Raw genomic sequence first — 57671 nt, forward strand, 5'->3', positions numbered from 1 at the left:
AAATCACTATCTGCTCGCCGTCAACACTCACATAACGGTTATTGGCTCCGTCCGCGAGATGATCCAGCGGGCGCAATTGAACCAAATCCGCCGTCACCGAGATCCCCAACCCATCGGGGCTCTGCACCGCCGTCAGCGTCAGGGTAACGACAAGTTCGCCACTGGTCGTTGCTCCTGATAGCACCCCGTTCGTCGCATCGTAGCTAAAACTCAATGCATTGCCGCCAGTACTCAGAGATTGCGTCAGGGCAGCGAGCAAATCTGCCAACTGCAGCTCATCAATCATCACCGTTGTCGGATCCAGCCTGTCGATTCCCGGGGCGATATCGATAATGTCTTGCCCGGTTCCGGGATAACTATCAGGCTGCAAATCAGGTTCGGTAATCGTAATTGCGCCCGTTTCGCCCCCCGGTGGACTATTGCCATCAACAATATTGAGCACAATGCTGCCTGTTGCCGTGTCGCCATCGAAATCCGTGGCAACAACCGCCAACTCAAGCACCAGTTCCGCACGGTTAAGCTCATCAATTGGCTGCATTAAATTGACGACATAGGAACCATCAGTATTGATAGTTACAGTAAGTACCGACTCACCACGACTATCCACCAGCAACAGCTGGTTGCCGTTAACAGTCAACGTGGTGGCAAAACCATTGCTGGTCAGTCCCTCGAGATCGGGCTGCTGCGGGTTGAATACCAAGGTATTGATTTCATCACTGCCAACATCCAAGGGGATAGCCCCTGCCAACTCGACCCCCAGCGAATCAGCCTCATCAATCAAAGTACCGGGATCCGAACCAAACAGCGGATCAACACCGTCAATAATTGCACTGGCTATAACAATCGGGCTATCCAAGGCATTGCCAGCCAAATCAGCCCCTTGTATCGGCAGGGAAACCGTAATGACATCATTAATATTTGATACCAAACCACCCGATGATGCGGAAAGATGATCAAGGGGTCTATCAAGCTGGGTGGTCACGGTCACATCGACATCCCGCCCAGTCGAGTCAGCGGTCAACTGAAAGGTCACCACTACATTATTGCCTGCGCTTGTACCGACAATAGCATTGCGTGCGGGATCAAATTCAAAATCAATAGCTTGACCACTGGAGGTCAGCTCAGCCTCCAATTCCGCCAAGAGTTCGGCCAATTGCTGAGGGGCAAAAGTAAACGCTGCGGGATCTAACGGCAGCGATGCGGCGGAAACTGTCACCATCACAGAAGACGTAGAAGGATAGGTATTGGGCTGAAAATCGCCCTCAGTCAGGACCATGCTCCCTGTTTCTCCTCCCCCGGCAGCAAACAGCGGTGGCGGATCATCGGGCTCATCAAATTCTTCGCGCTCATAGCGCGTATCAAAACCTGCCTCAGTCAGAGTACTGTCGCCGTCGTACTCGACCACCACAAACCCACCGTTGGCGGTTTCGCCAGCACCAATACCGGCAGCGGGTGGCTCGAACAAGGCTGTTGGGTCTTCCCCTGCCAGAATCTGTGCTTGCAGGCTCTCAAGCTCTTGCGCCGTCAGGGCATTGGCAAACTGTTCGGCACCATCGGGAAAGGCCTCGGCCGCCAGAGGATACACCACCACGTCATCGCCTTGAGCTCGGCCTGATACCTCCGCCGCTTCCGCAAGCAAAGCCCTGCGCTCGGCATCACTCGGGGCAACACGCACACAGGTAGGACATGGCCAATCGACCAGCTCCAACTTGCCGTTTTTCATAACGACATAGAGGGTTCCGGGATCAGCAAAAACAACGGCACCTGCAACAGGCACCTCAAGTTGATAACCTGCGGGAACAGCCACCACCTCACGATCGGGCAATGTGACAACTGCCGTCCCCTGTTCAACCACCACCACTGACGAATCCGATCCGGTTTGCGCCGAATCAGCAGACGAGGAAGCAGACCACGGTTCAGCCGCTGCCGTCGGCTGGATAGAGGGAGATTCAGCCATATAGAACAACTCTTCTAGCAACCTAAGCCAAAGCCTGCCCTTAGTTTTACCGCCAAACCTATTCCTACCGCTGGCGCGAGCAGTGCCGATATTCCTCCAGTCTAGTCTCAACAACAAGCCAGCCATCACAAACCATAAACTGTTCTCAGGTTTGGGAATTCCCAATCTCGTTACGCCAAGGACAGTTTTGCTCCTCTACGCTTTCCCTTGCCCCCATCCGTTTAGCAGCACTATTAGCTAGCGGCAAACGCTCAATCACAGGCAAATAGCGATACCCAATTACGTTTAAAGAGGTGCAGCGGACACAGCAGTATGAAGACAAACAGACAGCCCGACCATGACCCAGCAATTGCACCTGAGCATCGGGCATTCGTCCCGAGCGAGCATTATGCGGTGCTTCTCCTGCCAGAAAAGCGATCGCGGCTTCTGGTGTGGGTCATTGCGGCCTTTTTGATCTCGGCAATCCTATGGGCGGCCAATGCCAGCCTCGAACAGGTGACACGCGGTGAGGGTAAGGTGATCCCCTCCTCGCAGCGGCAGATCGTACAAAACCTCGAAGGGGGAATAGTCAAAGCGATTCTGGTTAGCGAAGGCGAAACCGTAACGGCCGGACAACCACTGCTCCAACTTGACGATACCCGTTTTCGCTCCGATTACGCCGGTCAGGGTCAGGATCTCATCAGTCTCGAAGCCGATAGCATCCGGCTCAACGCCCTGCTTACGAGTATCCGAACCCGCCCAATCGACAAATCACCGGGATCATTGTGGCGAAAATCGGTCATCGTCACGCCTAACGAGCTGGCGTTTCCCAAAAACTTGCAAGAAGGCCATGACAAATTGCTCCAGCGCCAACGAAATGAATACCGCGACAAACTGGCTACCTTGGGCAACCAGCTCGATGTGATGGCTCAACAGATCCAGCAGCGATCCCGCGAACTGGATGAAGCACGAGCCCGCCTTGCAAATCAAAAACAGAGCTACTACCTTGCCAGCGAAGAGTACAAAATCACCAAGCCCCTTGCCGACGAAGGAGTAGTGCCTCGGGTCGAGCTGCTTAAAATCAAGCGGCAGGTCAACGATACCCGCCGGGAAATGACGTCCACCGAGCTACAGATCCCAGCCATGAGGGCGGCCCTGAACGAAGCCATCTACAAACGGCTGGATATCGCTCTCAATGCTCGCTCAGACATTCAGGCCGAGCTCAACCAAACGGCCGACAAGCTAGATAGCCTACGCCAAACCCATGTCGGACTTGAAGACAAGGTATCACGTACCTTGGTGACCTCTCCGGTCAACGGCAAGATACAGGCCATCCATATCAACACCTTGGGAGGCGTTATCCAGCCAGGAATGGATCTGGTCGAGATCATACCCACCGAAGACAGCCTGCTGGTGGAAGCCAAAATCGCCCCGAAAGACATCGGCTTTCTCCATCCCGGCTTGAAAGCCACAGTCAAATTCAGCGCCTATGACTTCACCGTCTACGGCGGATTATCGGGCACGCTCGAGCATATCAGCGCCGATACCCAGATCGACGAGGAAGGCAACAGTTTCTACCAAATCCGGATCCGCACCGACCAGCACGCATTTCAAGACCGTCACGGCAAGCCATTGCCAATTATCCCCGGCATGCATGCTGTAGCCGACATCATTACCGGCCATAAAACCGTCTTACAATATTTACTCAACCCCGTGCTCAAAGCCCAGCACACGGCACTCAGGGAGTAACCTATGCATATTTCATCCCCTGTTTTGACCTCTACTCGGCACAGAAGAGCTATTTACTTGCCGCTACTGGCTATTAGCTTGCTGCTCTCACCTCATCTGGCAGCCCAATCACTAGAGCAAGCGGTTGCCGAAACACTGGCCAGCAATCCGGAAATCAAGCGGGCCTACAATACCTTCATGGGCCAGAACCAAGCCAGCAGAGCCGCCCTCGGTGACTATCTACCTTCTGTCGATATCGAAGCCAGTGCCGGTTACGAGAACTATGACAACACCACCAACAGTACCGGTGACTACAACCCGCTTGATACCACCATCAGCCTACGTCAGCTAATCTGGGACGGCTCGATTACCTATCACAATATCCAGCGCACAAAAGCCGAGGCCGAAGCCCAGCGCTACCAACTGCTTGCCGATGCCCAAGACAAGGCATTGCGTGTCGCCGAGTCCTACCTGTCAGCGCTGGAGGCACAGGAAGTTCTGGTGTTGTCCCAGAAAAATTACGACATCCACCAGCGCATATTTACCGATATCAAAAAACGAACCGATGCAGGGATTGGCTCCATTGCCGATCTGTCGCAAATCGAAGGCCGCCTCGCCCGCTCACGCTCAAACCTTATTGCGGCCCAGAACAATCTACAGGACAAAAATACTGAATTCTTACACATCGTAGGCAGTCCTCCCGTTAATCTGGAAAAACCCGAGGTGGACCAAAACTATCTGGCGAATACATTAGATACCGCACTCAACGAGGCCAAAGCCAACAACCCTGTACTGAATGTCGCCAAATACGATATTGATGCCGCAACCTCGCAGTACAAGCAAGCCAAGGGAGATTTCCTGCCAACCTTTTCCGTGGAGGCCTCGCAAGAGTGGGGAGACGAGCTTGACGGTACGCCCGGCCATACCGACGAATTCAAGGCCATGTTGAAAGTAGAATACAACCTCTACAACGGCGGAACGGATCTGGCCGAAAGCCGTCAGGCGGCCTACCAACTCAGTGAGTCCAAAGATGTTCGAGACCGAGCCTACCGTTTACTCGAAGAGAGCACTCGCCTTGCTTGGAGCGGCATGGAATTGGCTATCGACCAAACCCAATACCTCCAAGAACATGTCGATGCTTCCGCAAGAACCGTTATCGCCTACCAGAAGCAGTTCCAAATCGGGCAACGCACCCTGCTTGATGTCCTCAACACTGAAAATGAACTGTTCGAAGCCCGCAAGGCTTACCTGCAATCACATTATGCCGGCATTTTGGCTAAGTACCGGGTGCTCAATGCCACGGGAAAATTGCTCGACGAAATGCGCGTTGATGTACCAGACAAATGGACAACATCGGTGCGCTAGGAGGTGAAAGCATGCTATTAACTCGTCAACATCCCGCCAGCACACGGCTTATCAACGCCATATTGCTGATTGTCGCTCTATTGGGCAGCGGATGTAGTACCGAGGCTGAACCGCCACCCATTGCCAGTCAATCGCGCGATCTTCTCGATGACGACAATGACGGCGTCATCAACGCCCGTGATAAATGCGCGGCAACACCCCATCAGGCCATTGTCGACAATGATGGCTGCCCGACCTTTGTCAAACGCAACGAAGCCAATGACCTACATATTCTGTTTGCCAATGACTCCACCGTGATCCCTGATAAATTCCTATCTGAAATCAGCCGGATGGCGGCATTTTTAAGCCAATACCCCGAAGCTAGAATCGAACTCAAAGGCTATGCAAGCCCTGTCGGAGGTCATGACTACAATCTTGATTTGTCCAAACGCAGGGCGGAAGTTGTCCGCCGCCATTTAATCAACCTTGGTGTCGCTCCAAAGCGCATCATCACAGTCGGTTTCGGAGACAACGAACCGGTCGCGGCAGCGACACCTGAACAAACCAATACCCTCAGCCGACGGGTAACCGCAAGGGTTCGGGGTTCACAGGGCCAAGTACTCGAAGAGTGGACGGTCTTTTCACTCAAGGCAGATTAGGTCGAGTCAATGAAAGGGGGAGTCATGATAATACTAGTCGCACTCATTACCCTGCCATCACGCCTCCTGCAGGCTGACAACAACCTTAGCGACATAGATAAGCTCCCTCCAAAATTCGAGCAGGTCTATGGCAAACAGGCTAAAAAACGGGCCAGTAGCTGGCAGCAGCTTCTTCATGCCATCCGCCGCCAAGAACCACTCCAACAATTAGAAGCAGTTAACCACTTTTTTAACCAAATGGCCTTTGTGGATGATCTGGTGGTTTGGGGAAAACGAGACTACTGGGCAACCCCATTTGAGTTTCTCGGGGCCGGAGCCGGGGACTGCGAAGACTACAGCATTGCCAAATATGTCTCGCTGCGGGACTTGGGGATCGCCGACGACAAATTACGCCTCATCTATGTCAAAGCCCTGCAGCTCAACCAGTTCCACATGGTGCTGGCCTACTATCCTACACCTGCATCAGTGCCTTTATTGCTGGATAACCTGAACCCGGAAATCAAGCCAGCGACCGAACGGCCTGACCTTCAACCTATTTACAGTTTCAACGGTAGCAAACTATGGCTAATGAAATTGCGGGGACAAGGGGAACACGTTGGCGATGCCAGCCGGCTCAAGCACTGGAATAACCTACGGCAGCGATTCGACAATCAACAGTTCGCTCAACCGCGCCTTCAGCGAAATCACTAGGAGCGCGCCTATGCCCCTTTACTATCGACTCTTCATCTGGATGCTGCTGCTTTTCCTGCTGCTATTGGCCGGTATCTTTTACAGCCAGCTCACCACCACCCGTAGTTTCCTGATCACTCAGCAGACCGCTGAGATCGACAACGCCATTCATGCCGTTGGTCTGGCTGTCACCCCTTATCTGGCCGACAACGATCGCGTGGGCACCGAATCGGTCATCAATGCCATTTTCGATGGTAGCCTTTACCAAAAAGTCTCCCTCGAGATCTTCAGCGACCAACAGCAGATCACCCGCGAATACCCCATCGCACCAAGCAATGTACCAAGATGGTTTCAGCAAGCAGTACCGATCCCGACCACTACACGGCAGAATACCCTGACCAGCGGTTGGTTACAGCTCGGCAAAATTACCGTGACCAGCCATCCAACCCTTGCCTATAGCAAATTGTGGCAAAGCAGCCTAGAGCTCCTCACCACCTTCGGGATCTGCTTTGTTATCGGGGTCATGTTGCTCAAATTGATGCTCGATCGACTGGTTAAACGCCCGCTGGCAATCTTGCAGCAAAAAACCCGGGCTATTGCCGACAACCACTTCGGTTCACCACTTCCTGCGCCGGCAACCTCGGAGTTCAAGGCTCTGACCGATGCCTTCAATCAAATGAGCACGAAACTCCAACGTCAGTTCCACCAGCAGTCCCAAGAAGCTGATTTGCTGCGCAAGCGGGCTTACCAAGACCCTGACTCCGGCCTCGGCAACCGGCGACGGCTCTTGCTTGAACTGGCCGAATGGTTGGACAGCGAAACACCTGGGCATATCCTGATTTTTCGAGTAGAGGCAATCCGCCTGCTTCGCCACCAACACAAATACCCCACGGCACAAACATTGGTAAAAACCATTGGCGATCATCTCCGCGCTTCCACATCCGAGCTATTCCCCCACTCTGAATACCATCTCGGCCGCCTCAGCCACACCGAATTCATGCTGATCAATACAGGGGGGACAGCGGCCCCGCCCATTTCTCAAGCCATCCGTTGTGCCCAGCAGATTAGCCATGCACAACAGGTTTGTTGCCCGGATAGCCCCGATCCTATTTTTACCGGCGTGATCACCAAACAGGCTTCTGCACCGCCAATCGCGACATCCGTTCCTGAGCTGCTCGCGCTGTGTGACAATGCGCTCTCGCAAGCCCAGCAAAACAGTAACTTTGTCGCCGTTATCAGTGACACACAAGGCCTTGTTGAATCCGGTGGCATATCACAAAACCCAGATATCTCCAATCAAGATCGGTTAAGCCCCCAGCAAGCCTCCGAGTTGGGATACGGATGGGGGAAGCAGAAGTGGCTAGAAATCTGCCAGATGGCTATCGCCAATGACCAGTTTCGCTTCACTTACCAAAACGTCGATGACCAGCATGGCCATAACCTGCACCGCGAATTGTTTGCCAATCTCACCCATCACAACCACAATTACCCAGCGCGCCTGTTCATGCCTGCCCTGGCCGCACTTGAGCGAACCAGCGAACTCGATTGTTATCTTTTGCAAAAAGCCAGCCGTTACCTTGCCCTCCCCCACGAGGAATCACGCTTTGTCGCCGTCAATCTCGCCTTACCGACTATCACTGATACCGGTTTTATCCAATGGCTAGACAACTTCCTTGATAACAACCCGATCTTCAGCCAGCAGCTTATTATCGAACTACCAGAACAAGCATTTATTCTCGAAACTGCCCAAACCAAACTGCTGTGTGATGTATTGAATAAACATCATTTTACCTATGGTATCGACAACTATGGCCGCCACTTTGATTCCATCGGCTACCTGCGCCATTTTCAGCCCCGCTACGTCAAGATTGACTTTATCTATACCCGACAACTCGAGGATGACATTCAGCAAGATGCCCTGCGCGCGCTAATCCAAACCGCGCACCACCTTGATATCACCACCATTGCCACCCGAGTTGAAACCAAACAACAGGCATCAACCCTTGCCGCACTGGGAGTCTCCGGATTTCAGGGCTTTGCCATTCATCAACAGGAAAATACGCGCGGGGAGACGGACAATGCATGATCCATTACTGACAGCACTGTGCTATCTCTGCCGATATCATGGTCAACCCCATTCGACAGAGCTGCTACTTGACGGCTTGCCTATCGAACACGGTCAGCTTCCACCATTTCTGCTGCCACGGGCAGCACAAAACGTCGGCCTCGAGGCGCACGAAGCACAGTTATCACTCCCCGAACTGTCCCCGCTGCTGCTCCCCGCCATTGCCTTGCTGCGCAATAACACCGCCTGCGTAGTAACCGAAATTGACCATAAAAAAAAGCAGGCACAAATTAGCGGCCACACCACTCTTGAGGAAACAAGCCGCCCAGCTGATGACAACTATCAAGAAGGCGGTAATACAAAATCCACCGGACACTGGATCAGTTTTGCCGAACTTGAAAGAGCCTTTATTAACCGGGTTTTTCTATTCAAACGGCCTTTCCAAGGTGACGAGCGCAGCCAGCAACACAGCACCGCGACCCAAACAAACCACTCTCCAAGCTCCCGCTGGTTTTGGCAAACCCTGTGGCAATCCAAGGCAATTTATCGGGATGTACTGGTCGCATCGTTCCTAATCAACTTATTTGCTGTCGCCACCCCGCTGTTCACCCGCTTGGTTTACGATAAGGTCGTTCCCAATCAGGCATTCGATACCCTGTGGGTACTCGCCAGTGGTATAGCCATTATTTTCGGCTTTGATCTGCTGCTCAAAGGTCTTCGCAGCTACTTCCTCGATATCAGCGGGAAAAAAGCCGATCTCCTGATGTCAGCAGCGATTTACCGCAAAGTAATGGGTATCGAAATGGCCGCTCGTCCTCCTTCCGTCGGCGCATTTGCCCGCCATCTACAAGAATTTGAGTCAATTCGGGAGTTCTTCACATCGGCTTCCCTCTCTGCGTTGATTGATCTGCCTTTTGCCCTGCTCTTTCTGGCTGTCATCGCCTATATTGCCGGACCACTGGCGATCATTCCGGCTATCGCCATCGCCCTGCTTGCCCTTTACAGCCTTGCTATTCAACGTCCGCTCCGGCAAGCCATCGAGCAGGGCACCCAGCTCTCAACCCAAAAAAACGCCAACCTTGTCGAAAGTCTGGCAGGACTGGAAACCCTCAAGCTGCTCAACAGCCAACCCCAATACCAACACCGCTGGGAGCAAGCCGTCGCCACTATGGCGGGTTGGTCTGTCCGCTCCCGCCGCCTGGCGGATTCCGTGCATAACCTCGCCGGCTTCACCCAACAAGCTGTCTCTGTGGGCATAATAATCACCGGGGTATATCTTATTGCCGCTGGACAGCTCTCCGTCGGGGGGCTGATTGCCGTATCCATGCTGGCCAGCCGGGCAATCGCTCCGATGATCCAGCTGTCACAACTTTCTACACGTTATTTTCAGGCCAAAACGGCCGTCGAAACCCTAAGTGCAATCATGGCATCACCAGAAGAAGCGTCAGCCGTTACTTCGGCACAATCCTCAGTATCCCAAGCTGGTGAAAAACAGCCCCCTACCTCACGCCATAGCCAACAATTCCACAGCCAAACGACTGTCGCGAAACAAATCGGGCGAATCCAATTTGACGACGTCTCCTTTACCTATCCCGGTGCTGATTCGCCAGCCTTGCAACATGTCAGCCTAACTATTCGTCCCGGCGAAAAAATCGGGATTATCGGCAAAATCGGGGCGGGGAAAACCACGTTGCTAAGGCTGCTTACCCGTCTTTATGTCCCTGAAACCGGCAATATCCTGATTGACCAACATCACCTAGCCCAGTTTCATCCCGGCGAATTACGGCGACACATCGGCTGCATGACCCAAGAGCCCACCCTGTTCTTCGGCACGATTCGCGACAATATTCTGCTTGGTCGCCAGCATGTTTCAGAATCGGATCTCACCCGAGCCTGCAAACTCTCCGGTGTGGCCCTTTTTACCCAATCCTCCCCTTCCGGTCTCAACCGGCAAGTGGGTGAAAATGGCCAATGCCTGTCCGGCGGGCAAAAACAAGCCATCGCCTTTGCCAGAGCCATTGTCTCCCAACCGCCTTTGTTGATCCTCGACGAACCGACTAGCAGTATGGACAACCGTGCCGAGCAGCAAATCAAACACACCATTGCTGACATGGAACGTGATACCACTTTATTGTTGCTCACCCATAAAACCACCATGCTGGATGTTGTCGATCGCCTTATCGTTCTTGAGCAAGGCAAAATTATTGCTGATGGCCCAAAGGACATAATCCTCAGCAAGTTAAAATAACGAACAACCGCGAATAAATAACAAATTTAAATTCACAACCGAATCATGAAATAAAAAATCGACACGCGTGAAAATAATTAAAAACATGACTTAAAGCACAAAAAATATATTTACCCACTCCCACTGTGATGGGCTTCTCACTCATTTCAAGATGCAACATTTCTCCAGTAAAGGATATGAATATCCAATATTCAACCTATCACTGAGCGCGCATAATCGTCAGCAACAACCAAGGACAGATTCCCGTCCGGAATAACATCTATTAATTAACTATTCAAAAGGTCTTGAGTATGAAAGTGGAATTTTCAGAACTTAAAAGGCACCTGCTAACAGGTACCAGCCACATGTTGCCATTCGTTGTTGCGGGCGGTGTATTGCTTGCACTGTCAGTGATGCTCAACGGCAAAGGTGCCGTACCGGAAGGTGTTTTCCTTGAAGGCCTTTGGGATATGGGGATCGCCGGTTTCACCCTGTTTGTACCTGTACTGGGCGGCTATATCGCTTACTCTATTGCTGACCGTCCTGCCCTTGCGCCGGGCATGATCGGCGCTTATCTTGCCAACCAGGTTCAGGCCGGTTTTCTTGGGGCCATCGTGGTCGGCTTCATCGCCGGTTATGTGGTACTGCAACTCAAGCGGATCCCGCTATCTAACAAACTGAAAGCCCTGTCTACCTACTTTATCATTCCTATTGGCGGTACTTTCATTGTCTCTGCACTGGTTGTATTTGTGATCGGTCAGCCTATCGCCGCCTTCATGGCGATGATGAACGAAGGCCTGCAGTCAATGGCTGGAGCCTCTAAAGCCGTGCTGGGTATGGTACTTGGCGGCATGACCGCTTTCGATATGGGCGGCCCAATCAACAAGGTAGCCACCCTGTTTGCCCAGACTCAAGTCGGTACTCAGCCTTGGCTAATGGGCGGTGTCGGTGTGGCTATCTGTGTACCGCCGCTAGGCATGGCACTGGCAACCTTCCTTGCTCCGAAAAAATACACCCCTGAAGAAAAAGAAGCTGGCAAAGCGGCATCTATCATGGGCTGCATCGGTATCACCGAAGGTGCTATCCCATTTGCTGCCAACGACCCAGCCCGTGTTATCCCTGCCATCGTCGCTGGTGGTATCGTCGGTAACGTTGTCGCCTTCATGGCCGGGGTACTCAACCATGCACCGTGGGGTGGCCTGATTGTACTGCCCGTTGTCGAAGGTCGCCTAATGTACGTCGCCGCGGTCATTGCAGGCTCTGTCACCACAGCTCTAGTTGTGAACTTCTTGAAAAAACCAATCGAGAACCGTGATGCGGACAAACAAGCCGAAACAGAAGAACTCGAGCTGTCATTCGATTAATACCGACTTAACCCTATACAGAATTCATACAGAATAAATACCGAACAAAGAAGAGAGAATATTATGAAACTTATTGGCGTAACTTCTTGCCCATCTGGCGTTGCCCACACTTACATGGCAGCCGAAGCACTTGAAACCGCAGCCAAAGCAAAAGGCTGGGAAGTTAAAATTGAAACCCAAGGCGCAATCGGTATTGAAAACGAACTGAATGCCAACGATGTTGAAACAGCCGATGTGGTTATTCTGACCAAAGACATCGCAATCAAAAACGAAGAACGTTTTGCCGGTAAAAAGATTGTTCGCGTCACCGTTGCCCAAGCGGCAAAACAGGCTCCTGAAATTATCACCAAATTAGAAAGTATGCTTGCTCAGGCATAATTGAGTTTGGCGAAGTTACTCCCGAACAGTAGCTTCGCCTTTTTTATTTCGCCAACTTACTTCAAAAATACAAAATTAATTTCAGGACGCTCAGTAAATAGCTTGACCACATTATTACTTAGACGTATACCCAAGTCACATATATAAAGCCGATCAGACTATGTACCATATCATCACCGAGTCCCTAAACACATTCAACGGCCAACTTATCCACCTTTGCACGAGTGAAAATACTCCTCCCGAAGGCGCTTACCAAGTTAACTTCAACCGCCTTGAAATACTGCTCGACGGTGATTACGATCTCATTGTTGACGGCAAGTATGACCACCAACCAATCACACTTAAGCCCAACGAGATGATCTACATCCCGGCTAACTCCTGGAGCAAACCGACATGGGACAAATCCTGCCGGATGATCTCGATTCTGTTCGGCCGAAGCCAAGTGGGATTTAGCTATATTGAATATGTCAAAGGGGAAGGATTTGTCGAGGTCGTCAAGCACTCCATGCCGCTACCTTCGTCCATGAGCTGTGAACTGGTAATCAATGCTCTTAGTTGTATCGGTGATGACAAAAAAGCCGAAGTAATGGCCAACAGTCTGGCACAGGCACTGATCTTATACTGCCGAGCACTATTAACTGCCCCGCAGCAAGAAAAAACAAGCCGAAGCGAAAGACTTTACCGCAACATCTGTATCTATGTTCAAGAAAACTTCCACAAAGACATTACCCGCATCACCGTAGCGGATCGCTTTGGTATTTCATCAGCCCATGTCTCGCGCCTATTCAATCAAGAAGGTAGCGTGAAATACGCAGACTACGTCACTTACGTACGCCTTGACCGCGCCAAGTTCATGCTAAAGACATACAGCTTCAAAATAGACGAAATAGCCCGTCGCTGCGGATTCAAAGACACCAACTACTTTTGCCGGGTATTCAAACAAAAAACCGGTAAGACACCCAGCGAATACCGTTTGAACGCCGCTTAATGACTTGCAATCATTCACAAGCTAGATCCTGCTGACAATAAAAAAGGGCCCACACTACGTAGGCCCTTTTTTGCAATCAGAGTAAGCTATGCAACTACAACTTAGCAGTAGTAAGCTTCAACTGTGCCTTTCAGCGTGATAAGAAGCGGCTGACCACGGCGGTCTAGTGCTTTTGGTGAAGGGATCTTGATCCAACCTTCGCTAATGCAGTATTCCTCTACATCGAAACGCTCTTTACCGTTGAAACGGATACCGATGTTGTGCTCGAAGCACTCTGCCACGTGGTGCGGGCTGCGAGGGTTACATGATAGGTGATCAGGTAGAGCTGGTTGCGCTTTAGAATCAGTCATTTTCTTTCACTTCTGGAAAATAAAAAGTGCGCTATTGTAGACAATATAAGCCCAAGCCTCAAGAGAAGCGGGAATTATTCCCGCCCCCACACATTAAATCATAACGCTATGATTTAATTGAAATTTAAAAACATTCTTTGTAACCGGCCAACGGAATCCGGGTCGACACTGCATGCAATGCAATATTGTGGATCATTTCATCGACTGTTGTACAACAGTCCGCCAGAATGGAAACCTGATATTTTTCCGCCGCCTTAGATATCGCCGTATGCGTCACGCAGTTCTGCGTCATCATGCCGCAGACAAGCAATTCATCCACTCCGTACTGGGCCAGCAAGCCCTCCAAGTTTGTTCCTTCAAAACTGTCTGCGTAGTGCTTGATGACAACATCTGCATCTGGTGCGGCCGCCAATATCTCAGAATGAATCGCCGCCCCATCGGTACCTTGATTGAAAAACGGCGCGACACCAACAGCGGGATCCGCAATATGCTGAATATGGATAATTTTCACATCATGTTCTTGCGCTAACTCAATCGCGTTTTTGATGTTACCTAATACCAAATCAGTGTTCCAAAGCGGGAATTTACCACCTGGGAAATAGTCATTTTGTAAGTCAATCACCAACAAGGCTTTCTGGTTCATACAAGGCTCCTTTGTGTTTCAGATTTTGTTTCATCGCATTCAATACACACAGTATGGCCGATTGAGGATAATCTAAGCAGTGTCTACAATGACATAAAACATGCCAAAACGGACAAATTGTCCCCATTAACCAAATGACAACCATTACTATCGCTATCTGCCATTACCCGTCAGCACTTCGCTCAGCAATTTATGGATTGGATGAGCTCTTCATGCTGGCAAACCGCGTATGCAAAGAACACAACCTTCGCTGTCAGTTCGTACCCACTATCATTGAAACATTTGAAAATCATGATGAGACTTATCAGATCGTAATCTTACCGCCCAGTATGTCTGGGGACTATTACCGTCACCCCAATACCGAACATATTCAATGGCTCAATGAACAGCACCGGAGCGGAAGTAAACTGGCCTCAGCCTGTGCCGGCTCCTTTATTCTTGCTCATACCGACACCTTGCAATGCCGCGCTGTCACCACACATTGGGGGCTGGCTGATGATTTTCGACACACCTTTCCAAACCAGCCTCTGGATATAGACCGAATACTGATCGATCATGGCGATATCGTTACGGCTGGTGGCATGATGTCATGGCTTGATCTTGGTTTGGATATCATCGCCAAGCATGCTGGAGAATTTGTCATGCGCCAATTAGGCAAGATGCTAGTTGTCGATACCGCCCCTCGAGAGCAACGGTACTACCAGCAGTTCATTCCATTAACAACCCATAACGACCATGTCATAAGGCAAGTTCAGCAACACATCAACTTGCACTATTCCAGCTCACTGACTGTCACCCAGTTGGCCAGTCTCGTGCACCTGAGTGAACGCTCTCTGCTCCGTCGTTTTCGTCAGGCAACCCACTATTCACCCAATGAGTATTTACAACGGCTAAGGATACAAAAAGCCTGTGACTTACTTGAAGCCAGCCAGTATCCCTTTGAACATATCGCCCATCTGGTGGGCTACCAAGACAGTACCGCGTGCCGCAAGACATTTATAAAGATAATGGGATTAACCCCAAGGGCATTCCGCCAACGGTTTAATGGTTGAGGCTGCACGGGCTCTAAAGACAGACGCCAACAAAAAAGCCCACCACGGTTAAACCTTGGTGGGCTTGTTTCATTCAAAACACGATTACATTACGCACTTTTGAGCTTCTTTCGCTTTCTCAATGCTCTTTTCAATCAGTGTTTTTGCATCTTCGTTACTGATAGTGACCATCACTTTGTCCATCAGCTTTTCAGCTGTTGACTCAGATGACGCTTCCACCAAGCAGCTGTAAGCATTGGAAATGTGCTCATGAACTTCTGTTAATACTTCAGGATCACTGAAATCAGCATTCAGTGCTTCGTCAACAGACTCGGCAAGCTTTTGTGCCGAAGCCGCGGCATCACCCAATTGTTCGAGGTTTAGCTTGCTAAGATCAACAGATTCCATTTTCTCTTGCATGGTATCAACAGCATTGTTCGCCGCTTTCTGAGCCTGATCAATCACTTGATTAGCATCATCACAACCAGACAAAGCCGCAACAAGCATCAAAGATGAGATAATTTTCTTCATTTTATTCTTCAAATACAGATAGTTAAAATTGGCACGCTAATTACCAGCCATACCAGATAACGCTATCCTATTTCAGTCCAAATCCTTAAACAAGCGATAAAATGTAACGTGACAACATGCGCACAGATTTTCCACTCGATCTATTCCAAATAAGAATGGGTGGTAGTCGAATAATCACAGTTTCAGTCACTTATATTCAAGCCTAACATAGGGATACTTACTCCAACCTATGCACAAAAGGTATTGATAATGACTTCCGGCAAATTAAAGGCAGGCAGTATTTTCCCGGCCATAGCGCTACCGACCCTAACTGGCACCGACGTGATCCTCGGTGTTCCCCAGCAAGGCACAGACTGGCAAATGGTTGTGATCTACCGAGGCCGACACTGCCCGCTATGCACCCGCTACCTCAACGAGCTTGAAACGCTGCGAGAACAATTTGGGGCTCTAGGGATCGATATTGTTGTAGCCTCTGCTGATAGCGAGGAGCAATTACGTACGCATATGGATAACTTATCGGTTAGCTTTCCTATCGGCTATGGCCTTAACATCGAGCAAATGCAGCAGCTCGGACTGTATATTTCCCATCCTCGCTCAGCACAGGAAACCGATCATCCATTCGCTGAACCGGGCTTGTTTGTCATAAATGAAAACAATGAGATACAAATTATTGACATTTCAAATGCCCCGTTTGCCCGACCAGATCTAAAAACATTGCTCGCAGGCTTGGCATTTATTCGCAACCCTGAAAACAATTATCCGATCCGTGGAACTTACCTATAAAGCCCCCGAGGAATAATCGATCGAACTTCCACCAATCTCCACCAATAGCAAAATAGCGGCCCTCATACGAAGGCCGCTACTGCTTATGCCAACAAACATTGTCGCGCTTATAGCGAGAGCTCTGATTGCAAGAACGCAATCATTTCTGACTCTGTGGTCATTTCTTTTAAGGTGTTACGGAAACTCTCATGGATCAGCTTACGCGCGAGGCCGGAGAATATTCGCATATGCTGATCGCCTTGCTCCTTGTTAAGGGTCAGCATAATCACAAATTCAACGTCACTATCATCACTGTCTGCTGTCCAACTTACTGGCTTACCCAACCGCGCAATTGAAATCGATGAGTGCTGAATATTGTCAGATTTGGTATGTGGAATAGCGAACCCGTTACCCAATCCGGTAGAGAACACCTCCTCTCGAGCCCAGATATCAGCTTCTAACTCATTGACCCTTACAGTACGGCCACAAATCCCCAAGTTACCGACAAGTGCCTGAATAGCTTCTTCTTTGCTTGTAAAATCACAATCTAGCAAGACACATTCCGTCGCCAATAGCGGCTTAGCCTCTTGGCTGCGCTCGAACTCATCGAGCAAGGCTTCAACTTCGGCAATCGTCGCACAATCACACGCCTGCTGGAACAATGCCTCACATTGCTTGCTATCTAGCTGACTCAGCAATGCCTTCGCAGGCACAATGCTTGGCGCTGCCATGCTAAGTTCATCCAAACCCGCGCCCACCAGCAGGGGCAACACTTTCTTGTTGGCCCCCAGCTCTCCGCATAGGCCGACCCATTTTCCGTATTCATGGGCACCAACAACCACTTCACGCAACAAGCGGAGGAAAGATGGAGCAAGACTGTTGTACAGTTTGGCAACATTATCGTTATCACGATCGACGGCCAGAAGGTACTGGGTCATGTCATTCGAGCCAATACTGAAGAAGTCAACTTCGCGGCAGAACTGATCCATCATGAAAGCCACTGCCGGGATCTCAACCATGATCCCCAGTTCAAGCTCACCAAAACCGATATTTTCAGATTCCAATTCCGCTTTCACCAATGCCAACTGACTTTTTACCCAGCGGATCTCCTCAATACTCTGAATCATCGGGATCATCAGCTTAGTATGGCCATGTTGCGCCGCACGCAACACAGCGCGCAATTGAGTACGGAACAAGGTAACAAACTGAGGATAAATCCGAACAGCCCGGTAACCCAAGAACGGGTTGTGCTCGGCAGGCAAGTTGAGGTAATCAATCGGCTTATCGCCGCCGATATCCATACTGCGGATAATCACTGGCTTATCGCCTGCAGCATCAAGTACCTGCCGGTAACACTCGAACTGCTCGGCTTCATCCGGCGCAGAGGCGCGATCCATAAACAGCATCTCGGTTCGGAAAAGGCCAATCCCTTCTGCCCCTAGAGAAAAAGCCGGTTCGGCCTCCACTGTACAGGCAATATTGGCCGCTACTTCAACCAATTTACCGTCTTTGGTCATGCCAGATGCAGCCAGAAACTCATGCTGGCGCTCTTTACCTAGCTGCGCCAACTTAAGGGAACGTTCAAAATAGACGGCGACAGCCGGGGTTGGCGCAGGCGCAACAACACCCAAATTACCATCAATATATGCCAACTCGCCCTCATAGGCAGCACAGGTATCCAAGTCAATGCCCGCGATAGCCGGGATATTAAAGGCACGGGCCAAAATTACAGTGTGCGATGTTGCCCCGGCGTTGGTCAGGATCAGCCCTTGCAACATACCGCGATCTAAACCAAGGAACTGACTAGGTGTCAAATCACTGGCAACCACAATCGATGGCTGAGACAAGACAAAATCCGTCTCTATCTCAAGATACGGGTGAGCGGCCACCAACAATTGCAGAGCGATATCCTTGATATCCAGCACCCGCTCTTTAAGGTAATCCGAGGATGATTGCAGCAGGGTATGACAGATAGACTCGACCGTTGCTAGCACAGCTTCGGCAACCGTCTTGCCATTGGCAACCAAACCCTCTATCTGACCGACAAATGCCTCATCCGCTAAAATAGCCAAGTGGGCCTCGATAATCGCTTTTTCTTCACCGGTGGCCGTCTGAGCATTGTCAGCCAACTGCTTTCGAACCTGATCGGTGGCTTGCTCAAAGCAAACACTGGCCTCAGCCTGAGCAAATAGAGTCAGATCCATATCACTGAAACGTACCAACTGCCCCTTTGCAACCCCAGCCGACAGACGCTTGGCCTTGAGCAAAACGGGATTATGGCGAAGCAAAGACTGCGGCAGCACTATGTCAGATTCGTCCATCACCACCAGCTCAGCATCGCAATGGGGAAATTCCTCCCGCAAATAAGTCTCAAGCATCGACTGAGCCAGCTCGGCGTCACCCCCCTCGATGATAAGCGAACAAGGATCCTTAAACAGAGTATCGGTACCCACTAGCGACAATACACTCTTTGCCGATCCACTGTTGCCATTACGCAGGTTCATTAAAGTAATATCACTATCAAACTGACAGCACACAGTTTCCAAATGATTGGCAGGGCGAGCGTGAATCCCATTGGGCAATTCACAAATAAAGGCGACTTCTTTCTTCATGATGTTCACTTAAATTGTTTCAAAAGGAATTCAGGTTTATTGATGGCGTCTTGTACCGAAACGAGAACTGTTTTTTTTCCTTCAAACCGTTCGCTTTCGCTTAGTTTTATTTCTGCAGCCAACAATATGTAATCAGCATTATCAAAATCTCGTTTTGATAATTTATTTTCAATTCCCATCGCGCCTTGGGTTTCAACCTTGATCTGAATCGACAGGGCTCGGGCAGCGTCGGTCAATCGGTCGGCAGCCATATAGCAATGTGCAATCCCTGTGTGGCAGGCGGTTATAGCAACAACTTTCATGAGCATGACCTAGCGTTCTTTAACATACTGTCATGCTATTACAGGAAGGAAATCACCTATAGATGATTTTTATCGCATTTACTGGATTATTATTGCCTCAATGACAGAGTGTGAAACGGATCACCCAGAACATTACAACCATCAATAAATCAAATGGTTATCAAACTTATCGGTATTTTCTCACAATAATTTAAATGCCTAAATTTTAGTAAAATAGGACTCATACTCCCTATTAATAGAGATATTCCCAACCTCATTTCTGAAATTCACCGTATACGTTAAAAGCGGTTTTGCTGGCAATAGCCAGTGTCGTGGCTACAGACAAAGACGCGGAAATAAAAATCGCCACCATAATGGCCAACTGGTATTTCACGGCTAGCAATGGCTCGGTTCCCCCCAGAATTTGTCCGGTCATCATACCCGGCAAACTCACAATACCTAATGTTGTCATTGCCGCCAATTGCGGGGCCAACGCAGCTTTCACTGCCTCTCGGATAAAAGGCTCTCCCGGATTAGGCGCACCCATAGCCAAGTAAAACTGGTACTCTTCAGCACGATCTTTCAAGCTACTGTACCAGCGCTCCAACGCCAATACGTTGGCCGACAGACAGTTACCCAGCAGCATTCCCGCCACTGGAATCAAATACTGTGCCTGCCACCAAGGTTCGGCTTTAATCACCCCCGCCAGCATCAGTGGCAACACCCCCAGCATCGCCACTAAATGGCCTATCAACACAGCAGGGAGAAAACGCTTGGCACTTACCCCCGCCCGTTTGCAAATACTGCTGCCGGCCACCACTACCATGACCGACAACCAAAGACTGTTCAGCCACGGGTTCTGAAATTCAAATAGGGTTTGCAGGTATAGGCCAACAATAGACAGCTGGATCGTCATACGCAATACTGCGGCAATCAAGCTTTTACCCAACCCCAATTGCCAATAACGAAATAAAAACAGCGGAATAATAAACAGGGTATAGAACCCCGCCAGTGCCCAATGGCTAATCGCTAAGGTCTCACCCATTCCGCCCCTCCATTGAATAGACAATATCGGCCCCTGCCACCCACGCAGGATCATGAGAAACTGAGACCACCATCAAGGAGTACTGGCGAGTAAGAGCCGCCAATCTATCACGACTAGCGGCATCTAAGGCCGAGGTCGGCTCATCCATAATCCATAGCGGACGTTGCATCAGCACAGCGCGGGCAATGGCCAAACGCTGTTTTTCACCTCCGGATAGCGTATTAACAGATTTTGACTGCACGGATGCCAAATCCAACTGCTCCAAAACCTGCAAACACTGCTGCTCTGTAGGCTCTACCACAGATGTGGCCTTCAGCCGCCATGGCAACCGTAGTACCGAATAGACATCCTCCGCTCCCATCACTGGCTGCTGGGGGAGATAGCAAAACTGCTGGCGCCACCACGACAAATTGGCTTCGGTTACCGCCTGTTGCTGCCACACTATCCGCCCAGCAAGCGCCGGTCTCAAGCCGCACAGAACTTTCAATAAACTTGACTTACCACAACCCGACGGCCCACTAATTGCCAGATGCTGCCCCATGGCCAATGTCGACGTCAGGCTCATGCTGGAAATGGCTTCAAACCCTGAAGATAATTGCTGAATAGACAGAATCATACTTGGTGAATCACTACTCATAATCCCCCCTTTATCAACCAGTTTACTGTTCAGGAGTTATGATTCAAAACGTTAGTCTTGATAGTACACATTAATGAAACTGATAACGTCCCACCCTCTGGCAAAGTGTCAATTTTCCATCAAACAACACCTTTACAGCATGAGATGTGCCAATTTTTCGTCAAAATATGCTGAAAAATTATCGATTTAGCTTTTTCCATGGTATCTTATCGCAATAAAACAGCATCCAAATAACAACAAGTAGTGATACTGCAGAACATTTCACGAAGAAATGAGATATCAGTACCACAGCATCCTACAGAATTTGCATGAGCCCAGAAAACACAAACCACAACGATAAAGTTTCGACTCCCGCCCCTACCCGCGAGTCGAAACGTAACCTCCGCAAGATCGCCAAATGGGCTGGGATTGGTGTTCTGACACCTGTCGCACTCTGTGTTGCGACTCTTGGCTATGGTATTCATCTAGATCTGACGCCTTACCGCACAACCATTAGTGAATGGCTAACAGAAAACCTGGATCGCGAAGCCCGCATCGATGGCGAGATCAAGCTCGTTTTATCATTCCGTCCCGAAGTACAATTCAACGGCATCTCCATCGCCAACACAGATGCTTTCAATTGGCAGCCATTGCTGAAGACAGGCTCAATCCATGCTCAAATTGGTATTTTGCCTCTGCTTGGCGGCACATTGTCTGTTGACCATCTTGAGCTTGATACTATCGAGTTGAACCTTGCTAAAGACAGTGACGGGGACGCAAACTGGCTAATGGGCAACCTTGATCGCGATAATCAAGCCAGTTCGCAAAATAATGATGCTCAAACCCGCTCACCACTCAAGCTGGCAATTAATAACAAAATTTCAGCCCACAACCTGTCATTCGTATACCAAGACCATTCTACCGACACCTATTTCGACTGGTATCTCGACGACATGCTGCTGGCACCCATCGATAACCAATGGCAGCTAAATGCAAGCGGCAGTATCATCGGCCAACAATACAACCTTGAGCTTATCGGCGATCTCGAGCAGTTGCTCAACGAACAATACGGCAAACTACAGGCCAAAGGAGAATTTGCCGGAGCCAGCTTAAACATTGATGCTGATGTTTTACCGATCAATCAAGGGATATCTACCGCCGATGTGAGCCTCAGTTGGCAAAACACCCAGCCAGTTGCCAATTTACTGGGTTTAGATCTGCAATATTTGGCCCCGCTTAATATCACTACCAAGATATCAGCATCGGCCAACCGCCTAAAAGTCAGCGAGTTGGCGATCGACAGCCCGATCACCCACGGCAGTGGCTTTTTAGATATTGCGCTTGGCGATCACAACACTATTGACGGCAAACTAAATATACCGCTTATTGATCTGCGCCCTTGGCTAGAGCCCAAGCCAATAATGATGCGGGCCTATAGCAGTGCGCCACCTCAACAATCGCCGCTTCAGCGTGCACTGGATCAATGGCTGGTCAAAACCACTACCAACGTTGAACTGTCGATTGACGAAGTAAAAGGACTTGGCACATCCATCGAAAACCTGTCATTGCAAGTCAACGGCAAGGCTGGCGAACTCCATGCACCAATGACCGCTGATATAGCCAAAGTTCCATTTAGGGGCTCGGCAAATATCAATGCCACTGACTGGACGTCTACCGTTGATGTCACGCTCGGTGCCGAAAAGTCACCACTGGGAGAAATGGCACGTTGGTTAAGCGGTATGGGCTATGCGCGAGGCCACCTCGAAAGCGCCAAACTCAATATCACCACCCAAGGCACCAAACTGTCTGAATGGCTGGAAAACTCACGGGCCGAACTTAATATTGATCAAGCCGAGGTCAAGTGGGGCGGTGATGCCTCATTCGCTATTGATAAGGCCAAGCTCATTGCCGGGCTCAACGTGCCGTTCAAGTCCGATATTCAAGGCCAATTGATGGGTATTCCCACCCGTTTCAAAGTTAAAGCCGGCACATTTTGCGATGTACTTTCTAATCGCGATTGGCCGACCCAAATATCATTGAACAGTCCAGCCCTGCATGTCAGTGCGGAAGGTTTACTTAAACATACCCGATGGGAAGAGGATAGCTGGTTCAATCTGGACATCCAAAGCAAGGACGCCAAATTGTTGAGCCCCTGGCTAGGTACAACCGCTGATATTCATGGCCCAGTCAACATCACCGGCAAGATCCGCTACCATGATGGCTGGATAAAATTGGCCATGCCTGATTTCAACCTGCTCAATAGCAAGGGGAACATCAACATGGCATGGCGGCCAGAAGGCGAACGTCCCTACTTGGACTTTGACGCCAATTTCAGTGAGCTTAATTTCACCCAGTTCGGCCAATTCATCAATAATGATGAGTTGCCGCAGGTAGAACAGACTGTTCCGACCCAAGGGGTTAACCTTGATGTTCCTTTGCTGCCAAATGATATCGTGATTGCCGATGCCGATGTCAATATCGGGGTAAAACAGCTTATATGGGGGAAACAGCATCTCGAAGCTATCTCCTTCAAAGGCGAACTGAAAAACGGCAGAATGAGTAATGCACCGTTTAAAAGTCGCTTTGCCGGCAGCGACTACAACGGCTTGCTCAATTTCGGGATCAACGCCAATACCATTGATGCCGCCCTCGATGTCTCTGTAGAAGATCCTGATATCGGGGCCGTACTCCACCAATTCAACATTGCCGATGATTTCGATATGCGTCTGGACAGGGCCCAGCTGGCGCTCAGCATTGAAGGCCGCTCAGTTCTTGATTTGATGGAGAATACCAAGGTTGATGCAAGACTCCTGGGCGGCTATGCCAATATCGCTGATAGCTACACCGGCAAGGCACTGAAGATTCAACTGGATGAGGGTCGCTTTCAAAGCGGCCCTGACACCGATACCCAGTTGGTGATTGACGGCACAACAGCTGGGAAAGTCACTCAGATCGCCCTTAACTCGCTATCGCTCAAAAAAATCAACGACGGCCGAGAGACACTCCCTGTTGATCTTGCCGTTAACCTTGGCGACATGCGCTTCAAAGCCCACACCTCCCTCTCTCTGCCCATTGACCCACAAGCGCTCAATCTAGATATCAGTGCTTATGCGCCAAATCTCGACCAGCTCGAGACATTCACTAACATCGACATGCCGCCCTATGGCCCGGTAACTATCAATGCCAACATGGCGATGGATAAACGGGGCTATCATCTCAACAACATGCTGGTTCAGGTCAATAACAGCCAGCTAACGGGCCAAGGGGCATATCTGCCGCCACTCAATAACCAAGGCAAGCCACAGCTAAACCTCGCCCTGACCGCGCCATTCATCCAGATGGATGACTTCAAGGTCGGAGACTGGGCAGCATGGCAAAATGATAAAATGCCCGTTGAGGAGGAAAAGACCACGCCGTCGCTTGCAGCCAATACCTCCGACTCACCTACGTCGATAATCAGCCCTGCAGGGCTTGATATGCTCAATGCCCGCTTCAGCCTTGACGTTAATGAGGTTCGTTCTGGCGATGATTGGTTGGGGGCAGGCAAGCTCGACTGGACTGTGAAAGATGGCGTATTCAACTTGAAACCGCTGTATATCCAGTTGCCGGGAGGCAGCATCGACCTTGCCAGCACCATCAAGGCCAAAGACGATATGTTCGATCTTCGTTTTGACGGCCATGTCGAGAACTTTGATTACGGGATACTAGCCCGCCGCCTTGCGCCAGAGAGCGGTATGCACGGCACGTTTTCGACTCAGTTCCAGCTAACCAGCCTGGCAAATTCGCCCGATACCCTGCTCAATAACGCCAATGGCTTTATCGGTGTCGCCGCTTGGCCAAAAGCATTCGAAGCGGATTTAATTGATCTGTGGGCGGTTAGCCTGACCGATGCCATTATTCCGAACTTCACCAATAATGATCCTTCGGTACTCAACTGCGTTGCCGCAGGGATAGATATCAAACAAGGGACGATGAAACAACGTGACTTGCTTCTTGATACTACCCGTATGCAAGTCAATGGCCTGTTCAATGCCAGCTACGCCGATCGCGACTTTTCGCTCTACCTGCGGCCACAGTCCAAGCGGGCGCAAATTTTCAGCTTGCAAACACCAGTCGAGGTTCTTGGTAAATTCGAGCATTTTGATTTTTCTGTGCCGCTATCGGCAATTTTGGAAACCTCGGTTCGCTTTACCACCAGCCCTGTTGTCTCCCCGATCCGTTGGCTGGTCGAAAAACCAATCGCTCCCGATGGCAGTGCCCAGTGTCAGCTTATCTGGCAGGGCAAGCATTAGATTGTGCCCCCTCCCGCTTCCCCCTGTATAGACATCTCGGCTCTCAACAGATTGTCACACAAGGGGGAACTAGGGGAGGAAAAGATTAACTGCTCATGACTTTAAGGCCAAATAGCGTAAACAACCCACCGGTAAAGAAATCAATCTGGCGAGTGGCGCGGCGATACAAGGTCTGGGCACCCTGCCGAGAAAAGCCGAACAATAGTACTAGGTGCCAACAGAATGTAATTATTCCCATTAGCAGCATAGTGACAAAGGTAAGAGAGATCGTCATATCGGCCGGCATCGCAACCGAAAACAAGCTGACGACAAAAAGACCGGTTTTCGGATTCAGCATGCTGGTTAGCGCCGCCTGACGTAACAGAGAAAAGAACGTCAACGACAAATGAGAACCGGCAGCCCATGGCTGATCTTTAAAAGACCAAGCAGCTCGAATTTTACTGATACCGAGGTAAAGCAAATATGCCCCACCGGCCACTTTTAGCGCACTGAACAACCATGGGAATGTCTTCAATATCAGTAAAAGCCCCGAAGCACCTAATAAACCCCATACCATCACCGCAAGGCTAACGCCAATTACGGCACCGAAAGCCAGACGCGGCGGATGCGACAGGGCGCTATTAATGGTCAAGATAACATTGGCACCGGGTGTCATCGCAGCAATTGTCCATATAGCTACGACATGGGCGATCACCGAAACGTAATCGACAGCAATCATTACTACATCCTTATCAAAGGTTAAATCCGGAACTAATTCGCATGATAAACAGAACTGAAAACTCGGCAAGCCTATTTCAGCAAAGATGCCAGCGACGCCACTACTCGACGAGGGTTCGTCGGCTAAGCGACGCCACCACCGTCCGAATTTGAAAAATAAGATTGCTCAAAATGAGTCATTTATGACTCAAACTTAAATAAATCCTAATAGATAATTAACCGATTTATCACTAGATACCCAAGCCCCTAGGATCATGGTAATGGAACAAAAAATACTGGTTGTCGAAGATAGCCGTCCCTTTCGACGAGTCATCGAAAGTGAATTAAGGAAAGCCGGCTTTACCCCAGTGATTGCCTTCTCCATTGCGGAGGCTGAAACGATCCTGGATCAGTCGACAGATTTTCTCTGTGCCATTCTAGACTACTGCCTGCCTGACGGTCAGGATGGCGAAATTATCGATCTCTGTTTGGCTGTGGGCGTAAAAGTTATCGTGCTGACCGGGAAAATGGATGAACTCACACGTGAGCGGGTTCTGGCAAAAACTGTCATAGACTATATCCCCAAAGACAACCCATCGTGTATCAGCAATCTGATTCCGATCCTTCATCGCTTGGCAACGAACAACCAACATCGGGCACTAGTCGTTGATGACTCGGTGACTGCACGCAAATACATCCGTAGCCTACTGGAAAGACAATATATCGATGTTATTGAGGCTAATGGGGTTTCTCAGGCCCTATCGATTATGGAGCATGACAAAAGCATCACCTTGGTGATCACCGATTATGCAATGCCCGAGCGCAACGGGGTCGAACTGGTCAAAACTCTCAGAAAGCAATATCATACCGGCGAACTAGCGATCATTGGCCTATCAGCCAGTGATGAAATAGCTCTTACCGCTAAGTTTCTCAAAGCGGGCGCCAATGATTACCTCAAAAAACCCTTCAACCAAGAAGAGTTCTATTGCCGCCTGCACAGCACACTGAATATTCTGGATGCCGAACGCCAACTCTATCAAATGGCCAATCAGGATTACCTGACCCAGACGTGGAACCGACGGTATTTTTTCGAACACCCCTTGGCCAAAAATCATCATATGCCACGCTGCTTGGCTCTACTTGATATTGATAACTTCAAGCTGATCAATGATACCTACGGTCATCATATTGGCGATTTAGTCTTGATTGAACTGGCACAGCTTCTTCAGCGCTATTTCCCCGATGCCATTGTGGCACGTATTGGCGGCGAAGAGTTTTGCGTCCTATACGGCAATGCCTCCCAAATCTTCAAACAGCGCCTTCAAGCACTAGTATATGATATCGCCCATACCGAGCTTTCACTGCTTGGGCAAAATATCAACTTCACGGTCAGTCTAGGTTTGGTTCACGCCGAGGCCAATATCCATGACCTGCTCAAGCGAGCGGATAACTGCCTATATAAGGCCAAGAACGATGGGCGAAACTGTCTGGTATGCGAGCCTGAGCATCACTAGCCCATCGAAGCCCGGCTATCATTCAATAACTACAGCCCCACTCTGCATAAACAAGCAGCTAAATTCATAAGCTGCTTGTTCGCCCAATTCATAAACAACACCATAAGCAACAAAGCCAATAATGGCTTACGCTAACCTATACGAACCGCTAAAATATACTGCTAACTGTGCAGCCTGACTGGACCTTACTGGTATGTATAAACGTTTTGAATCTTTCACCCGCGCATTCCCGCCGGATGAGCCTACCCAGCCGCCAAAAAGCCTCTTTGCTTTTTGCCGCCATTACACCCGTGGCTTTGAGCTCCCTTTGCTTGCCATGTCGCTTCTGAGCGCCCTTATTGCCATTGTTGAAGTCTCGCTATTCGGCTTCATGGGACAACTGGTCGACTGGCTGACGGCCCACAACCCCGATACATTTTGGGCCGAAGAAGGCAGCAAGCTCATCGGCATGGGCCTGGTGATCCTGCTGGTTGTTCCGGTTCTGATCACCCTGCACTCACTGGTTGTCCACCAGACCCTGCTTGGCAACTACCCGATGTCCATCCGCTGGCTGGCACACCGCTACCTATTGCGCCAGAGCGTCTCTTTCTACCAAGATGAGTTCGCCGGTCGGATCGCAACTAAAGTCATGCAAACAGCACTCTCTGTTCGTGAAACTGTGATGAAACTGCTCGATGTATTGGTCTACATCACCGTTTATTTCACCTCAATGGTAGTGATGATTGGTCAGGCCGATGCCCGCCTTATGCTGCCTATGCTGTTGTGGCTGATCGGGTACATTGTGATCCAGCTATACTTCGTTCCCCGTCTTAAGCAAGTTGCCACCGAACAGGCCGATGCCCGCTCGCTGATGACTGGCCGAATCGTCGACAGCTATACCAATATCCAAACCGTCAAACTTTTCTCGCACACCAACCGCGAATCCGAATATGCCGAGCAAGGCATGAATGGCTTTATGGATACGGTATACCGCCAAATGCGGCTAGTCACCGGCTTCAATATCTCAGTAGAAGCCATCAACTACCTATTGGTATTCATTATTGCGGGTATGTCGATTTGGCTATGGTCGAGCGCGGCAATCAGCATCGGTGCCATTGCCATCGCTGTCAGCCTCGCGCTGCGAATCAACGGTATGTCAAAATGGATCATGTGGGAAGTCGGCAGCCTGTTTGAAAATATCGGTACCGTTGTGGACGGTATGAAAACCCTATCTAAACCTATTGCGATTGAGGACAAGCCCAATGCTCCCGATCTTCAGGTGAGCCAAGGCGGTATCGAGTTCGATAATGTCAGCTTCCACTACGGCGAGCAAAAAGGCGTCATAGAAAAGCTCAACCTCAATATCAAACCGGGTGAAAAAGTCGGTTTGGTGGGCCGGTCAGGGGCTGGTAAATCCACTTTGGTCAACCTACTGATGCGCTTTCACGATGTGGAGTCTGGCGCGATTAAAATCGACGGCCAGACTATCTCTGCAGTCAACCAAGATTCCCTGCGCGGCCAAATCGGCATGGTGACTCAGGATACCTCGCTGCTACACCGCTCGATCCGAGAAAATATCCTTTACGGGCGTCCCGACGCAACCGAAGAGGAGCTATTAGCAGCCACCAAACAGGCTCACGCCCATGAATTCATTGCCACCCTGAGCGATCCGCACGGCAACGTCGGCTACGATGCACAGGTCGGGGAACGAGGGGTCAAACTCTCTGGCGGCCAGCGCCAGCGTATCGCTATTTCGCGAGTCTTGCTAAAAGACGCACCGATCCTGATCCTTGATGAAGCCACCTCGGCGCTGGATTCCGAAGTCGAAGCGGCCATTCAAGAAAGTCTCTACCAGCTGATGGAAGGGAAAACCGTCATAGCCATTGCCCATCGTCTATCGACCATTGCCGCTATGGACCGCCTGATCGTGCTAGACCAAGGCCAAATCGTCGAGCAAGGTTCACACCACGAGCTCATCGCCCATAACGGAATCTATGCCCAACTTTGGGCTCACCAAACGGGAGGTTTCATTGCCGAAGAAGTCGAGGTAAAAGAAGCCTAATTCGTTTGCAATAACGCAAAAAGCCCCGCTATCAGTCACTATAGCGGGGCTTCTTTTAGCATTCTAACACCGTTATCAAACCTTTGAATAAAATAGAATAATTCATTATTTACTACAATTGAGATTATCGCGTGACTGTCACCGTCTTTCCGCTCTGGCTACTTTCCAGTGCCATCTCAATTAGTCGAATATTCCAGAGAGCATCCTCGGCGGAAACCGGTACGGGCTCGCCATGTCGAATGGCCTTTGCTACCGCACGAAAATAATGCTGATAGCCGCCACGCTCAGTAGCAACGGGCTCGACGCCCTCTTCGGTGTACAAGCGACCGTATTGCTCAGGTATTTCATCCGCCCAATCTTCAGCTACCGGTAAAACGCCAGCTTTCAAGCGATCTTCTTGCGGATCCAATCCCTGTTTCTCATAAGTGCCTTTGCTACCTTTTACCGTAAAACGACGATTCGGCCCAGCACTGTGCAAGTCAGCATGCAAGTTGGCTATCATATTCGGGTAATGCAGCACCATGTCGACATAATCAACTGTCGTTGCACCGTCTCGGGTAATCAGACACTGGGCAGTTATCGCTTCTGGCAAGCCAAACAAAGCCAAGGCCTGATCAAGCAAATGCGGGCCAAGGTCAAATAAGATACCACCACCATCCGCTGCCAACTCACGCCAGCGCTGACGCACTTGTGGCCTGAAACGGTCAAAATGCGACTCGAAGCACTTCACATCGCCCAGTTTCCCGGCCTCAACCAATGATTTCACCGTGAGGAAATCGCCATCCCAACGGCGGTTATGGTAAACGCTCAATACCAGCCCTTTTTCAGCCGCGAGGGTAATCAGCGCCTGACCATCGGCAACCTTAGTCACAAATGGCTTTTCGATAACCACGTGCTTATTATGCCTCAATGCCAATTCGGCCAAGGCAAAGTGCACATCATTCGGAGCGGTAATGATCACCAGTTCGGCATCTGATTCACAAATCAAGGATTCAGCCGTCGAATAGCAGCACACGGATGGATAATCCTGGCTAACCCGATCCCCTTTACTACTGCTGATCGCAACCAATTCAAATTCCGGCAAACTAACGATAAATGGCAGGTGAAATGTCTGGGCAGAGAAACCGTAACCGATAACAGCCGTTTTAATAGGAGGCGTAGAAATCATTGGATATTCCTTTGATTAATAATACGAAAGCACATAGAACGTCACGCTTAGCGACGCTGACAGGTGGTACACCCTCGACACGCCGAGCGGCTGTAGGGGTCCAATCTGCCGCGCTGTACCTTGCAGTAACCATTTTTAAAGGCTCGACGCGCCGAGAACCAATCATCGGGTTTGGCCAACAACACATAACCATAGCAACGCTTCATTAATTGAGTCCGATACTCTTCAACAAAACGGCTATCAAATCCGATATCGAAGTACTCAAATGCCTGTTCAATAGACGTAAAACTAGCAATAATTTGTTGAATATCAGGTTTGCCCATCAGACGTTCATGGCTCCACGTTCATAGTAATTGGGCATATTGAAGTAACACGAGGATAAAGTACAGGCCTCGATAAGAGGCCTGTATCATTTGACTTAATCGAACGATCTAAAATTACCCTAGACGATGCTCATCATAATGATTGGCTTCAAACTCAAGGATATCTCCCGGCTGGCACTCCAGAACTTCGCACAATTTATCGAGGGTCGATAATCGAACCGCTTTGGCCTTACCGTTTTTTAGTATCGACAAATTTGCCTCTGTAATTCCAATGGCTTTAGCCAATGTATTCAGTCGCATTTTTCTTTTTGCCATCATTACATCTAAATTAATACAAATAGTCATGATAGGCCCTCAAATTGTACGGCTGTTTTCATCAGCGATGGCACATCCTTCCTTCATCACCCAAGAAATAAGTACGATAACCCCTCCAAGCAACAATGTAATCATATCAATCCATGTAAAACCAATCACAAACAGTCGTTCACCTGGCGGGTTATTAAAAGATAGAATAATAGATATAACGCTCGTATATAAAAAAGAACCACCAACCCAATAAAATACACAAAAGCCTAACTTTTTATAATACCCAACATTATCAATTGTAAATATATTATTCTGCTCGTAATTACGAAACAGACGAATAAGGATAATAAGGGCATACATAATTACGCCACTCAGTAATAAGCTCGCTGCCCCAGCCCAAACACGCGTCATTGTAGAAAGAGGCTGTTGCGTGTAATCGGTGATTTTACTACTAAACTGAATAGTATTAAGTAATGTATCGTATGGCGTATTAATCGTTATCCAATAATAACAGACCACAATAGGTGTAAAGATCAATAGACATTGAAATATAATACGTACGCGTCTGCTCTGCTTCTGAATATTTGACATAATAACTAACCCTGTTGAAATGTTCATATAACCCTAGGGTAGAGAATAACGCTATACAATAATCAATTATCGAAAAACGATAAATACTTACTATTTGGCGATCAATATCACCAACCTCTGAAACAGCATCTTTTTTCACATACGTTTATTTTGAAGAATGACATTCAATGTGGTTCGATAATTCACCCTGCTTGTTACCGGCATTCGCTTGATAAAATGTCGCCAGTGTCCCGCCGGCAGCCATATGCTCTTTGAGGGCGGCCTTCTGGCTTTCTAACTCCGCACTGGGCTGGGCCCACTGCTCCGGTGGCAGGGGCTGCGACCACGCTTCGATACTTGGCGGGTAACTCGCCATAGTGAATTTTTGATCCCATTGGGACACCCAATACGGCAGTTTCCAAAAAGTCAGAATATGGAACAGGTAATACCCCACCATACCTGGGTAAGAAAGATAAGGTGTAAAAAAATCCACCTTGAACCAATGCTTGGGGCCTCGTTGGAAAAAAATCCAATTCACTTCCCGCTCATTCTCAAAGGTTTTGGTAGTTTCAGGTTCTGCGGGCTTGGCCCAATTCTCGGCGGGCTCTTCCATATAACAACGGATCACCTCCCAGGTGCGCTGGGCCTCGCTCACCAACATCACCGGCTTTTTCAGCACCCAGTAATCCTTACCGTCAGGCGTGGGGATCGCCATCCCAAAAGTCGCGTTATTGACTATCGCATCACCGGTAAACCCCTGATGGGTTCCGCACCATGCGATCACCTCTTCCCACGGTGCAATAACCGGGGTATCGGAACCTTGTGGGTAATAGCAGACCTCCCGCCGCTGGCGGTGGAAGCGAATTGGTCGCTGGCGGGATTTCTGCCACGTGGTTTGCACCACGGCAAACCAACCGATTAATTCAGTAAAACATAATAGTCCCCAAACAAATAGCTCAGTTCTCATCAGCTCTATAAGATAGTACCAAAACATCCCCTCCGTACCATATCGATTACCATTTAGGTGAGCGGCCAATAAAAAAATACAAAGCATGGTAAGAATTCCAACAGAATTAATGAATTGCACCACTTGCACCTGATAGGCTTTGCCATTGTTGGACTGGCCAAAATCCAGATACACGTCATTCATGGCAATAATTTGATTGGATTCCCCTATCCCTCCCTCGCTTATCTTGGCGGTGGGCAATGGCTTGGGGGCAAAGAACAGCACTTCCCCACCGACGTGGGAGCGTACCTCCCCCGCTTGGGGCGGCTGGCCAACCAAATCAACATCTTGCTGGCCATCACGCAATGCCTGCTTCATTTTTCGCTTGGCTTCAATCGCCTTTTGCTCTTCCTCGCTAGGCCGGTATCTCATGATCATGGCTGTTAACTCTCGATAATATTAGTGGTGTAAATAGCCACGAATGCACAAAACAGGTTTCAAACAAGGAATAACAAAATATAAATCAGGTGACGAACCTCCCTTACCCACTACGCGACGCAATCCTCCAAATATCTTCCATCCACATGAAAATACATCCACAATTACCGACGTTTACTACACTTTCTCTATACTCAGAAGAATAAGAAGAGGGGCTTGTGTTATGGATAATTCCCCGGCACAAACGGCGGAACAGCTGCTCAGGCTAATTACAACACTCATTGCAGAGATGGATAGCGGCAGCTCGACAAAATCACCGCCAAGGGTGACGCTCGACAGCCAGTTGGATCAAGATTTAGGGTTCGACAGCCTCGCCAGAGCCGAGTTAATCCAACGAACCGAGCACGATTTCAACGTATCACTCCCTCCCCAGACCCTAGCCAATATAAATACCCCCGGCGATTTGCTTGATGCCATCCTCGTTGCCCAGAAAGCCCCCGTAACCAAAACCGCCAACCTAGAGAGTGTTTCGCTCACCGCCACCTCTGAATCGCCCGACGAGGTCACCACCTTGCAGGAATTACTCGAATGGCATGCCAAGCAACACCCCGAACGCCCGCATCTTCATGTTTACCAAGATGCCGATACCATCGAGACCATCAGCTACCGCGAGCTCTACCACAACGCGCTACGCTATGCACAAGGGCTACACGCTAAAGGCATCGAGCCGGGAGATACTGTGGCCATTATGCTACCTACCTGCAATGCCTATTTTTACAGTTTCTTTGGTATTCTGCTGGCAAGGGCAATACCCGTTCCAATCTACCCACCCGCCCGTCCCTCGCAAATTGAAGACCATCTGCAACGGCACAGCAAAATCTTACAAAATGCACAGAGCAAGCTGCTGATTACAATCGCTGAAGCGAAAAACATCTCTCGACTACTGCGAATGCAAGTGCCGTCTATCCAAACCATTGTTACACCCAACGAACTCCTCTTAGGGCAGACAACTGACACTCTCCCCCTGCTGCCAACCAATGGTCAGGCCAAGCCGCATGAGATTGCTTTTTTACAATATACTTCCGGCAGTACTGGCATACCCAAAGGCGTCACCCTCACCCATGCCAATTTGCTGGCGAATATTCGGGCAATGGGCAAAGCAGTCAATGCCAGTTCCAGCGACGTATTCGTCAGTTGGCTGCCGGTTTACCATGACATGGGGTTGATAGGCGCATGGCTCGGGAGCCTTTACCATGCCATGCCGCTGGTGATCATGTCTCCATTACTGTTTCTTTCCCAACCCAAACGCTGGCTGTGGGCCTTGCACCATCACAAGGCCACCCTGACAGCTGCCCCCAATTTTGCCTATGAGTTTTGCATCAACAAGGTACCCGATAACGAGCTGGAAGGACTGGATCTTCGCACCCTGCGCCACTGCTGGAATGGCGCAGAGCCGGTCAGCCCGACCACCATACAGGCTTTTTCAACCAAGTTTGCCGCCTATGGATTGGCCGCCGAGGCCATGACCCCCGTATACGGCCTCGCCGAGTCATCGGTCGGGCTGACCTTCCCCAACCGTGTTCGCCAACCTCGCATCGAATGGATTGACCGGCAAGTTCTAATGCGAACAGGCACAGCACAGGCAAGCGACACACTACCGATCACGAATAGCCCCAACGCCGAGCAACAAGCGCTGATCGGCCTTGGCCACCCACTACCCGGACATCAGATCCGCATTGTCGACAACGCAGGCAGAGAGCTACCGGATCGCCAAGAAGGAGATGTCGAATTCAAGGGGCCATCATCAACGTCGGGGTATTACCGCGCCCCCGAAAAAACAGCAGCGCTTTATCATGGTGAGTGGCTAATAACCGGTGATCGCGGCCTGATTATTGATGGCGAGTTATTCCTAACCGGGCGCAACAAAGACATTATCATCAAAGCGGGACGTAATATTTATCCGCAGGAGCTTGAAGCAGCAGTCAACAAACTTGACGGGGTACGCAAGGGCTGTGTCGCTGCCTTTGCCTACCAAGATAACAAAACCGCCACCGAACAATTGGTTGTCGTTGCCGAATCCTCGCTGTGCGCCAAAGGAATAACGGCTGAAAGCGAACAAATCAACACGTTGCGGGCGGCTATTCAATCCCGTTCGCTGGAACTACTGGGCGTGCCCGTCGATGATGTTGTGATCTGCCCGCCCCATACCGTCCCAAAAACCTCCAGCGGCAAAATCCGCCGCTCGGCTTGCCGGGAGCTCTATCAAAATGACGCCCTAGACACACCACAACGCGCAGTATGGCTGCAAACAATAAGGCTGCTCGGTAGTGGGCTTCGCCCCACATTGAATAAGTTCGGCAGAATCGCCAGAGAGTGGATTTTCGCGTGTTATATGTGGTCTATCATGGCGTTGCTTGCACCATTAGTCTGGTTACTGGTTGCCGTATTGCCTTCGCGGCAGGCGTGTTGGGCTGTAACCCGATGGGGTGCCCGCACTCTGATTGCCCTAACCCGCACCCCGCTTACCGTACATGGGATTGAACATATCAAACCGGCTGATCCGCCGAAAATTTTAGTCGCCAACCATGCCAGTTATCTCGATGGTTTGGTACTGCTGGCCAGTTCCGGTATTGCCCATCAGTTCGTCGCCAAGGCCGAGTTGCTACATAACCCGCTGGCCCGTATTTTCCTGAAAAAAATTGGCACCCAATTTGTCGAACGGTTTGATACCCAAAAAAGCCTTGAGGCTAGCGAGCAACTCGCCAAGCATGCCAGCAAAACCGATCCGCTCACCCTCTTTCCGGAAGGGACTCTCTACAGAATGGCAGGCATCCATGACTTTCATTTGGGGGCTTTCCATATTGCTGCCCAAAAAAACATTGCGGTGATCCCCGTTACTATCAAAGGCACCCGCTCAATGTTACGGGATAAATCCCTATTCCCACGAAGGGGTAGCCTAAGCGTCACATTCAATCCGCCGCTAACACCTCAGGGCAATGACTGGCAAGCAGCCATTGCCCTGAGAAATAAGGCCCGTTCACATATTTTGGCGCAGAGCGGTGAGCCCGATCTGCTAGGGGAAAAAAGCCGATAGCCGACTCTCGTCATGAAGGTTACTGCTATTTCGCCGCTGGTGTACTGGTTACATCAACCGTGCCTTTGTGCAAATCCACAAGTGCGGTGTAGAGCACATTGGCATCCCCGTGGTGACGGAAGGTAAAGGTATACTGGGTATCCGGCGTAAAAAATGTCTCCGCATCTTGCGGCTGCAAGTCATAGCCGTCTTGTTGGTATAACTCGGATGCCATCACCATCCCCATCGCCGTACGCTCACCAATATCGCGCTCCACCACTGGCTGCAATGATGGGTTCGACGGGTATGACTGGCTATCATGTGACATCAGACGGTATGCCCCATTACTCCAAACAATAAAATCACGCCAGCCATTTTGTGAGGTCTCAGCCAACAATACCGGTGGTTTCACCACTGTCATACGGTTCAGAATGTCTCCATCGTCATCCAGCAGATACGATGTACAACCACCGCTGCCACAGAACAAACCGCCTTGGAACATCACAAAAATCTCCAGTTCACCGTCCCCGTTAAGATCTGCCTGCCCGCTTTGGTAGCGGATACCATCTTCTGCCAATGACAGCCCTTCAGGCTTCAAAATGCTATCATCCACCAGTTTGTCGACATCCACTTCACTGTCTGAAAATACCGAAAATGGCATTGTCACATTGAGATAGTTATTGTCCTCATTGCTGCCCGAGGTACTTTCACAGCCAGCCAACAACAGCAAACTTGTTGCTGCTAACACAGAACCAATCAATCGTTTTTTAATCATAACCAGCCATCATCTTGTTATTTATACCCAAGTTACCTATAAGTTCAGGGTCTTGGACACTGTCCCATTAAAATGGTTTCTAAAAGAACACGCCGCTACTCTACCATGTTCACGCTAGAGCGCCTTTCCGCTTAATCGCCACTCACCGTATCCTTTAGCGCTTTTGCCACTGGGCTCACGATCTTACCGTGACTAAACACTCAATAACGGCTCAAAAAGCCAAGGAATCAAGCCATTTCATCCCACAGATGCAAAATTTGAGCAAGATTATTCACTTTTTTGTGTCGTTTATGATTTTGATCAACAAACAAGAAACAATAAACGCCACATGCTAGTCACGGGACTACCAACAATGCTATTACAAAGCCTGTGTTTTTCTGATGTCACTTTGTACGGTACCGTTTGGGTACCGATGTAATAAGAAAAAACGTATAAAAAGCAATACTGACAAGATGTTAGTCGCTGAACGATAAGGAGTGTTAATTATGTTGTGCCCTGATTGCAAACAGCCGATGGCCAAAACCAAAGACAACCAAAACCATTGTCTTGATATAAACTGTCCACCGTCTCGAACTCAATGCCCTGAATGTGAGTCAGCCAATACCGAAATCGTCAACAAAAGCATCAGCGATGCCTCGCTATGCTGCAAAGATTGCCAAGCCACCTGGACGATTTCCCGCAGCCAATAGACGCTCCACTAGCCGGTTCTCTCTTTGCCTACCGGTCTAGCCTGTAAATTTGCCACAAACAAAGAAGACAAGCCGCAAAACAGCTTGTCTTCCTATCCGATTCGATTGTCCTATTTCCGCAGCACTGGCATAAATCGTAGTAATAACTGGGGCAATTACCCCGGTACCACGACCACACCGATATTTTCCAGTAACTGCGACTGCTGCCAGTCACAAATCATCACATTAGCCATATCAACCCGACGAATATCCAAACCTGTCAGATCCACATGGCTCAAGTTTGCTCCGCTAATATCAAATTGCCCCCATGCATCCTGCGAAAACTCGCCATTGGTCAGATCCGATCCCCTAAACGATGCCCCCACAAGGTTCGCACCGTTCCAGCGATTTTCAAACAATTCGCACTCTTCCAACTTGATATCGCCCAAATCGGCGTAAGACAAATTACAACGCGTAATATAGGCTGAGCAGAAAAACGTATTATGAGTGATGTAATTGGCAAACCGCGCCCGAGAGAAACACGCCCCTTTCAGCTGGCTGTCGCGTATTTCAATACCGAACAACTCGGCTCCTGTGAAATCAGCCATACTCAAATCGCACTCTTTGAAGCTGGCCTCTTTCAAATTAGCGTAACCAAACTGGCAACCCTCATGATCACCACGCTCAATAAACTGGCAATGTTCAAAACTTGCCTCGCTCAAGTTAGTCCGCCGAAAGTCACAGCGCACAAACTGGCACGAGTCAAAACGGGCCTGTTGTAAATCCTGACTGGAAAAGTCATGCTCGTAAAAGGTTTGGTTTGCAATCGACATGGTTATCTTGGGTTGTGAATTTGCTACCAAGGGTAACGTTTTCACCCATTAAATAACATGCGCCAATCGAGGTTTATCTTTTTCAGCTCCCCATTGGTCGACAACCAAGGCCGCCACCAGATCCCCCTCGACATTGACCGCCGTGCGGAAGGTATCCAATGGCCGTTCGATGATCAGCAAGATAGCAATCGCCTCAAGCGGAATTCCGGCCGCCAACAATACCAGCTGCATACCGGACATCGATCCCGACGGCATCCCAGGTGCTCCGACGGAAGAAACCATCGCCATAATGAAAATCATCACCAGCCCCGATGTTGTCAGATCGATGCCAAACAGCTGAGCCAAGAATATCGCTGCAACTCCCTCGAACAAGGCCGTGCCATCCATATTCATTACCGAGCCCAATGGCAGCACCATACTGCTGGTCGAGGAGGAAACGCCCAGCTCGGTTTCGGCACTACGCATCGCCAACGGCAACGCCGCAGCACTCGATGATGTAACCAACGCCATCATCAATGGGGAGGATATCGCCCTAAACAGCTCAAATGGCTTGATACCGGTTACCGCATAGGCAATAGAAGGCAACACCACGCCCCCATGCACCAACGTCAACACCAGAACCAACAGCGCGAACATCGCCAATTGACCGAATAACGCATCGCTACCCGCCACCGTAAATTCAAACACAATGGCAAAAATAGCCAATGGCGACATCCGAACAATACCGCCAACTAATGTATTGATCCCCCGGTTCAGGCCTTTAATCAATTCAAACAGCGGATGGTTGCTCGGCAAAGAAACCAACAGTGCAATACCCAACATGAACGCAAACACGACAATGGCCAACAGGTTTCCGCTTGCCAAGGCGGCGACGGGGTTGATCAACGCCATATTCAGTAACTTAACCGCGATAGCACTACCACTAGCAGACTGTTCGCTGATCAGGGTAAGGCCATCTGCCGACGGCGGCGCTGCCATCAATGGCTGCCATGCGGGTAACAGCAGCGATGCCCCCAAGCCCAGACTGATCGCCAATAACGTTGTAAAGCTGTAAAACAGCAGGGTACGTGCCCCCATTGCCTTTAGCCTCACCACGCTGCCTATATTGCTGATCCCCTCAATCAAAGACAGCATCACCATGATACCGACAACCATTTTGAGCAACCCGATATAGACCGTTTTGCCCAACATCACAATTTGATACCAGCCCTGGTGGGTTATGTTGCTATCTGCACCAATCGAGTCGTTAAAAGAAGGGAAAAATAAAGATGTTACGATCGTAGCCAATAGCCAGGCCGAGAAGGCCGCCACAATCAATTGCAGCGGTAAAGAGCGGCGTAATTTATTCCACATTAACCTTGTCTCACACTGAAGGTGCGGCGGTACACAGCATTTATGCCATCCCGCCGCTATTTTCGTTATTTAAATATTGCCTTTGTAGTATGGGTTGAGCAGGTATTTCACCCGCTTAAGCACGACAAGTGCCGTAACCCGCCCCCAGCCGAACAACACCCGCTGATGAAGCCTGAAAATAGTATCGTAGAGGTTACGCACAAAACGTCCGCGTAGGATTAACTTACCTTGCATCAACGTTCCGACCGCATAACTATGACCGAGCGCCACAACCATCCCGCCATCCCGGAATACAAATGGCTGCAAGGTCGCCCCTTTTGCCAGGCGATAAAACTGATGGGCCAAGTGTGCGGCAGCCTGATTGGCTGCCTGAGCCCTCGGGGGGACAAAAGTACCATCAGGCTGAGGGCACTCGGCACTGTCGCCCAAGACAAAAATATCACTATCGGTTACCGACTGAAGCGTAACGTCGACCTGTATCTGATTGATTCGGTTGGTCGCGAGCCCATCAAGCCCTGCTAGCCAATCAGCGCACTTGATCCCTGCCGCCCAAACCATCAAATCGCCTTTGAACCGCGCACCCTCCGATGTCACAAGGTAACCGTGTTCAGCCTCATGAACGCGTACCCCAGTGAGTACAGTGACACCTTGATTTTCCAGTTCACGCTGCACTTTTTCCGACATACAAACAGGGCTGGCTGGCAGCACCCTATCAGAGGCTTCAACCAAGGTAACAGTCAATGATGTTGCCTGCTGATAACGGGAAAGCTGGCGATTAACCTTCGCCAACTCGGCAGCGAGCTCGACCCCTGTCGCCCCCGCACCGACTATCACAACCTCCTGTTGCTGACCGGAGCGAAGTAAAGTATTAACTCGCTCCCATGCTTGCTGGGCTTGAGCTGCCGAATCTAAGAACAAGCAGTGCTCACTGACCCCAGGGGTTTTAAAATCATTGCTGACAGCACCGACAGCAATCACAAGATAGTCATACTGCATCTGCTGCTGGCCGTCCACAGAACGATCCAAACGGATCGTTTTCGCTTGGCGATCAAGCCCCGTCATAGCGGCCTGCACATAACGATAACCAACGCAGGCCGAGTGCTGGGCATAACTAAGACTATCGAGTTCATTGTCAAACGTTCCGGCAGCAATCTCATGCAGCCGAGGCTTCCATAGATGATGCGTAGCCGGCTCAACCAATACCACAGAATGCAGCCCGCTACGTCCCAACCGAGTCACTAACTCCAAGCCGGCAGCTCCGCCCCCGACAACAACAATCTTAGACATAGCGTGTCCTATTCATTTCGCACTACGAATAGCGCCTAGTTCAATATAATTTCCCGCCCTCAGGCAGATAAGATGTGCCACATTATATTGATACCAAATGAAATGATAATCCGCTAAAAATACAAATTACTATTACACAAGAGAAACAATCAGCCTATTAATTGCATCTCGATATTGATCAAGACAAAGCCGTTTCCAGCATATTCAAACAACAACCTCTATCCCTAAGAACTGCGACCCTCCCCTAAGTTCTGGCGCAAGCAATTATCACTGTCGCATCGCTATTCGTGAATAAACTCGAAACCGCAAAAAACTAAATTGGGCGTGCTTCATTGCCAGCGAATAATACGTTGAACATTACCTCAATAAGGACCATTACCATGCAAATTTCATTAAAGATGAAAGAGCTTGGCATTATGGTTGGCTTGGCGCTTGCCGCCACCTACAGCAGCCAATCGCTTGCCAGCGAAATTGAATGGGTAGCAGGGAAGACAAAAGTAAACAACGGCGACGTTGTAGTTTACCAATCCCAGTGCTTCAAAGCCCAAAACAACCCGGGCACGTGGGAAACACCGCGCCCAAGTAGCTGGTTCTGGGAAAGTGTGACCTGCAGCGGCACAACCAACCCAGACCCGGGGCCAAACCCAACACCGGATCCAGATCCTGATCCAAACCCGAATCCAGATCCGGACCCGAACCCAAATCCTGACCCAACGCCAGATCCAACGACTGCGATTCCGTGGGTTCCAGGACAAACCGATGTTAAAAATGGTGATGTTGTCGTCTATGACAATGTTTGCTATACCGCCAAAAACAATCCAGGTAAATGGGAATCACCTTCTGCCAATAGCTGGTTCTGGGATGTCACCGACTGCCCAACCGATCCAAATCCTAATCCCGACCCCGATCCTGACCCAAATCCAAACCCAGATCCGGATCCCGACCCGAATCCAAATCCTGACCCAGATCCAAACCCGAATCCTGACCCAGTACCGGGCGAATTCACCATCATTCCTGATGGCAAGGGTGGCTTCCTCATCCCACGCTCCGAGCTAACAGCCTATGAGGCTAGCCAAACCAATACCGAGCTATTCAAGTGGGTACGCTCTGATATCGAAACTCGTGACAACGCCATTGTTGAAGCGGTTGCGCCAATGAAATCAAGCAACCCTGAAAACGTTCAGCGTGCTGAGATGATCGTGGATGAGGCAATGTGGGAGTTCCTGTTCCCGCTCCGCAATGAGCAATACACCTATACCCGCTTCTTGCAGTCTATCGCCAAGTTCCCGGCATTCTGCCGCACCTATACCGACGGCCGTAATTCAGATGATATCTGTCGCCGCTCACTGGCTACCATGTTTGCCCACTTCGTGCAGGAAACCGGTGCCAATGCGCCAAACTGGGAAGTGACCCAAGGTGTACCTCGCTGGCGTCAGGGCTTGTATTACTTGCGCGAAATGTACAAGGACGAAAACGTTCATGACATGACCTATAGCAAGTGCTCAGGTTGGCAGGGCGAGCGTTGGCCATGTGCTCCACAAAAGAGCTACTTTGGCCGTGGCGCCAAGCAACTAAGCTGGAACTACAACTACGGGCCGTTCTCTGAAGCCATGTTCGGCGACAAGAACGTACTGTTAGAAAATCCAGCTCTGGTTGCTGACACCTGGCTGAACCTCGCTTCGGCGGTGTTCTTCTATGTCTACCCTCAGCCGCCAAAACCAAGCATGTTGCATGTTATTGACGGCACATGGCAGCCAAACGCCGCCGACAAGGCAGCAGGTATCGAACTTGGCTTCGGTGCAACCATTCAGATCATCAACGGTGCATTCGAATGTAACAAAGGTGCTGAGGACTACCGAGCCCAAAACCGTATCGACTACTACAAGTTGATTTCAAAAGAGTTGGGCTTGGATATTTCCGGTGAGAAACTCGGCTGTGCCAACATGAAACCATTCAATACCGATGGTGCAGGCGCACTCATGATCACATGGGACAAAGACTGGGGCTACAACGCCAACACCCCGGGCAATCAGAGCTTTATGTGTAAACTTGTTCCTTACCAATATGCCTATAATGCCCTCTATGAAGGCGATTATGAGAAGTGTGTCGAGCATCACTTCAACGTACAGGCAATTGATGAAAATGGCCAAGTTATCCCTGAAGGCAAGTAGGGAAAACAATAGGTTGGTAATACATTTACCCACCTAGGCCCAATAAAAATGGCCATGGTAACTACCATGGCCATTCCTTTTGCATTTACCAATCGTCGCTCTCTGTTACTCGACGACGCGCTCATAGGTTTTCTGCATCTCATCAGGCGCAATGCCATAACCACCATCGGCCAAATAGCCGTCTTTGTATACCGTCATCCCTTCTTTGTTCCAATCAACGGCAATGACGGCAGTTTCGCCATCGGTGCTGCCTAGCAAGGTCAGAACATCTTCGGTAATCGGGATCGCCTTGATCATTTTCAGGCGCTTGAACGGCATAAAGGTATTAAAACTTGGCAATTCACCATAAGTTTCGACCCACTTATCCTGAGGAACCAGCCATTCATTGAAAACGGCCCCGCTCACCGGCAGGGGATTGCGCGCAATAACAACCGTCTCGGTAATGGTATTTTCCGTTTCCAACTTGGGTTTGCCATCGCTGCCGGCCACATATGTTGGCATGACTGTGCCCAATTCAACTTTGTGTGGTAAACGGCCATAGGTGACAGCTTTTTTGCGAAATTGGGGCGCTTGTTCAAACTGAACCATGACTTCAGGAATAGACTGAAATGATACCGGTGCTGCATCAGCCGCAGCAACCGCTGGCATTGATGCCACCCAAACAGCCGCAGCCAGTAAAAACGTTTTCATTCGTTATCTCAATATTCTTTTGATTACTAGGTGAATAATATACCTGAGAGCACATATACCAGCACGAAATATCTTGCCATATTATTGCCACAATTTGCCCCAATTCATCTTTTTTGCTCCCCAATATCGCCTGTTTTGTTTGATTAAATAGACCAAAATATTCAGGGAGCCGAACAGTCATGGCACATTCAAGCCTCAATCATCAACCCCATACAGCATCACAATACCAACACCATAATCGGTGTTCTCGCCATCATAGCCACAACTGGATGGAGCGAGGCTGCCTTTGGATCACACCAATCATTTTGCTGCTTTCCTTCAGCCTATCCGCATTTGCCAGTCAGGACAATGAGTGGCATCCGGAATCATCACCATCGGCTGCGCATGATATAGGACTACTGTTCGAAACCCCTAAAGGCATCAAAAATGCCCCCTTGCTAGATACCTCTGTTTCTATGCACATTGCGGGTTTAATCAGCCGTTCGACGGTACGCCAAACGTTCACCAATCCCTCTCAGCAATGGATTCACGGGCGCTATGTTTTCCCGCTACCCCAAGATGCCGCTGTCGACCATCTCAGACTATGGGTTGGCGAACGTGTTATCGAAGGAGATATCAAGCCGAAGGAACTAGCCCGCCAGCAATACCAAGCTGCGCAGCAATCTGGCAAAAAAGCCAGTCTAGTGGAACAGCACCGTCCCAATATATTCTCTACCCAAGTGGCCAATATTGCCCCGGGCGAAACAGTGATCGTAGAAATCGAATACCAGCAAAGCGTTAGTTACGAAGGGGGGCTATTCAGCCTGCGATTCCCATCGGTCGTCGCTCCCCGCTATATTCCTCACCCAGTTGCAGACATACCACAAATAACCACGACCCATAGCGAAGATAACTTTGATAGTCACGGTTGGGGAACAGCTACCGTCTCTGACGCTGCCGACATTACCCCCCTCTACCGAACCGCAACAGAAAATGATGCAGCCCCCCACCCAGCGGCTAATTTGCCACTACAACTTACGATATCCTTGGCAGCGGGCTTGCCATTGCAGCAAATCGACAGCCCTAGCCACACCATCAAAGTAAGCCCTAGCGACAACAACCAATACCGCATCACGCTCAATGATGGGGCTATTGCCGATCGGGATTTTGTCCTTAACTGGCGACCGTCACCTAGTCAAAAACCACAGAGTGCCTTTTTCCAGCAACGCGGAAACGATGGCAAGCGCTACGGCCTGCTAATGCTGTTGCCTCCGCAGCCGAGCGAACAACTGCAACACCTGCCACGCCACCTGACTTTTGTGCTCGATATTTCAGGGTCGATGCACGGCGAATCCATCAAACAGGCCAAGCAAGCCTTACGTTTTGGTCTGAGCCAACTCAATGCTGACGATACCTTCAATGTCATTGTGTTTAATCACCATGCCCGCACATTCAGTGATTACCCACTCATTGCCTCCCCTGCCAATATCCAGCAGGCACAGTACTTCGTCAGCCAACTCGACGCTGACGGCGGCACGGAAATATCCACGGCCCTGAACCTTGCCTTTAATCAGGAAACCAACAAAGACAAACTAGAGCAAATCGTCTTTATCACAGATGGCAGCGTCGGCAATGAGGAAAGCCTATTTGAACAAATCCGACGCCAGCGCGGCGAACGCCGCTTGTTCACGGTTGGGATAGGATCGGCACCCAATGGCTACTTCATGACCCGTGCCGCTATGATCGGCAAAGGAACTTATACCTATATCGGCCAGATCAACGAGGTAGAACAACAAATGAACCAGCTTTTCTCTCGCCTACGCCATCCCGTTATGCGTGATATCGGCCTGCGCTGGAACGACGGTACAAGTGTCGACCATTGGCCTCAGCCACTGCCGGATCTCTACCTCCAGCAGCCTCTTGTGGTGTCTTTCATTATCCCTGAAGGGGCAAGCCATCTGGAAATATACGGCCTTGGCCAACATCAACGCTGGCTGCACACCCAAGAACTGCCACCGGCAGAGCCGCAAGCCTCTGCTATCGCGCCATCACCTACTATCGAGAATGACGACCAACGGCGGCCATCCCTGCAACCAAGCTCTCGCAATGGTATTGACGTACTGTGGGCCCGTAACAAAATCAGCAGTATCAAACTCAACCCACACCTAACAGCTCAGGAAAAGCAGAACCAAATCACCGCCATCGGCCTTGATTTTCACTTGGTCACCGACCACACCAGCCTGATTGCAGTCGACAAAACGCCAAGCCGTCCCAGTGACAGCATGGCACAGCAAAAATCCGTACCGCCACACATGCCAAAGGGATGGGATATGGCGTCAAGATCATTGGCACAAACCGGGCTGGCCAGTACCTCACTGATGGCCTTCGGTCTGCTGTGCCTACTGCTGGCGGGGCTAGGCTTTCGCTCTCCTGCGCAACGGAAAAAGCACCAACCGCAGACACCGACAGCCCTTGTACCCTAGCCCATAACCTATGACCCTTAACCGATAACAAGCTAATCAGGCGCGCAAACACCTTGTGCGCCACCGTTTACCAAGAGGCAAAGACAACGCTATGCGCCCCCGACATCTGCTGAGCAAGCTCACCCTCAACCACCACAACATCAAAACCTTGGGAGTCTGCCTATTATTGTCCGTCGGGCTCATGAGCTTCGGTCGGGGGGCATATATCCAACTAAAAGCCTATGTAGCGCAATGGCTGATAGAGTCAGCATGGCAACAACAGCAACTCACTGGCATCCCTCATAAACCATGGTCATGGGCCGATACCCATCCAGTCGCCAAGCTGATGCTTCCCGGGCAGTCACCGCTAATGGTACTAAGCGGTGTCAGCGGCCGAAATTTGGCTTTTGGCCCAACCCTACAACTCAATACCGCCGCCCCGTCGGACCATTATTCAGCCAATAACAGCCACGGCAACGTTGTGATTTTCGGCCATAACGATACCCATTTCCGCCCACTCGGCACGCTCAAGCAAGGCGATCGCCTCTCTTTGACTAATGTTAACGGGCAAACCATCGACTACCAAATCACCCAGATGGCCATTGTTGACGAACACCAAGTCCAAGTCGCACAAGACACCACCGAGGCAGTATTAACCTTAATCACCTGCTACCCCTTCGACAGCCTGTCTTCGGGCGGCCCCCTACGCTATGTTGTCAGGGCCGAACGCATTGCCCATTTCAATGCAGGTAGCCGCTAGTAAAATCACAGAAACCATTATCGACAACCTATTTCCCTGAGGTATATTTTGACCTTTATCAATAAAGCCTTGAGTATACATACCCTGTTTATTCAGCAAAGCGCATAATGGGATAAAATAACAGCGACAAATACCAACCACCGTCGCCGTTACCCGCCAAAGGAGGTTGATATGCGCCCTACACATTTCAAATGGTTACTTCATGGCATGACCCTTGCCCCTTTGGCCCATCTCGTCATTGGCGTTCCTGTTTACTTCATTTTATTTGCCGGTTCCTTCATGTATGCCATCGGGTTGTTGCTCTTCATCCTTGGCGGCCTTCTCCCCTTCGAATTCGTCCAATCAGCCGCCATGACCTATACCGTGTCGGGCAAATTACTGGTTGGCATGACATTCTATCAAGGCTGGCCTGTCCCCTTGTTCAGCCTTATTCCTGCAGCCTATGTCATACTACTTGTTATTGTTTATCATCGGCTTAAGGGATCAAACTTTCAGCCTTGGATAGGCTATGACATAGACACGCTCTGGCGCACCATTTTCCTATCACTAGTGCTAGGTATTGGGGGATTGCTGACCGGCGTCGGGCTCAACAGTGCTATGTGGATCTCTGGATGGGGGACAACCGGATACCTACTCTACCGTATCTGCCATTTTTATGTGCCGCTTTGGAGTCGGCGTTTGCGTCAGCACCTTGCCTCACATTATGAATAGGCCCGTAATAGAAGCGCCAAACGGTTTTGTGCTGCCCTACGTCCTTTTTCCGCCCTGCTGGGCACTGGTAATAATCAGCTCACGCAACCAACGGTGACTTGGATCATTATCAAAATGCCGGTTCCACACAAGCGCATAACATCCCGGTATAAACGTCACCGGTACATCCAGCATATGCAGTTTAAAATCTTTGTTCATAACACCGACGTACCTAGCAGGCGCGCACAGGATCAAATCGCTGCGCTCGCACAACCCCATCGCGCTTTGAAAATCCGTCATTGAGACGGCCATATCTCGGTGCCGCTGGTGATCGAGCTGTAACACATCATCCAGCAGCCACTTGTCAATTCCCCCAAACAAAACCTGTAGATGGCGGTATTTCAAGAACGTATCGAGATTCCAATCTTCCTTCAACAATGGATGCCCGTGGCGCACCAGACACACTGGATAATCTTTGACGAGCTCAGCGTAATTCAATGACTCTGGCAGGTTATCAAGATGCAGGGCAGAACGGGGATCCCATTCGCGACAGCTGATTGCCATATCTATATCGCAGCGCAACAACTGCTCTTCACTGGTTTGCGACCATGTATGGGTAATCACACTCACCTTGGGGGCCTGCACCAGCAAGTCGGGCATGAAATATGGGAAGGTCAGCGAATAGGCAGTCTCCACCATATGGATCTTAAAGATCCGCTGGCTCTGGCTCGGATCAAACACCTTCGGCCGGGTAAACTCTTCCAGCTGACGGATCACCCCCCGCAATTCGGGTGCCAGCTGACGCGCACGCGGCGTTGGCCGCAATCCAAATGCCGTTCGCTCAAACAGCGGATCATTGAACGCTTCGCGAAGCCGCCTCAATTGCTTGCTCACGGCTGATTGGCTCAAATGCAATTTGGCCGCAGCCCCTGTCACGCTCTGTTCTTCAAGCAGTACTTCCAGCACCCGCAGCAAATTATAATCAAATTGTGTCACTTGCTAGCCTATTAATAAAAATCCAATTTGCAATAGAACCCGTATCTATCCTGTAAACAATAAAAGGAAATAGCATATGAACAAAACACTATCCCAAGTATCAAGTACTACGCCAAAAAACCTAACACTTTTTTTTGACAGTAGCTGCCCACTCTGCACCAAAGAAATGCATTTACTTAAACAAGCTGACAGCAATAACCTCATCGAAATCGAAGATATCTTGGCTTCTGATTTTACCCAACGTTATCCAGATATTGATCCCGTTAAAGCCAATATTATTCTACATGGCAGACTCAAGGATGGCAGACTACTGTTAGGGCTCGATGCCACTGCCAAAGCGTGGGCACTCACAGGCAAAAAAACATGGGTACAATGGTTCCGATTACCTCTTATAAAGCCCATTGCCGATCTTGGCTACAAAATTTTCGCTAAACACCGGTATCGAATCTCATACCTGTTAACCGGAAAATATCAAACACCACCGTGTAAAACTTGCCTATTATCGGGTAAGCATTCCGAAAAGAGATACTAACAAGCTATTTCACTTACGCTTCACAGTAGCTCTATTCCTTTTATTGCTTACTACCCATGATAATTCCCCTCTCACTGCATTTTTTGTAGCACACGGGTAGCAATAACCCGTACTATACGCCCTCGTTTTTTTGGTGAGAGGCAAAATCGTGAAACGCGAACAGTTCGAGTTACTCGCTCCGGGTGGGGATGTTGATTCAATCAAAGCGGCTATTGCCGCTGGGGCAGATGCTATTTACTGCGGGCTAGATCGTTTCAACGCCCGAAACCGCGCGGCCAATTTAACTATCGACAACCTGAGCGGCGTTCTGTCTCTTGCCCACCAGCATAACTGCAAAATTTTTCTGACCTTAAACGTACTCATTCTGGAAAGCGAAATTCCAGCAGTAATGCGTTTGGTCAGCCAGTTGGCAACAACCGACATTGATGGCGTGATTGTGCAGGACCTTGGCTTAGCTTACCTGCTGAAACACCACTTCCCGCAGTTGGATGTACACGCCTCAACCCAATTAAACACCCATAACGAAGGACAAATTCTGTTCCTCAACCAACTGGGCACCAGCCGGGTAAACCTGTCTCGCGAACTCAACATTGGCGAAATAAAACACCTTGCACAGTTTGGCCACCAACATAATGTACTGATGGAAGTTTTCGTCCACGGTTCATACTGTATTGGCTTTTCTGGTTTGTGCTATATAAGCTCAGCCCGAAACGGGGCGTCGGGTAACCGTGGTCGCTGTAGCCAACCTTGCCGCGAACAATATGAAACCACCAATACTGGCAACCAATACCCGCTTAACATGAAGGACAACTCGGCCTTCAACGATCTCGAGGCCTTGGCCGATGCTGGCGTTTACTCGCTCAAGGTTGAGGGGCGGATCAAAAAATCTCACTACGTGTACACCGTTGTTGATAACTGGCGCAAACAAATCGACCGCCTATGCGATGGCGCGCCCCTCTCTAGCGATACTACCGAGCTATATACCGTATTCAACCGCGATTTCTCCAATGGCTTCCTGTCTGGAGAAATTGGCAAAAACATGTATATCGACAACCCGCGAGACCATGCTGCCAAGCACTTTTCAACAATCTACAAGTGTACAACGGACGAAAGCATTCAGGCGGTCAAAAAGAAACTCTACAACGACAAAACGGCCATCATCGAACATGTCCAGCAGCAAACAGCCGATTTTGACATTACCAACAGCAAGAGTGGCAGCCTAAAAGGGACCATCGATACCCCCGTATTGCCTCCGCTTGAACAAGCCGCAACCAATGACGCCGCCACACGTCTATCTGTGCTGATTTCATCGCCTAATGATGCCTTATTGAGCGAGAATGATAATATCGATGTCTATTACCAGATGCCGATGGGACTCAAGGCCGAATATGCCACGCTGGTCGCGCTATTCGAACAATTCCCTCGCATGAAACCTTGGTTCCCTGCCATTCTGATTGGCGAGGACTATGCCGCCGCTGGAGCATTCCTTGAAGCGCTGCGCCCTGACCTGCTGATCACCAACAACTCAGGAATCGGCCATATTGCCCAAATACTGGGTCTAGAGTGGATCGCCGGACCGCAAATGAACAGCACCAACTCGTACACGCTCAAATGTTTGCATCAAGAATACCAAGCCTGCGGGGCGTTTATCTCTAATGAGCTGAACATGAAGCAGATGCGACATATCAAGCGCCCGGCGGGCTTCCGTAATTTTTACAGTATCTATCATCCAAATACTTTGCTGACCAGCCGCCAGTGCTTATTCCAGCAAACCGAAGGATGCCGGAAAATCAAGGTTAATAACGGTTGCCTGCGCCGCTGCGACAAGCGCACCTCCATCATTAACCTAAAAGACAATCCGTACGTTATCCATAAACAAAAAGGCAGCCACAATAGTCTCTATGCCGAGCATAATGTCTTGAACTTGGCGATCCTTGATGATCTGCCAGAGCTCTTCACCGACCTACTGATCGACCTACGTGACATTCAAACTGAAACACAGGTCGCCCTTGAAAAGCCAGTACTCGTTGAGCTGTTCATGTCTGCTATCAACCGCTCTGCGGAGACTCAACAGGCCAAAGCCCATCTTGCAGAGGTCATCTCTCCTACCTTGAACAAGCAATACGACAAAGGCCTATAGGCACACAATACTACGGTGCATAGATAACACCACCATGCCCAGTTTGGCTGGGCATGGTATATCTTCCTTCCATTCTGCTCCGGCGCGCTTACTGGTCAAAAAAACAAGCTGACATACCTATTCACATCCACACTTAAAGCATCGCAAAACGTAAGATGGATATACCTACAAAATTATTTTCTTTTCTTGCGTCTTTTTTCCATCTCAAACGTCTGATACAAGACAGTATGCCCAGTAAAAGTTCAGCTCGGCACGATATATTGAGGTTCGATTCCATGTTATCTGAATGGCAAAATCACAAAGCGCAGCTAAGGAGCTACATCAACAAGCGCCTTGATGATACGGATGCTGTCGATGACATCTTGCAAGAGGTGTACATCAAAGCCAGCACCAATCTTCACCAACTCAAAGCTAGGGGAAGCCTAAGAGGCTGGCTCTATCGTATTGCCCATAATGCTATTATGGATTTCTACCGCGAACGGCAACCCTACGAAGCATTACCCGAATACATTGCCGAAGAAGAACTGACCACCAGTGAGAGAGCGCGGCAGGAAATGGCAGAAGCTCTCCGCCCCCTGATTGAAGAGCTGCCTGAAAAATACCGGCTTCCACTCCAAATGGCAGAGCTCGAAGGCATGTCACAACAAACGATTGCCGATACGTTAGGACTATCGCTCTCTGGTGCTAAAAGCCGAATCCAGCGCGGCCGGGTCAAGCTGCGTGAACAATTCATGGAATGCTGCGACATCGAGACCAGTAAAAGTGGCGTACTCGACTGTACCCCAAAGCAACCGGGTTGTACTTCCTCACACTGCAAATATGGCTGATTCATACAGATAGCCCGACGCCTGCTGGCTATCTGTTCCCACTGAAACACACTTTTTTCATCTTTTTTGCATCTTTTTCGCCGTTTGAGCGTCTTGAATTCAAATAGCGATTATTTTGCCAGCCCCTTCACGGATTGATAGGACAACGGAATACACCAGTATTCAGCTGGCTTGCATCAGCATCGCCTCGGCCCTCTCCTTTGGCGATATGATTTTTGTGAAGAGAACAATGCAAACAAACGAATTACACAGCACTAAAGCCGCACTGGCTTCATTTTTTGATGCTCAGCAACCACAACCATCACTCTGCGAAATTCGACGAGGAATCGAACGCGAAGTTGTGCGTACCACGCCTCATGGAGCTCTCTCTAGCCAAGATCATCCCGCCGCCCTTGGCTCGGCCTTGACACATCCGTTCATCACCACAGATTTTGCCGAAGCGCAGATTGAACTCGTGACCCCAGCATTACATGACAGAAATGCGACTTTTTCATCACTTGCCACCCTACACCATTTTGTTGCCGACAAGCTCCCCGCCAACGAATTTCTGTGGGGGGCAAGTATGCCCCCTGCTCTCCCAGCCGACGAAAATATTGCTATAGCCAACTATGGCAGCTCCAACACCGGACAGCTCAAAAGGCGCTACCGTGAAGGGCTGGCTAACCGCTATGGCAAAAGAATGCAGCTTATTTCCGGCATCCACTATAATTTCTCGTTACCAACAGCATTCTGGCAGGCCTTGCACCGCCATACCCGAAGCACCAAGCCCCTTGAGGCTTTTATTTCTGAGCGCTATTTTCACCTGATCCGAAACGTAATGCGTCACGGCTGGGTTGTTCCCTATTTGTTTGGTGCCTCACCGGCCGTGGACCAAAGCTATGTCAAAAACAAAAAGCACTTTCTCAAACAATGGGATAACGCTACCTATTACCTGCCTTGGGCAACATCACTGCGCCTAAGCAATATGGGCTACACCAGCAGCGAGCAGTCACGCTTCCCCGTGCGCTTTGATAGCAAAGAAGCCTACCTCTCGGATTTATGCCATGCGCTCACCCAACCCAGCGAATGCTATACCCACCTCAATGCCGAGCAACAACTTAATAGCTCGGTATTGCAACTGGAAAATGAACTATACGGCTCAGTACGCCCGAAAATCGTCAGCGACGAACTACGTCCACTCTATGCCATGTGCCATCACGGCGTGCAGTACATTGAACTTCGCAGCCTTGACAACAACCCCTATTTGCCATTGGGAATTGACGAAACACAGAGCCACTTTCTCGATGTTTTTCTCACATACTGCGCCTTGGCACCAAGCCCTGTACTCACTGATGAGGAACGCCGTATCATTGTCCAACGACAGGAGCTTGTCGCCACTGAAGGCCGCAGGCCGGGCCTGACGCTTCCTACAGTCAACGGCAATATCGCGCTGACCAAACTCGGCAAAGATCTGCTCGACGGTATGAGCATTATTGCCGACCAATTTGATCTCGCCATGACTACCGATATTCATCAGGCAAGTATCAATAGAGAATACGCAAAGTTTGAAGACAGCACCCTAACCCCCTCAGCTCAGATCCTTTCGGATATGGCTGCAGGAAATCTGTCGTTTCAAGCACTAACCCAGCGACAATCCCTACAGCACATGCGAACCCACAGCCAATTCTCAGCAGAGGTAGCTGAAATAGACAAACTGCACCGGTTAGCCGCTGAGTCCCTCATCAAGCAGGCCGACATGGAAACACAACTCGACATTGCCTTTGATGACTTTGTTGCCCAGAAAAACAATCTGCAGTGTGACTGCGAGACACAAGGGGCTATCGCCTAACCTATTATGATTATTCTTTGGAAACTGCGGGGCTACATTCGCCTGTACGCCCGCCAATACCTTGTTGCCTTCTTGGTCCTACAAATCGTGGCATTGCTGAACCTTGTCCCGTCATGGTTGATCGGCCGTATTGTCGATAGTATCAATACGGGGAAATTGACAGCCCAAACCTTGGGCCTTTACCTTCTAGGGATCACCTCTGCCGCCATCGCCATGTACGGGCTTCGCTACGTTTGGCAAAGCCGCCTCTACGGCGCATCAATTGCTATCACTCGCCTGTTAAGGCGGGAGCTCTTTGACAAGTTTGCGGCGCTCTCACCCGCGTTTTACTCCCGTCGCAGCACGGGTGATCTCATGGCACACGCCACCAACGATCTCAATGCCGTCGAAGAAGCAACTGGCATGGGGATCATGACCTTGGTTGACTCGTTTATCGCCGGGCTTACTGTCATTTGCGGAATGATTTTTGTCGTCAGCGGTGAGCTAACAGCCATCGCCCTGCTGCCTTTCCCGCTCTTGGTTTTAATCACCAAACGCTATGGTATCCGTCTACATCGGACCTTTGGCCAGGCTCAGGCGGCCTTTTCCGAGCTTAACGAGGAAACACGCGAAACCGTATCGGGTATTCGTGCCGTGCGCTCACACGGGATCGGCCAACGTCAGGAACAGCGTTTTAACCAAACCCTCGATAAAACCCTGAATGCCAACCTCGCCGTTGCCAAAGTAGACGCCGCCTTTGCCCCAACCATCCAGCTTATCTACGGCCTGTCATTTGTGATATCACTGGGCTACGGTGCATGGCTAATCAATCAGGGGGGCATCACCGTCGGGCTATTCACCACCTTCACCCTGTACCTCGGCCAACTGCTTGGTCCTTTTTTGCAATTTGGCTGGCAGTTCAACGTCTTCCAGCGTGGCAGCACTTCATGGTTACGCCTTGAGTCACTGTTCTCCGAAAACGAAGACGTAAAAGAAGGCTCGCATACCCTGCCAGAGCATACCGAAGCGGCACTCGATATCGACATTCGCGAATTTGCCTACCACGGCATGCAACGCCGTGCCTTGGAGCATATTTCGCTTACCGTACCTGAAGGAGGCTTTATCGGCATCACAGGTCCAACCGGTAGTGGAAAAAGCACCTTGCTACAGCTGATTCTTCGCCAGTTTCCTCTTCACGCCCCCTCTTCAATCCAAATAGGCGGCTACCCGACTGACAGCCTGACTTTTGAGTCGTTGCGTGGTGCTATCGCCTGGGTGCCACAAAAACCGTTCTTGTTCTCGGGCACAATTGCAGACAACATCGCGCTGGGCAATCCCAATGCCTCTAATGCCGATATCGCCCATGTCGCGGACATGGCCGGAATAAAATCGGAAATCATGGCAATGCCTGCTGGCTTCAATACCGAACTGCGCGAAGGCGGCAGCAATCTTTCCGGCGGGCAGCGCCAGCGCATCACTCTGGCAAGGGCGCTTCTTTCCGATGCCCCCATTCTGCTGCTCGATGACCCGTTCAGTGCGCTAGATATGAAAACCGAAGTCATCGTACGGCAGAATCTGAAAAAGTATTACGCAAACAAAACGGTATTGCTGGTAACCCAGCGGCTACCTAACCTAATTGATGCCGACCATATTCTGGTTCTTAACGAAGGACAGATCCTCGAACGCGGATCGCACCATGAGCTCGTTGCCAACCAAAGCTGGTATGCCCAAGTCTACCAGCGCCAAAGCCAACTTGATCACATGCAAAAAACCACATTGACGACGCAACCAGTTACCGGAGAATGCAATGCCTAACACCCAACCGAATTCAAGGGACGCGGCAGACAACTCATCGCTTTTCCGTCGCCTTGCCAGCTACGCATTACCCCACAAAGGACGCTTTTTTATCGCCTTTGCCATGCTAGCGGTTGCCATATGTGCCGAAATGACCATTCCCTGGCTGGCCAAAACCATTATCGACGAGGTAGTGGTTCCGCAACAATTCGAATGGCCTCACTTGATGCTACTGGCCGGGCTGGTCATGGTTTTCTATATGATCTCGGCACTGTTTGGCTATTTACAGGCGATATCCTTTCGCCATAGCGCACTATTGGTGATCAACGATGTCAGAAGGCAATTATTCAGCCATGTCCTGAGCTTCCCGATCCGTACCTTCGACAAACTGCCAGCGGGTCAACTGGTGTCTTACATCACCAATGACACCGAATCCATGCGAGACATGTTTGTATCGACCATTCCGACCATTATTCAGGGCAGCTTGCGGATTCTGGCCATTTTTATCGCCATCGCGATACTCGACTGGCGCTTAATGCTACTCAGCTTGGTACTGATCCCTGTATTGCTGCTCACAATGCATCTCTACCGCAAAATATCCATGCCGATATTTGATGGTATCCGAACTCAAATTAGCACAATTAATGGGCGTCTCAACGAGTCGCTGCAAGGCATGGCATTGATCCAGGCATTCCGCCAGCAGCAAGCATTCAGGGAGAAGTTTGATCAGGAAAACCAGCGTTGGTTCGAATACCGTACCCGCTCTATCGCTATCGACAGCCTAATGCTGATCCCGCTCACCCGATTGGTTTCCACGCTGACCGCAGCAGGGATCGTGGCGTGGTTTGCCGGGGCATCACTCAATACCGTGGTTGAAGTCGGTACCCTCTACGCCTTCCTCAATTATATCGAGCGTTTCTTTGACCCGTTCCGCCAACTGTCGATGGAGCTTCGCAAACTACAAGTTGCCACGGTATCTTCCAAGCGGATCTTCGAGTTGCTGGATGACGAGTCGGAACACGCTCGCTACCCAACGGATTTTGTCTCCGTACCTGAACAACCCGACATTGAATTTCGCAACGTAAATCTGAGTTACGATCAGGGCCACCAAGTACTTACTGATGTCTCTTTCATTGCGAAAGGCGGTAAATCCACCGCTATTGTCGGCCACAGTGGCAGTGGGAAAAGCTCGGTGATCAACCTATTGATGCGTTTTTACCAGCATCAACAAGGTGAAATCCTTATCGGTGGGCAGCCCCTGGCTTCAGTGCCCGAAGAACAGTTGCGACAAATTTTCGGGTTGGTTTCGCA

Annotated in this window: 46 protein-coding genes (2 of these 46 cut by a window edge); 26 read left to right on the forward strand and 20 right to left on the reverse strand. The window is 49.9% G+C overall.

All coding sequences use genetic code 11. The annotated features are described in order from the left end of the window. Window positions 1-1957, reverse strand: partial view of a retention module-containing protein gene (locus tag ABT56_RS11170; RefSeq protein ID WP_047878955.1) — the start only. It extends 9866 nt beyond the left edge of the window; 1957 of the gene's 11823 nt are visible here — the first part of the coding sequence; its start codon is at window positions 1955-1957; its stop codon lies beyond the left edge, outside the window. A 312-nt stretch (window positions 1958-2269) separates the two neighbouring features. On the opposite strand from ABT56_RS11170, the gene ABT56_RS11175 reads away from it, so the two are divergent. The 9 genes from ABT56_RS11175 (at window position 2270) to ABT56_RS11215 (ending at window position 13358) form a co-directional block, all read left to right on the forward strand. Next, window positions 2270-3685: an HlyD family type I secretion periplasmic adaptor subunit gene (locus ABT56_RS11175; RefSeq protein ID WP_047878956.1), complete on the forward strand. Its 1416-nt coding sequence runs from the start codon at window positions 2270-2272 to the stop codon at window positions 3683-3685. Between the two features lie 3 nt (window positions 3686-3688). Then, window positions 3689-5029 carry a TolC family outer membrane protein gene (locus ABT56_RS11180; protein ID WP_047878957.1) on the forward strand — a complete coding sequence of 447 codons (1341 nt, stop codon included), beginning with the start codon at window positions 3689-3691 and terminating at the stop codon, window positions 5027-5029. An 11-nt stretch (window positions 5030-5040) separates the two neighbouring features. After that, window positions 5041-5667, forward strand: coding sequence for an OmpA family protein (locus ABT56_RS11185; RefSeq protein WP_047878958.1), 627 nt, complete (start codon window positions 5041-5043; stop codon window positions 5665-5667). Window positions 5668-5676: 9 nt separating this feature from the next. Then, window positions 5677-6357, forward strand: coding sequence for a transglutaminase-like cysteine peptidase (locus ABT56_RS11190; RefSeq protein WP_053062453.1), 681 nt, complete (start codon window positions 5677-5679; stop codon window positions 6355-6357). 10 nt (window positions 6358-6367) lie between these two features. Then, window positions 6368-8422 carry a bifunctional diguanylate cyclase/phosphodiesterase gene (locus ABT56_RS11195; RefSeq protein WP_047878959.1) on the forward strand — a complete coding sequence of 685 codons (2055 nt, stop codon included), beginning with the start codon at window positions 6368-6370 and terminating at the stop codon, window positions 8420-8422. Beyond that, a complete protein-coding gene (locus ABT56_RS11200) occupies window positions 8415-10649 on the forward strand; it encodes a type I secretion system permease/ATPase (protein ID WP_047878960.1) in 2235 nt (744 codons plus the stop codon). Before ABT56_RS11195 ends, ABT56_RS11200 begins: the two co-directional genes overlap by 8 nt. A gap of 290 nt (window positions 10650-10939) precedes the next feature. Then, complete coding sequence (locus ABT56_RS11205) at window positions 10940-11992, forward strand: PTS fructose transporter subunit EIIC (protein WP_047878961.1); 1053 nt, start codon at window positions 10940-10942, stop codon at window positions 11990-11992. A gap of 63 nt (window positions 11993-12055) precedes the next feature. After that, window positions 12056-12370, forward strand: a complete 315-nt coding sequence (locus ABT56_RS11210; protein ID WP_047878962.1) for a PTS fructose-like transporter subunit IIB — start codon at window positions 12056-12058, stop codon at window positions 12368-12370. Between the two features lie 160 nt (window positions 12371-12530). Beyond that, window positions 12531-13358 carry an AraC family transcriptional regulator gene (locus ABT56_RS11215; RefSeq protein WP_047878963.1) on the forward strand — a complete coding sequence of 276 codons (828 nt, stop codon included), beginning with the start codon at window positions 12531-12533 and terminating at the stop codon, window positions 13356-13358. Between the two features lie 101 nt (window positions 13359-13459). Here ABT56_RS11215 and ABT56_RS11220 read toward each other — a convergent pair whose 3' ends face one another. Both ABT56_RS11220 and ABT56_RS11225 read right to left on the reverse strand, forming a co-directional pair. Continuing rightward, window positions 13460-13708, reverse strand: a complete 249-nt coding sequence (locus ABT56_RS11220) for a DUF3297 family protein (protein WP_047878964.1) — start codon at window positions 13706-13708, stop codon at window positions 13460-13462. Between the two features lie 124 nt (window positions 13709-13832). Next, window positions 13833-14351, reverse strand: coding sequence for a cysteine hydrolase family protein (locus tag ABT56_RS11225; RefSeq protein WP_047878965.1), 519 nt, complete (start codon window positions 14349-14351; stop codon window positions 13833-13835). A 134-nt stretch (window positions 14352-14485) separates the two neighbouring features. Here ABT56_RS11225 and ABT56_RS11230 point away from each other — a divergent pair, with 134 nt between their 5' ends. Continuing rightward, the gene (locus ABT56_RS11230; protein ID WP_047878966.1) at window positions 14486-15403 is read left to right on the forward strand and encodes a GlxA family transcriptional regulator; all 918 of its coding nucleotides are present in this window, start codon (window positions 14486-14488) and stop codon (window positions 15401-15403) included. Window positions 15404-15487: 84 nt separating this feature from the next. On the opposite strand, the gene ABT56_RS11235 is transcribed toward ABT56_RS11230, so the two are convergent. Next, complete coding sequence (locus ABT56_RS11235; RefSeq protein ID WP_047878967.1) at window positions 15488-15913, reverse strand: hypothetical protein; 426 nt, start codon at window positions 15911-15913, stop codon at window positions 15488-15490. 249 nt (window positions 15914-16162) lie between these two features. On the opposite strand from ABT56_RS11235, the gene ABT56_RS11240 reads away from it, so the two are divergent. Further along, window positions 16163-16696 carry a peroxiredoxin-like family protein gene (locus tag ABT56_RS11240; protein WP_047878968.1) on the forward strand — a complete coding sequence of 178 codons (534 nt, stop codon included), beginning with the start codon at window positions 16163-16165 and terminating at the stop codon, window positions 16694-16696. 107 nt (window positions 16697-16803) lie between these two features. On the opposite strand, the gene ptsP is transcribed toward ABT56_RS11240, so the two are convergent. The 4 genes from ptsP to ABT56_RS11260 all read right to left on the reverse strand — a co-directional run bounded on the left by ptsP (window position 16804) and on the right by ABT56_RS11260 (window position 21250). After that, on the reverse strand, window positions 16804-19287 hold the full coding sequence (gene ptsP, locus ABT56_RS11245) for a phosphoenolpyruvate--protein phosphotransferase (RefSeq protein WP_047879026.1): 2484 nt from the start codon (window positions 19285-19287) through the stop codon (window positions 16804-16806). A gap of 5 nt (window positions 19288-19292) precedes the next feature. Beyond that, window positions 19293-19589: a PTS fructose transporter subunit IIB gene (locus ABT56_RS11250; protein WP_047879027.1), complete on the reverse strand. Its 297-nt coding sequence runs from the start codon at window positions 19587-19589 to the stop codon at window positions 19293-19295. A 253-nt stretch (window positions 19590-19842) separates the two neighbouring features. Continuing rightward, window positions 19843-20613, reverse strand: a complete 771-nt coding sequence (locus ABT56_RS11255) for an ABC transporter permease (RefSeq protein ID WP_047878969.1) — start codon at window positions 20611-20613, stop codon at window positions 19843-19845. Next, a complete protein-coding gene (locus tag ABT56_RS11260) occupies window positions 20606-21250 on the reverse strand; it encodes an ABC transporter ATP-binding protein (protein ID WP_047878970.1) in 645 nt (214 codons plus the stop codon). Before ABT56_RS11260 ends, ABT56_RS11255 begins: the two co-directional genes overlap by 8 nt. 308 nt (window positions 21251-21558) lie before the next feature. Between ABT56_RS11260 and ABT56_RS11265 the strand changes: the two genes are divergently transcribed. Next, window positions 21559-25521, forward strand: coding sequence for an AsmA family protein (locus ABT56_RS11265; RefSeq protein ID WP_047878971.1), 3963 nt, complete (start codon window positions 21559-21561; stop codon window positions 25519-25521). Between the two features lie 85 nt (window positions 25522-25606). Here ABT56_RS11265 and ABT56_RS11270 read toward each other — a convergent pair whose 3' ends face one another. Further along, the gene (locus ABT56_RS11270) at window positions 25607-26239 is read right to left on the reverse strand and encodes a LysE family translocator (protein ID WP_047878972.1); all 633 of its coding nucleotides are present in this window, start codon (window positions 26237-26239) and stop codon (window positions 25607-25609) included. Between the two features lie 259 nt (window positions 26240-26498). Between ABT56_RS11270 and ABT56_RS11275 the strand changes: the two genes are divergently transcribed. Both ABT56_RS11275 and ABT56_RS11280 read left to right on the forward strand, forming a co-directional pair. Further along, window positions 26499-27731 (forward strand): GGDEF domain-containing response regulator, encoded by a 1233-nt coding sequence (locus ABT56_RS11275; protein WP_047878973.1) that lies wholly within the window; start codon window positions 26499-26501, stop codon window positions 27729-27731. 193 nt (window positions 27732-27924) lie between these two features. After that, window positions 27925-29772: an ABC transporter ATP-binding protein gene (locus ABT56_RS11280; RefSeq protein ID WP_047878974.1), complete on the forward strand. Its 1848-nt coding sequence runs from the start codon at window positions 27925-27927 to the stop codon at window positions 29770-29772. 124 nt (window positions 29773-29896) lie between these two features. On the opposite strand, the gene ABT56_RS11285 is transcribed toward ABT56_RS11280, so the two are convergent. From ABT56_RS11285 to ABT56_RS11305, 5 genes are all read right to left on the reverse strand, one after another. Continuing rightward, the gene (locus ABT56_RS11285; protein WP_047879028.1) at window positions 29897-30937 is read right to left on the reverse strand and encodes an oxidoreductase; all 1041 of its coding nucleotides are present in this window, start codon (window positions 30935-30937) and stop codon (window positions 29897-29899) included. 50 nt (window positions 30938-30987) lie between these two features. Beyond that, window positions 30988-31263 (reverse strand): hypothetical protein, encoded by a 276-nt coding sequence (locus ABT56_RS11290; RefSeq protein ID WP_047878975.1) that lies wholly within the window; start codon window positions 31261-31263, stop codon window positions 30988-30990. A 114-nt stretch (window positions 31264-31377) separates the two neighbouring features. Next, window positions 31378-31608 carry a helix-turn-helix domain-containing protein gene (locus ABT56_RS11295; protein WP_047878976.1) on the reverse strand — a complete coding sequence of 77 codons (231 nt, stop codon included), beginning with the start codon at window positions 31606-31608 and terminating at the stop codon, window positions 31378-31380. Window positions 31609-31617: 9 nt separating this feature from the next. Next, window positions 31618-32160 (reverse strand): DUF2975 domain-containing protein, encoded by a 543-nt coding sequence (locus ABT56_RS11300; RefSeq protein WP_047878977.1) that lies wholly within the window; start codon window positions 32158-32160, stop codon window positions 31618-31620. Window positions 32161-32305: 145 nt separating this feature from the next. Then, complete coding sequence (locus tag ABT56_RS11305; protein ID WP_053062454.1) at window positions 32306-33523, reverse strand: hypothetical protein; 1218 nt, start codon at window positions 33521-33523, stop codon at window positions 32306-32308. A gap of 223 nt (window positions 33524-33746) precedes the next feature. Here ABT56_RS11305 and ABT56_RS11310 point away from each other — a divergent pair, with 223 nt between their 5' ends. Further along, window positions 33747-36617, forward strand: coding sequence for an AMP-binding protein (locus ABT56_RS11310; RefSeq protein WP_047878978.1), 2871 nt, complete (start codon window positions 33747-33749; stop codon window positions 36615-36617). Between the two features lie 25 nt (window positions 36618-36642). Here the strand turns inward: ABT56_RS11310 and ABT56_RS11315 are convergent, their stop codons facing one another. Beyond that, entirely contained in the window at window positions 36643-37371 is a 729-nt protein-coding gene (locus ABT56_RS11315; protein WP_047878979.1) for a hypothetical protein, read from the reverse strand. Window positions 37372-37856: 485 nt separating this feature from the next. Here ABT56_RS11315 and ABT56_RS11320 point away from each other — a divergent pair, with 485 nt between their 5' ends. After that, window positions 37857-38060: a hypothetical protein gene (locus ABT56_RS11320; protein WP_047878980.1), complete on the forward strand. Its 204-nt coding sequence runs from the start codon at window positions 37857-37859 to the stop codon at window positions 38058-38060. A 155-nt stretch (window positions 38061-38215) separates the two neighbouring features. Here the strand turns inward: ABT56_RS11320 and ABT56_RS11325 are convergent, their stop codons facing one another. The 3 genes from ABT56_RS11325 to ABT56_RS11335 form a co-directional block, all read right to left on the reverse strand. Beyond that, a complete protein-coding gene (locus ABT56_RS11325; protein ID WP_047878981.1) occupies window positions 38216-38872 on the reverse strand; it encodes a Qnr family pentapeptide repeat protein in 657 nt (218 codons plus the stop codon). A gap of 48 nt (window positions 38873-38920) precedes the next feature. Beyond that, a complete protein-coding gene (locus tag ABT56_RS11330) occupies window positions 38921-40225 on the reverse strand; it encodes a dicarboxylate/amino acid:cation symporter (protein ID WP_047878982.1) in 1305 nt (434 codons plus the stop codon). A 69-nt stretch (window positions 40226-40294) separates the two neighbouring features. After that, entirely contained in the window at window positions 40295-41512 is a 1218-nt protein-coding gene (locus tag ABT56_RS11335) for an NAD(P)/FAD-dependent oxidoreductase (protein WP_047878983.1), read from the reverse strand. Window positions 41513-41892: 380 nt separating this feature from the next. Between ABT56_RS11335 and ABT56_RS11340 the strand changes: the two genes are divergently transcribed. Then, window positions 41893-43683 carry a chitinase gene (locus tag ABT56_RS11340; protein WP_047878984.1) on the forward strand — a complete coding sequence of 597 codons (1791 nt, stop codon included), beginning with the start codon at window positions 41893-41895 and terminating at the stop codon, window positions 43681-43683. Between the two features lie 105 nt (window positions 43684-43788). On the opposite strand, the gene ABT56_RS11345 is transcribed toward ABT56_RS11340, so the two are convergent. Then, complete coding sequence (locus tag ABT56_RS11345; RefSeq protein WP_047878985.1) at window positions 43789-44373, reverse strand: hypothetical protein; 585 nt, start codon at window positions 44371-44373, stop codon at window positions 43789-43791. A gap of 179 nt (window positions 44374-44552) precedes the next feature. On the opposite strand from ABT56_RS11345, the gene ABT56_RS11350 reads away from it, so the two are divergent. The 3 genes from ABT56_RS11350 to ABT56_RS11360 all read left to right on the forward strand — a co-directional run bounded on the left by ABT56_RS11350 (window position 44553) and on the right by ABT56_RS11360 (window position 48285). After that, window positions 44553-46835, forward strand: coding sequence for a marine proteobacterial sortase target protein (locus ABT56_RS11350; protein ID WP_084722223.1), 2283 nt, complete (start codon window positions 44553-44555; stop codon window positions 46833-46835). 91 nt (window positions 46836-46926) lie between these two features. Continuing rightward, a complete protein-coding gene (locus ABT56_RS11355; protein ID WP_047878986.1) occupies window positions 46927-47574 on the forward strand; it encodes a class GN sortase in 648 nt (215 codons plus the stop codon). 171 nt (window positions 47575-47745) lie between these two features. Then, window positions 47746-48285 carry a hypothetical protein gene (locus ABT56_RS11360; protein ID WP_047878987.1) on the forward strand — a complete coding sequence of 180 codons (540 nt, stop codon included), beginning with the start codon at window positions 47746-47748 and terminating at the stop codon, window positions 48283-48285. A gap of 36 nt (window positions 48286-48321) precedes the next feature. On the opposite strand, the gene ABT56_RS11365 is transcribed toward ABT56_RS11360, so the two are convergent. Then, the gene (locus ABT56_RS11365) at window positions 48322-49260 is read right to left on the reverse strand and encodes a LysR family transcriptional regulator (RefSeq protein WP_047878988.1); all 939 of its coding nucleotides are present in this window, start codon (window positions 49258-49260) and stop codon (window positions 48322-48324) included. A gap of 76 nt (window positions 49261-49336) precedes the next feature. Here ABT56_RS11365 and ABT56_RS11370 point away from each other — a divergent pair, with 76 nt between their 5' ends. The 6 genes from ABT56_RS11370 to ABT56_RS11395 form a co-directional block, all read left to right on the forward strand. Then, window positions 49337-49792, forward strand: coding sequence for a thiol-disulfide oxidoreductase DCC family protein (locus ABT56_RS11370; protein WP_047878989.1), 456 nt, complete (start codon window positions 49337-49339; stop codon window positions 49790-49792). 148 nt (window positions 49793-49940) lie between these two features. Then, window positions 49941-51932 carry a U32 family peptidase gene (locus ABT56_RS11375; protein WP_047878990.1) on the forward strand — a complete coding sequence of 664 codons (1992 nt, stop codon included), beginning with the start codon at window positions 49941-49943 and terminating at the stop codon, window positions 51930-51932. 275 nt (window positions 51933-52207) lie between these two features. Continuing rightward, window positions 52208-52759 carry an RNA polymerase sigma factor SigZ gene (gene sigZ / locus ABT56_RS11380; protein WP_047878991.1) on the forward strand — a complete coding sequence of 184 codons (552 nt, stop codon included), beginning with the start codon at window positions 52208-52210 and terminating at the stop codon, window positions 52757-52759. 229 nt (window positions 52760-52988) lie between these two features. Next, window positions 52989-54587, forward strand: coding sequence for a glutamate--cysteine ligase (gene gshA / locus ABT56_RS11385; RefSeq protein ID WP_084722224.1), 1599 nt, complete (start codon window positions 52989-52991; stop codon window positions 54585-54587). Between the two features lie 6 nt (window positions 54588-54593). Beyond that, a complete protein-coding gene (locus ABT56_RS11390; RefSeq protein ID WP_047878992.1) occupies window positions 54594-56381 on the forward strand; it encodes an ABC transporter ATP-binding protein in 1788 nt (595 codons plus the stop codon). Beyond that, on the forward strand, window positions 56374-57671 hold the 5' portion of the coding sequence (locus tag ABT56_RS11395; protein ID WP_047878993.1) for an ABC transporter ATP-binding protein. 526 nt of this gene lie beyond the right edge of the window; the window shows 1298 of its 1824 coding nt (coding positions 1-1298); the start codon lies at window positions 56374-56376; its stop codon lies beyond the right edge, outside the window. Before ABT56_RS11390 ends, ABT56_RS11395 begins: the two co-directional genes overlap by 8 nt.

Source organism: Photobacterium aquae (assembly GCF_001029445.1).
GTDB lineage: Bacteria > Pseudomonadota > Gammaproteobacteria > Enterobacterales > Vibrionaceae > Photobacterium > Photobacterium aquae.

Bases quoted from the DNA above. Each gene is read 5' to 3' on its own strand.
- ABT56_RS11175 (WP_047878956.1), top strand. From the start codon at position 2,270: ATGAAGACAAACAGACAGCCCGACCATGACCCAGCAATTGCACCTGAG.
- ABT56_RS11180 (WP_047878957.1), top strand. From the start codon at position 3,689: ATGCATATTTCATCCCCTGTTTTGACCTCTACTCGGCACAGAAGAGCT.
- ABT56_RS11185 (WP_047878958.1), top strand. From the start codon at position 5,041: ATGCTATTAACTCGTCAACATCCCGCCAGCACACGGCTTATCAACGCC.
- ABT56_RS11190 (WP_053062453.1), top strand. From the start codon at position 5,677: ATGAAAGGGGGAGTCATGATAATACTAGTCGCACTCATTACCCTGCCA.
- ABT56_RS11195 (WP_047878959.1), top strand. From the start codon at position 6,368: ATGCCCCTTTACTATCGACTCTTCATCTGGATGCTGCTGCTTTTCCTG.
- ABT56_RS11200 (WP_047878960.1), top strand. From the start codon at position 8,415: ATGCATGATCCATTACTGACAGCACTGTGCTATCTCTGCCGATATCAT.
- ABT56_RS11205 (WP_047878961.1), top strand. From the start codon at position 10,940: ATGAAAGTGGAATTTTCAGAACTTAAAAGGCACCTGCTAACAGGTACC.
- ABT56_RS11210 (WP_047878962.1), top strand. From the start codon at position 12,056: ATGAAACTTATTGGCGTAACTTCTTGCCCATCTGGCGTTGCCCACACT.
- ABT56_RS11215 (WP_047878963.1), top strand. From the start codon at position 12,531: ATGTACCATATCATCACCGAGTCCCTAAACACATTCAACGGCCAACTT.
- ABT56_RS11220 (WP_047878964.1), bottom strand. From the start codon at position 13,708: ATGACTGATTCTAAAGCGCAACCAGCTCTACCTGATCACCTATCATGT.
- ABT56_RS11225 (WP_047878965.1), bottom strand. From the start codon at position 14,351: ATGAACCAGAAAGCCTTGTTGGTGATTGACTTACAAAATGACTATTTC.
- ABT56_RS11230 (WP_047878966.1), top strand. From the start codon at position 14,486: ATGACAACCATTACTATCGCTATCTGCCATTACCCGTCAGCACTTCGC.
- ABT56_RS11235 (WP_047878967.1), bottom strand. From the start codon at position 15,913: ATGAAGAAAATTATCTCATCTTTGATGCTTGTTGCGGCTTTGTCTGGT.
- ABT56_RS11240 (WP_047878968.1), top strand. From the start codon at position 16,163: ATGACTTCCGGCAAATTAAAGGCAGGCAGTATTTTCCCGGCCATAGCG.
- ptsP (WP_047879026.1), bottom strand. From the start codon at position 19,287: ATGAAGAAAGAAGTCGCCTTTATTTGTGAATTGCCCAATGGGATTCAC.
- ABT56_RS11250 (WP_047879027.1), bottom strand. From the start codon at position 19,589: ATGAAAGTTGTTGCTATAACCGCCTGCCACACAGGGATTGCACATTGC.
- ABT56_RS11255 (WP_047878969.1), bottom strand. From the start codon at position 20,613: ATGGGTGAGACCTTAGCGATTAGCCATTGGGCACTGGCGGGGTTCTAT.
- ABT56_RS11260 (WP_047878970.1), bottom strand. From the start codon at position 21,250: ATGAGTAGTGATTCACCAAGTATGATTCTGTCTATTCAGCAATTATCT.
- ABT56_RS11265 (WP_047878971.1), top strand. From the start codon at position 21,559: ATGAGCCCAGAAAACACAAACCACAACGATAAAGTTTCGACTCCCGCC.
- ABT56_RS11270 (WP_047878972.1), bottom strand. From the start codon at position 26,239: ATGATTGCTGTCGATTACGTTTCGGTGATCGCCCATGTCGTAGCTATA.
- ABT56_RS11275 (WP_047878973.1), top strand. From the start codon at position 26,499: ATGGAACAAAAAATACTGGTTGTCGAAGATAGCCGTCCCTTTCGACGA.
- ABT56_RS11280 (WP_047878974.1), top strand. From the start codon at position 27,925: ATGTATAAACGTTTTGAATCTTTCACCCGCGCATTCCCGCCGGATGAG.
- ABT56_RS11290 (WP_047878975.1), bottom strand. From the start codon at position 31,263: ATGGGCAAACCTGATATTCAACAAATTATTGCTAGTTTTACGTCTATT.
- ABT56_RS11295 (WP_047878976.1), bottom strand. From the start codon at position 31,608: ATGACTATTTGTATTAATTTAGATGTAATGATGGCAAAAAGAAAAATG.
- ABT56_RS11300 (WP_047878977.1), bottom strand. From the start codon at position 32,160: ATGTCAAATATTCAGAAGCAGAGCAGACGCGTACGTATTATATTTCAA.
- ABT56_RS11305 (WP_053062454.1), bottom strand. From the start codon at position 33,523: ATGATCATGAGATACCGGCCTAGCGAGGAAGAGCAAAAGGCGATTGAA.
- ABT56_RS11310 (WP_047878978.1), top strand. From the start codon at position 33,747: ATGGATAATTCCCCGGCACAAACGGCGGAACAGCTGCTCAGGCTAATT.
- ABT56_RS11315 (WP_047878979.1), bottom strand. From the start codon at position 37,371: ATGATTAAAAAACGATTGATTGGTTCTGTGTTAGCAGCAACAAGTTTG.
- ABT56_RS11320 (WP_047878980.1), top strand. From the start codon at position 37,857: ATGTTGTGCCCTGATTGCAAACAGCCGATGGCCAAAACCAAAGACAAC.
- ABT56_RS11325 (WP_047878981.1), bottom strand. From the start codon at position 38,872: ATGTCGATTGCAAACCAAACCTTTTACGAGCATGACTTTTCCAGTCAG.
- ABT56_RS11330 (WP_047878982.1), bottom strand. From the start codon at position 40,225: ATGTGGAATAAATTACGCCGCTCTTTACCGCTGCAATTGATTGTGGCG.
- ABT56_RS11335 (WP_047878983.1), bottom strand. From the start codon at position 41,512: ATGTCTAAGATTGTTGTTGTCGGGGGCGGAGCTGCCGGCTTGGAGTTA.
- ABT56_RS11340 (WP_047878984.1), top strand. From the start codon at position 41,893: ATGCAAATTTCATTAAAGATGAAAGAGCTTGGCATTATGGTTGGCTTG.
- ABT56_RS11345 (WP_047878985.1), bottom strand. From the start codon at position 44,373: ATGAAAACGTTTTTACTGGCTGCGGCTGTTTGGGTGGCATCAATGCCA.
- ABT56_RS11350 (WP_084722223.1), top strand. From the start codon at position 44,553: ATGGCACATTCAAGCCTCAATCATCAACCCCATACAGCATCACAATAC.
- ABT56_RS11355 (WP_047878986.1), top strand. From the start codon at position 46,927: ATGCGCCCCCGACATCTGCTGAGCAAGCTCACCCTCAACCACCACAAC.
- ABT56_RS11360 (WP_047878987.1), top strand. From the start codon at position 47,746: ATGCGCCCTACACATTTCAAATGGTTACTTCATGGCATGACCCTTGCC.
- ABT56_RS11370 (WP_047878989.1), top strand. From the start codon at position 49,337: ATGAACAAAACACTATCCCAAGTATCAAGTACTACGCCAAAAAACCTA.
- sigZ (WP_047878991.1), top strand. From the start codon at position 52,208: ATGTTATCTGAATGGCAAAATCACAAAGCGCAGCTAAGGAGCTACATC.
- gshA (WP_084722224.1), top strand. From the start codon at position 52,989: ATGCAAACAAACGAATTACACAGCACTAAAGCCGCACTGGCTTCATTT.
- ABT56_RS11390 (WP_047878992.1), top strand. From the start codon at position 54,594: ATGATTATTCTTTGGAAACTGCGGGGCTACATTCGCCTGTACGCCCGC.